This window comes from uncultured Thiohalocapsa sp. (assembly GCF_913063425.1).
Classification (GTDB): Bacteria; Pseudomonadota; Gammaproteobacteria; order Chromatiales; family Chromatiaceae; genus Thiohalocapsa.
On record NZ_CAJXYK010000008.1, the window covers coordinates 1 to 55937 of the forward strand.

The window sequence follows — 55937 nt, forward strand, 5'->3', positions numbered from 1 at the left end:
TGGGTGATGCCCTCCAGCGCATCCGAGATGGGATGCGTGTAGTCGTAGGTCGGATACAGGCACCACTCGCTGCCGGTCTGGTGGTGGATCACACCATGGCGGATGCGGTAGAGCACCGGGTCGCGCAGATTGATGTTGGGCGAGGCCATGTCGATCTTCGCCCGCAGCGTGCGCGATCCGTCCGGGAACTCGCCGGCACGCATGCGCTGGAACAGATCCAGGCTCTCCGCCGCCGGGCGGTTGCGGTAGGGGCTGTCCTGCCCCGGCTCGGTGAGGGTGCCGCGGCGCGCCCGGGTCTCCTCCGCGGACAGGTCGCAGACGTACGCCAGGCCCTGCTGGATCAGCTCCACCGCAAAACCGTAGAGCTGCTCGAAATAGTCCGAGGCGAAGTACAGGCGCTCGCCCCAGTCGTAGCCGAGCCAGCGCACATCGGCCTTGATGGACTCGACGAACTCCAGGTTCTCCTTGTGCGGATTGGTGTCGTCGAAGCGCAGGTTGCAGGTGCCGCCGTAGTCGGCCGCGATGCCGAAGTTCAGCACGATGGACTTGGCATGGCCGATGTGCAGGTAACCGTTCGGCTCGGGCGGAAAGCGGGTGCATACGCTGCGGTGTTTGCCGCCGGCGAGATCCGCGTCGATGATCTGGCGGATAAAATTGGTGCGGGGTGGTGTATCACTCATCTGCATGGTCGGTGCCGCGGGCCGCAGCGGGCCGCAGGATGCCGCCGTCGGCACCGCGCAACCGCCGCGATGAACGCCGCAGCATACTTGCTTGCGGGCTCGCGTAGAAGGGTGCGGATGCAAGCGCCGCGTTGCGGGCGGGTCGGATTGGCGGCTGGGTGTCCAGACGCTTGCCTGCGCTGCCCTACAGAAATCCCGCAAACGCTATGCCGGCATTTGCCAGCGACGGTCATGATCACTAACCTGTCGGGCGGTTGGTCGCAGAGCTGCTGCGCGCGCCGCTGGCCGCAGGCGTGGTCGCTCGCCCGGCAGGCGCAACCGCTCATTCATTCACCCCAGGAGATCGTATTCATGCAGAGAGCCATCCCCCTCGCCGTGCTTGCGCTGTGCGCCGGCTTCACGGCCCACCTCGCCCTGGCCCAGGACCAGGCCGGCGGCAACCAGGCCGGCGATGCCGCCAAGGCCTTCATGCAGAAGCTCGACACCGACGGCAGCGGCGGTATCTCGCTGGAGGAAGCCACGGCGCCGCAGAAGGAGCAGTTCAAGGAGAACGACGCCGACGGCGACGGCTTCATCACCGCCGAGGAGGCAGGCGCCGCCTTCGCCGAGCAGGTACCGCCGGAGATGATGGAAGCCATGAAGGAGCGCGGCATGCCGGACCCGGGCGAGACCTTCGTCAAGAACCTCGACCAGAACGAAGACGGCAAGGTCGACCCGACGGAGTTCGAGCAGCCCACCAAGGAGTCCTTCGCGGCCATGGACAAGAACGGCGACGGCATCGCTGACGAGGCCGAGGCGACGGCCTACTTCGAGGAGATGCGTGCGAAGATGCAGGAGCGCATGCAGCAGATGCAGCAGCAGATGCAGCAGATGCAGCAAAGCCAGCCGCCCGCCACCGAGTGACGCCCGTCGGGCACGGCAGGGACGCTGTGCCGCGGTAGATTGGACAGGCCAGGAGCGGGCCTGCCGACACCCGCACCTTCGCCCTTCAAAGCACCCGCAGCAGCGTCCCCTGCGCCGCCGGCGACGCAGCCAGGTCGGCCCCGGCATCTGCCGCTGCGGCAAGGTCCAGGTCGTAGAGCACATCCACGCCCATGCGGAAGATGCGCGGTGTCAGCCGCAGCGCGTCCGCCAGTCGCTCCGTGCGCGGCAGGCTGACCCCGGGCCGACCCTGACCGATGATGAGCGGCGCCACCGCGAGCTGAAGCCGCGAGAGCACGCCTGCTGTGAGGCAGCGGGACACGGTCACCCCACCCCCTTCCACGAAGAGCCGCCGCAGCCCGCGCTCCGCGAGGGCGCCCACCAGGGCATGCAGGCGCAGCCCGTCGGCATCCGCCGGCAGCTCCAGGCGCTCCACGCGATCGTGGCGGCGCCCGCCCCCTTTGCCCGCCGCGGTGCACAGCAGCGTCGGTGCGGCATCGTCGCGGAACAGCCGGTAACCATCGCCGAGCCGGCCGCCGGGGTCGAGCACCACGCGTACCGGGCTCGGCCCCGCCACCAGCCGTGTCGTCAGCCGCGGATCATCGCTGGCGACGGTGCCGGCGCCCACCACCACCGCATCGCAGAGCGCGCGCATCCGGTGCAGATGCAGGATGTTGTCGGGCCCGGTGACGAAACAGGACTCTCCCAGGTGCGTGGCGATACAGCCGTCCAGGCTCTGGCCCAGGTGACCCACGACCCAGCCGCCATCCTCACCCCCGGCGCAGAGGGGCAGATAGAGGTCCAGCAGGTCCCGCACCGGCGCCGGCGCGTCCGGCTGTATTGTCCAGGCGCCGGAGGCTCCTCGCCCGAGCCAGCTCGCAGCGACACCGGACGGCGCGCCACCTCGGCCCGCCGCCGCCAGCAGCGCGGTCCAGGCGGCCGTACCGGCCGCCGCGGGAAGGCCTGCCGAAGGGGTTGACGGAGTGGGCGGCAGCATCCGCGATCGCCCGGCTCAGGCGCGGCCCGCAGGCGCGGGCGGCGCCAGCGCCGCGAGCGCGTCGACGATGCCGAGCAGCACCTGCGCCAGGTGCGACAGCAGCGCCGCGCCGCGGGACGCATCTGCCCGCGCCGCGTTGCCGCAGACGCCGGCGGGGTGCAGGTCCGTACAGAGCCAGCCGAGCCCCACCGGCCCCTCGAAGCCGAGCCGGCCGCGGCCGTCATCCGGCTGCGCGGGTGTGAAGTCCCGGGCGGCATCCATGCGCACCAGCTGCGGCGCCAGATGCAGCATCAAAGAGGTCTCCACCTCACCGCCGTGCAGGCCGTACCGCCACTCGTCTGTGTCGAAGAGCCCGGCCGGCATGCCGAAGGCCGGCCAGAAGGCCCGCACCACCTGCATACGCAAGTGTGCGCGCCAGCGCACGGCGGCCAGGTCCATCAATGCGGTCTGGCCGCCGTGGCTGTTCAGGAGTACGAGCCGGCGGACGCCGGCAGCGGCCACACCGGCCGCCACATCGGTCCACAGCGCCAGCAGCGTCTCGGCGCCGGCGCTCAGCGTGCCGGCGACGGCCGCATGCTCTGGGCTGTGGCCGATGTCCAGCGCAGGCAGCACGAGCAGCCGCGGGCCGGTGTCGCCCCGCGCCCGCAGCAGCTCCAGGGTGCGGGAGACGAGGCCGGCGCTGATGGCGGCGTCCGTGGCGAGCGGCAGATGCGGGCCGTGCTGCTCCACCGCCGCCACCGGCAGCAGGGCGACGGTCGCATCGACATCCAGTGCCGCCAGGTCTGCGGCCGTGAGGTCCTGCCAATAGCCCGATGCGACCGTGCTCACGGCACGCTGGCCCGATGTCGCCGGCGACTGCGCCGACGGGCGCCGTCAGGCACGGCCAGGACCGACGACCAACGCACTCAGGCGACGGCCACCAGCTCCAGATCGAACACCAGGTCGTGTCCGGCGAGGGGATGGTTGCCGTCGACGGTGACGTTCTCGTCGTCGAACTGCGCGACCGTGAAGCTCACGGTCTGGCCCTCGGGACTGCGGGCGTTGAGGACCATGCCGACGGCGAGCTCGATGTCGTCCGGGATCACCGAGCGCGGCACGGTCTGGGTCATTTCCTCGTTGCGGGCGCCGTAGGCGGAATCGCAGGGGATGGTGACGGACTTCTGCTCGCCGGGCGTCATGCCCACGAGGGCGCTCTCGAACCCGGCGATGGTCTCGCCCTGGCCCAGCGTCAGCTGCAGGGGCTCGGCGCCGCGCGAGGAGTCGAACTCGGTGCCGTCCACCAGGCGGCCGGTGTAATGGACCTTGACGGTGTCACCGACGGCGGCGGTCTTCTGGGTGTCTGCGGACATTGGCTGATCCTCTGGGGTTGCTTGCGGGGGTGATCTGCTGCGGAGGCCCGCCGGGCAGTCCGGCAGACCGCGGGCGCCGACCCCGTGCACGAACGCGGCCGACCGAGAGGTCATTGCATGAGTGCTCACCTTAGAACAGCGCACCCCGTGGGTGCAAACGCTCGGAATCTGGGCTTGTGCCGCCGCGGGCGGGCGCCGGGGCGCCCGTACCTCCGAACGCCGTGACTATGACCCAGCGCTCAACCGCGGCGTCAGCTGAATGCGCCGCCCTCGCCGTTGGTGTAGTCGAAGGTGATTTCCTCGCCGGGCGCGATGCGGCGCGCCGCGTAGAGATCGAAGCCGTCGAAGGCGGCATTGGGGCTGGCACTGTGGTTCAGCCAGCGCAGCAGGTTGCGCCCGCTGCGCCCCGTCCAGTGCTCGCCGTCGGTGCTGACCCAGAGCACGTAGGTGCCGTTGCGGCGCGCGGCGGGACCGGCGTAAGTGCCGATGTAGTCACCGGGCGCGAAGGCGATGCGCGCGAAGCAGCCCTGGCCGTGAATGGGCGACGGACCGCGGCGGACGCGCTCGCGCAGGCGCCCCGGACCTGCACCGCCAGCGCCACCGCCAGCTGCGCCGGCGCCGGTTGCCGGGCCGTCCTCCACCCCTGCCCCGGGCTCGGGCATCAATCCCGGCGTGCGGCCTCGAAGGCGGCCGCAAGCGCGCCCCGGGGCGCCTGGTCCTGCTCGCTGCGTCCGGCACGACCCTGCCGGCGCTTGCCGCCGTCCGCCGGGCGCGGCTGCCCGCCGCCGGGGGCTGCCCGGTCGGCCTTGCCGCGCGCCTGTCCCGGCCCGGTTTCCGCCGGCGCATCATCCAGTCGCATGCTGAGCCCGATGCGCCGCCGCTCCAGGTCCACGGCCAGCACCTTGACCTTCACCACCTGTCCCGACTGCACCACCTGGTGCGGGTCCTTCACGAAGCGGTCCGCGAGCTTCGAGATGTGCACCAGGCCGTCCTGATGCACGCCGATGTCCACGAAGGCCCCGAAGTTGGTGACATTGGTCACCGTGCCCTCCAACACCATGCCGGGCCTGAGGTCCTCCGGCGCCTCGATGCCCTCCTTCAGCGCTGCTGTGGCGAAGGCGGGGCGCGGGTCACGGCCGGGCTTCTCCAGCTCCACCAGGATGTCGCGCACCGTGGGTGTGCCAAACACCGCATCGGCATACTCCCCGGCGGAGAGCGTGCGCAGGATTTTGCGGTCGCCCATGAGCGCCGTGACAGGCTTGCCGGTGCCCGCGACGATGCGTCGCACCACCGGATAGGCCTCGGGGTGCACGGCGGAGGCGTCCAGGGGCTCGTCGCCGTCGCGGATGCGCAGGAAGCCCGCGCACTGCTGAAACGCCTTGTCGCCGAGCCGCGGCACGTCGAGCAGTTGGGCGCGGTTGCGAAACGGCCCCCGCTGGTCGCGGTGCTGCACCAGATTCTCGGCCAGGGTCGCCGAGATGCCCGACACCCGCGCAAGCAGTGGTGCGGAGGCCGTATTCAGGTCCACGCCCACTGCGTTCACGCAGTCCTCCACCACCGTGTCCAGCGAGCGCGCCAGCCCGGTCTGGTTCACGTCGTGCTGGTATTGGCCGACGCCGATGGACTTGGGGTCGATCTTCACCAGCTCCGCCAGGGGGTCCTGCAGCCGGCGGGCAATGGACACCGCCCCGCGCAGGGAGACGTCCAGCTGCGGCAGCTCGTGGGAGGCGTACTCCGAGGCCGAATAGACCGAGGCGCCCGCCTCGCTCACCATGACTCCGGTAATGCCGAGCTCCGGGTGGCGCTTGGCGAGATCGCGCACCAGCCGGTCCGTCTCCCGCGAGGCGGTGCCGTTGCCGATGCTGACCAGCCTGACGCCGTGCTCGCGGCAGAGCTTGGCGAGGGTGGCGATGGTCGCATCCCACTGGTTGCGGGGCGCATGCGGGAAGACGCTGTCGGTGGCCAGCACGCGGCCGGTGCCGTCCACCACGGCCACCTTGACGCCGGTGCGAAGCCCAGGGTCGAGACCCATGGTGGGCACACGGCCCGCGGGGGCGGCCATCAGCAGTGCGCGCAGATTGGTGGCGAAGACGCGGATGGCCTCGGCCTCTGCCGCCTCCAGCAGGCGCCCTTTCAGGTCCAGGTCGAGCCGGGTCAGGAGCTTGATGCGCCAGGCCTTGCGGGCGGTCTCCACCAGCCAGGCGTCGCCCGGGCGGCCGCGGTCGGCGATGCCCAGCTGCACGGCCACGCGGGCGCGCAGCGGCGCGTCTGCATCGGGCGCGTCGCCGGCGGCGAGCTCCAGGCTCAGCACACCCTGGTTACGACCCCGGAACAGCGCCAGCGCGCGGTGGGACGGAATCCTGTGGATGGGCTCGGCGTGGTCGAAATAGTCGGAGAACTTGGCGCCCGTGCCCTCCTGGCCCGGCAGGACCCGGGACTTGAGGACGCCGCGCTGCCACAGCGTCTCGCGCAGCTCGCCCACCAGCTCCGGGTCCTCCGCAGCCCGCTCCATCAGGATCTGCCGGGCGCCCTCCAGGGCCGCCGCGGCGTCGGCCACACCCTGCTCCGGACGCACGAAGTCCGCCGCCTGCGCCTCGGGGGCAAGCTCCGGCCTGGCCAGCAGCGCGTCCGCCAGCGGCCCGAGGCCCGCCTCCCGGGCCATCTGCGCCTTGGTGCGCCGCTTGGGCCGATACGGCAGGTAGAGGTCTTCCAGGCGCTGCTTGCTGTCGGCGGCCTGCACGGCCTCGCGCAGGGTGTCGCTCAGCTTGCCCTGCTCCTCCAGGCTCTTCAGCACCGTCGCCCGGCGGTCTTCCAGCTCCCGCAGATAGCCGAGGCGCTGCTCCAGCAGGCGCAGCTGGGCGTCGTCCAGGCCGCCGGTGGCCTCCTTGCGGTAACGGGCGATGAAGGGGACGGTGGCGCCGCCGTCGAGCAGGCCCACGGCCGCCTCCACCTGCGCGGCGCGGACGGAGAGCTCTTCAGAAATGACTTGAACGATGGATGGCATGCCTTTGAATCGGGTCCGAATCGTGCGGGACCCCCATTCTAGGCAATGGCAGGCGGGCTCGCCACGCCCGCAGGCGCGCGCGGCGTGGCGGTCTAGTCGATGCGGCAACGCTCGCCGTAGACGGCCATGACGGCCTTCAGCTCTGCAAGCACCCAGGCGCGCTCGGCGTTGTCGAGGTCGGATGTCTCGGGCAGATCGACACCCTGCTCCAGGGTGTCGATGGCATCCCACACCCTGCGGCATCCGCGCTCGCAGATGGTCTCGACGCGTACCTCCAGCAAAGGTTTCTGCTGTGCCGCCAAGGCTGTGCCTCCCACCGTGTCATCGGCTGGTCGATCAGACGTTGCTGATACACCAAAGTATGCGGCATCCCAAGGCCGATGTCAGCGGTTTGTTGGCTGCTGTCGTGGATTTCCTCAATCCCGCCGTGCACGACTCTCGGCTGCCCCGGCGGCGGCCGGGAGTGCGGGCGCCGGCGCAGCCAGGCCGCGCCGTTCGCGTTATCCTTGCGGGCCGATGGTATTCGCCTGGACCTTCAAGCCCCGCCCTGAGCCGATCCGGACGCGCCGGAGACCCGCCTTCAGATCATGCCTGCTGTGAACCTCCAACGCGCCGACGTGTGTAAGATCGGGCGCCGCCTGCTGCTCGCGAGCGGCGCCGTGGCGGCGCTGGTCACACTGGGCGCCCTGGGCCTCGGGGCCTGGCTGCTGCAGGCGGAATCGGCGGCGGCGGAGCTCACCGGCACGGACGCGGCGGCGCTTGCCCGCATGGGCGCTCAGCTGCTCGCGCTGCAGACGGTGGCGCTGACGAGCCTGGCGCTGGTCTTCCTGACGGCGCTGTGGCGGCTGCGCGGCCAGCTGTCGGCCCTGGCGGAGAGTCGGGAGCGCAATCGGGCCATCGTCGACAAGATGGTGGACGGCGCCATCCACATCGATGCCCGGGGCCGCCTGGTGGCGCTGAACGCAGCGGCCGAGCGCATGTTCCAGCGCGACAGCGGCGCCGTGCGCGGCGAGCCGCTGTCGATGCTGCTCGCCGTCGCACATCGCGACGAAGTCGAGGCCTGCATTCGCGGCCCCCAGGGGGCCGGCTGCCGGCCCATCAACGCCGCCCGCGAGCTCACCGGACTGCGCCGCGACGGCAGCGAGTTCCCCCTCTACCTGGCACTGAGCGAAGTCTCAGTGGGCGCAGAGCCCGTGTTCACCGCCATCGCCCGGGATCTCACCGAGACGCGCCGGCGCATGGAGGAGCTGGCCGAGGCCCGCGATCAGGCCATGGCCGCGGACCGCGCCAAGAGCCAGTTCCTGGCCATCATGAGCCATGAGATCCGCACGCCCATGAACGGCATCCTGGGCATGCTGGATCTGCTGCGCGACGGCGCCCTGACGGCCCAGCAGCGCGAGTTCATCGACACCGCGGAGCAGTCGAGCCAGGTGCTGCTCGGCATCATCAACGACATTCTGGACCTGTCGAAGATCGAGGCCGGCAAGCTTGAGCTGCAGCAGATCGACTTCGACCTGCGCGCCACGGTGGAGGAGGTCACGGCGCTGGCCGCCGGCCACGCCCGTGACAAGCAGCTGGAGGTGGTGAGCTTCATCGAGCAGGACGTGCCCACCAGCGTGGTGGGTGACCCCTTCCGACTGCGCCAGGTGCTGATGAACCTCACCAACAACGCGCTCAAGTTCACCGACCGCGGCGAGGTCGTGGTGCATCTCACCGCCATGGAGGTGGCGGACACCGGGGCGCGCATTCGCATCAGCGTACGCGACACGGGCATCGGCATCGACGAAGAGGTGCAGCGTCAGCTGTTCCGGCCCTTCTCTCAGGGTGATGCGTCCACCACGCGCCGCTTCGGCGGCACCGGCCTGGGGCTTGCCATTTCCAAGCGGCTGGTGGAGCTGATGGGTGGGGACATCGGCATGGCGAGCACCCCGGGGCACGGCGCGACCTTCTGGTTCACGGTGACCCTGGGCCGGGCCGCCGAGCCCGCCGAGCAGCCCGCTGCGGACCTGCACGGCGTGCGCGTGCTCATCGTCGACGACAATGCCACCAACCGCCTGATTCTGGAGAACTATCTGGGCAACTGGGGTGCCGAGAGCCACAGCGTCGCCGGCGGTCTGGAGGCGCTGCGGGCGCTGCAGCAGGCCCGGGACGCCGGGCGCCCCTTCGCGCTCGCCATCCTCGACATGCAGATGCCCGAGATTGACGGGCTGGAGCTGGCGCAGCGCATCAAGGGTGACGCGACCGTCGCCGGCACCAGGCTGCTGATGCTGAGCTCGCTGGGCTTCCCCGGCGCGGACGCCCGGCGCGCCGGTATCGGCGTCAGCCTGCTGAAGCCGGTGCGCCAGAACCTGCTGCACGAGGCGGCACTCAAGGTGCTCGGCGTGGGCGACCGCGAAACCGGCGAGGTCGCCGCAGGCCCGCCCCGGGAGCAGTTCCGGGCACGGGTGCTGGTGGCCGAGGACAACCCGGTCAACCAGCGCGTGGTGGTGCTGATGCTCCAGCGCTTCGGCATCCGCGCCGAGGTGGCCGGCAACGGCCGCCTCGCGACGGAAGCCCTGGCAGGAGAGCACGGCTTCGATCTCGTGTTCATGGACATGCAGATGCCTGTGCTGAGCGGTCAGGACGCCACCCGCGAGATCCGCCGCCAGGAGGCCCACAGGGGGCGCACCGCGGTGCCCATCGTCGCCATGACGGCATCGGCCACCGCCGCCGACCGCAAGGCCTGCCTCGCCGCCGGCATGGATGATTTCATCCCCAAGCCCGTGCAGCGCGACGCGCTGGAAGCGGCGCTGCGGCGCTGGCTGCCGCAGCGTGCGCTGCCCACGGGCGCGGGTGCCGCAGGCAGCACGGTGGCGTGAGCTCGCCACCATCCCACCGTGGGCGACCGCGACCGCGCCCGCGCCTTGACAACCAACCCCGACCCTGATCGGAACCAAGCCGCTCCATGGACAGCATCCAGATTGCCCTGCTCGCCTTCGTGCAGGGGCTCACCGAATTCCTGCCCATCTCCAGCTCCGGGCATCTGATCCTGACACCCCTGTTGTTCGGCTACGAGCTCCAGGACCTCTCCTTCGACGTCGCCGTGCACCTGGGCACCCTCGCCGCCGTCCTGCTGTACTTCCGGCGCGACCTCGTGGCCATGGGGACGGCCATGCTCGCCGGGGCACGCGGGGGCGCCGGCCCCGAGCAGCGCAAGGACGCCCGGCTCGGCTGGATGGTGATCATCGCCACCCTGCCCGTGCTGGTGCTGGGGCTGCCGCTGAAGCAGGTGCTGGAGGTGCTGCGCAGCGACGACACGCTCATCGCGCTGGTGATTGCCGGCACCACCATCGGCTTCGGGCTGCTCCTGTGGTACGCCGATGTGCGCGGCAGCCGCCGCCTGGACGAGTACGCCATCAACTGGGTGGCGGCGCTGTTCATCGGCCTGTTCCAGGCCATCGCCATCATCCCCGGCACCTCCCGCTCGGGCATCACCATGACGGCGGGGCTTTTCATCGGACTCACGCGGCACGCCGCCTCCCGCTTCTCCTTTCTGCTGGCCATTCCGACCATCCTGCTCGCGGGTGCTGTCGCCACCAAGGATCTGCTTCAGGCCACCGGCGCCATTGACTGGACGGCCCTGGTCATGGGCGCCCTGCTGTCCTTCATCGTCGCTTATCTCACCATCCACTTCTTCCTGGCGTTCATCGAGCGCGTCAGCATGCTGCCCTTCGTGCTCTACCGGCTGCTGCTGGGTGGGGTCATTCTGTGGCTGGTGCTGATGTGAGCGCTGGTTCGACGGCGCCGGGTCCGATGCACCTGGGCTCAGGCGGCGGGGATTCGACAGCCATGACCGGCCCCTGCACCGAGCGCACCTGCTCAGCGGGGATGCCGCCGGTGTCGCGGTTTCGGGTGTGCATCCAGTGCCGGATGGCCGCCGCATCGCCGCCCACCAGGGCATAGAGACTTCGGTAACAGCGAATCAGCAGCAGCGCCAGCTCCCCGGCCTTACTGTCGGGGTCCAGACCACGGCTGAACGCGGTGCGCTCGCGCCCGACGATCTCGGCCAGTTGCTGCTGCGACAGGCCGAGTCCGTTGCCGGCGTTGAGCAATGCTTTGGTCAAGACTGCCCGTAGGTCGGGAGGCGCGACGGGAGCGGCGTGTACGGGGGCGTGCATTTCGGGAAAGCCCGGGATTAACCGTTGCCTACGCAACGTATAGGTCAGGCTTGTGGTATTTGCAACGTCAAGGGCGATGGCCGTGAGCCACATCCAGCCACTGGGTCAGCGCCGCGAGCACCCGCCGGCCCTTCTCGGCGTCGCTGGCGAAGGGGGCGCGGCTCAGCTCGATCATGACCCAGGGCAGCTCCGCGGCATGGGCACGGACGATATAACCGCCGCTGAATGGCCGGTTCAGGGTCACCTCGCCGCCGAAGTGCCGCTGGAAGCAGTCCACGAGCCCCTCGGCCCAGTCCGGCGGGCAGGCGCCGTTGCCGTCGCCGATGCAGACCTCAGGGCGCGGCTGGCCGCAGTCGGGGCCCACCGGCGGGCCGGCGGCGGCCATGGTGTGGCAGTCCACCCCGAGCAGCACGCCGCTGCCGGCAAGCTCGGTGAGCTTGTGGTGATAGGGCCGGTGCCAGCGCTGGAGCAGGGTCTCCACCGTGGCGGGCGGCAGCGGCGCGCGGTAGACCGGCTGGTCCCAACAGGTGTGCGTCTTCACGACGCCGTCCTTGCGCAGGTCGCCCTCGGCACGGTTCAGGTCCACGAAGGCGCGGGCGATGTCGGTGGTGACATAGTGCGCCACCCGGTCGCGCAGCACGGCGTAGATGGCGGCGGCACCCTCGTCGCCGTCACGCGCGATCTGTGCCGGCGTGAGCAGGCTCAGGCGGGCGACCTCGTCGGGCACCAGGAGCCCGGCATGGGGCACGGAGATCAGGAGCGGCAGCCGGTCCACGCCGAGCACTCAGCGTCAGTCGGCGGGGCCGGCGGCGGAGCCGTCACGGCGCGGGTCGGCGACGCCGATGCAGGCGTCACCCTCGCGCAGCACCAGCTGCACGCAGCCGAGGTAGAAGCTGTAGGGGTCGCGTGGATCGACCTCGAAGCCATGCCGCGCCAGCTCCCGGGGGATGTCGTCGCGCATGCGCGCCGCCTCCAGGGCGACCTTGCCGGGGAGGCTGCAATGCAGCCGCGGCGCTTCCACGGCGTCCAGCGGCGTCGCGCCGCGCTCCAGGCGCAAGAGCACCTGCAGGATGGCGGAGACGATGCGCTCGCTGCCCGGCGAGCCGATGGCAAGCCAGGGCCTGCTGCCGCGGAAGACGATGGTGGGCGCCACCGACGCCCAGGGCACGGCGTTGGGCCTCAGATAGTAGGGATGGGCGATGTCCTGGTACTCGAAGGCGCTTATGTAATTGTTGTAGATGAAGCCGAGCGTCGGGCTCACGGTGAAGGAGCCGTAGACGCGCTCGATGGACTGGGTGAGCGCCACGACGTTGCCGGCGGCGTCCATGACGGACAGATGCGTGGTTTCGCCGCTGTGGCCCCGCCGGCGCCGGGCGATGCTGCCGCCCTCCCCCTTCAGCAGCCGGGCCTTGATACGCCGGGCCACGCGCTTGGCGTAATCCAGATGCGTGATGTCCTCGCCCAGCTCCAGCTCCTGGGCGAACAGCGCCGGGTCCTCCGGGCGGTCAGCGCGGTCCAGGTTGGCCCGGCGAATGACATGCGCCAGCAGCAGTGCGCCGCGCGGGTTGTCCGGGTCCCGCGCCGCCGCGGGAAACTGCTCCAGCAGGTTCAGCGCCTCGATCAGCGTACGCCCGGCGCCGGGGGGCGGGAAGGTGAACACCCGCTTGTGCGCGAAGTGGGTCGCCAGGGGGCGGCGCTCCGTGGGCCAGGGGATCTGCGCCAGATCGTCGTCCCGCAGCAGACCGTCGTTCGCCACCATGTCGGCATGGATGGCCCGGGCGATGTCCCCCTGATAGAAATCCTCGACGCCATGCTCGGCCAGGCGCCCCAGCGTCGCGGCCAGCGTCGGCTGGCGGAAGCGCGCACCGATGGGATAGGGCGTCCTGCCGTCCTTCAGGAAGAAGGCGCCGGCGGAGTGGTTTTTGAGGTGCTTGAGCTCCCGGCGCGTCAGGTGATGCTGGAGCGGCGAGATGCGATACCCCTCCTCCGCCAGGCGAATGGCCGGAGCCAGCACATCGTGGAGGGTCTTGGTGCCGTAGTGCTTCAGCGCATAGGCCAGCACCGCCGGCGTGCTCGGCACCGTGGTGGCGCGGTGCCCGCGCAGGCGCGCCGTGCGCGCCAGCTCGCCGGGCGGGGTGCGGTTCGGCGCCCGGGTGGCCCCGTCCAGGCAGAACTTGCGGCCCTCCGCCGACAGGTGCAGCAGCAGCATGGTCTGGCCGCCGAGGCCGCAGGCGGCGGGCTCCACCACGCACAGCGCAAAGGCGGCCGCCACCGCCGCGTCCACGGCATTGCCGCCGGCGGCGAGCATGGCCGCACCGGCTTCGCTTGCGTGGTAATGCTGGGTGGAGACCATGCCGCGGCGGGAGACGCTCACCCGCTGCGGGTGCACCACCCGGTGGTCGCCGGGGTCCGGCGGCGGCCCTTCCGGCGGTGTAACCTCCGGCTCCACGGCCCTGGTGCGAGCGCTCATGTCCGCCCTCAGCCGTCCAGCAGGCACTGCATCAGCAGCAGGGTGCGCTGCACCAGGCTGATGCGCGAGACGGCCTCGTCACTGGTGAAGAGATCGCTCGCCACCGGTCCCAGACCGCACACCACGGGCACCCGATCGGGCACCAGGCCGGCAGCGGAGGGCCACAGCGAGGAATCCGTCCCCAGCGGGATGTCCCACTCGGCAGCGATGTCCTTCAGGCCCTGTACCAGGGGCACATTGATCTTGCGCTCCGGCATGGGTGGCCGATCCGAGACCATCACCAGGTCCCAGTGCACGCCGCCGCCGCGCAGGATGGCGCGCATGGCCCGATCCAGCGCGGCCACCTGGACCTGGTCCGGATAAGACACCTGCAGCCCGATGCGCACGCGGTGCGGCAGCCGCATGGGGAAGGCGTCGGTGGCGATGTCCGACACGGACACGGCAACCCGTGTCTTGCGGTCCGTGAGGCCGGTGAGCTCGTCGAGCTTGCGGTAGAGCACGCGCATGACTTCCGCACTGCGGCCGGCCTGTCCCAGCCTGAGCGCCTTACCCTCCACCCGCAGCCGGTAGCGGCGCTGGCCGCGGCGGGAGGTGATGATGCGATCGCCGGCGTTGCCGGGGTTCAGCACCAGCACCCGGCCGGCATCGGCGCAGGCGCGGCGCAGCACCTCCGTGCTCTCCTCGCAGTCCCGGCCCTCGTCGGCGTAGATGGCGACGCCGAGCTTGGTGCGGTTCAGCCGTCGCACGTGCTTCACGGCGCGAAGCGCCATTTCCAGCATGGCCAGGGATGCCCGCGACGACCCCACCCCCTCGCCATAGAGCCATTCCGGGTCGCGGTGGAAGTGCTCCATGCCGAGCTGCGGGTTCACGGGCACGTCCAGGTGGCCGACCACCAGCGTACCGCCGGCGAGCCCGGCGGGGCTCTCCCAGGTCCAGATGTCGCGGTCGTCGGTGAGCTCGCGCACCAGGCGCAGACCGATGTCGGTCATCTGCTCGGTGAGACGCTGCGCGGCGAGGCGGATGCCCACGGGGTCGTCCGAGCGGCTGCCCACACCGGTCCACTCCTCCAGCAGCTTCTCGAGCCGGTCGCGGCGCTCGGTGAGGAAGGCGAAGGCGGCGTGCTTGGGGTCGGAGCGCCGCCGGCTCAGGTCCGGCGGGTTCGGCGTGCCGAAATAGCGCGCCGCGGCGACCTCCACCAGGCGCACCACCAGGGCGTCGAAGTCGAGCCCCACGGCCTCGGCGCCGGCCACATAGGAGCCGTGCTCGCCAAGGCTCGGCAGGCTGTTGATCTCCAGGACATAGAGGTTGCCCGCGGCGTCCACACGCATGTCCACGCGGGCGCAGTCGTAGCAGCCCAGCACATGGAAGGCCTGGAGGGCCGTGGCCTTGGCCTTCGCCGCCAGCGCAGGCTCGATGTCCGCCGGGCACTGCACCCGCACCTCGCGCCCGGAGGTGTGCTTCTTGTCCTCCATGGTGTAGATCTGCGGCCCGCCCTCGCCGAAGATGAGCTCTGCCGGCGGGAAGGCCTCCAGCGCCGTGCCGTTGCCCAGCAGGCCGACATTGATCTCCCGGCCTTCGATATAGCGCTCGGCGAGCACCGGCTGGTCGAACTGCTCGAAGATCACACCGGCCGCCTCGCGCAGCTCGGCCTCGTCATGGACGATGCGGATGCCGAAGGAGACAGCCTCGTTCTTGGGCTTGACGATGAGCGGAAAGGCCAGGTCGGGCAGCTCGAACCCCGGGGCATCCAGCACCGCGAACTCAGGCGTCGGCACACCGCGCTGGGCGAACAGCATCTTGGCGACCACCTTGTCCAGCGCCAGCGAGTGCGCCAGCGGCCCGGAGCCCACGTAGGGGACACCGACCATCTCCAGAATCCCCGGTACGTGCGTATAGCGCGCCTGGCCCTGAATGCCGTAGGAGAGATTGAAGGCCATGCCGGGGCGCTCGCCCTTCAGCGCCCGGGGCATGAACTCCTCCAGATTGTCGATGAGGTCCTTGTCGCCCTCCAGCGCGATGGCCTGGTGGCCGGCCTTCTTGAGCGCGTTGACGATGCGGTTGATGGCCTTGATGCCGTACTTCTCGCGGTTCGGCTGCCCGAACAGATTGATGACCTTCTGCGACTCTCTGTTGTAGATGACGGCGACCTTCATGGGGCCTCGCTGTGGGATTCGGCGCCTGCGCCCGGGCCGGGCTGCTCACTGGCTGCGAGCATACACCCTGCATGCGCAACGGGTGGGCGCGTGGACGCCGGACGCGCAAGGCAGCGTGGCGGCACGGTGAGCGCCGGCGCGGCGGTGATGATTGCGTGGCGGTGGTCGGGCCGCGGCAGCGCGGCCTGGCAGGCCCGTGCGCTGGGGCAGGCGCAGCGTCGGCGCACGTCGGCTGCGGTGCTGTGCCGGCGGGCGGTGCGGCTCAGGCTCCGGCCTGCGGCTTCCCGAAGAGGCGGAAGTAATTCTCCGCCGTGAGCTCGGCGACAGCGTCGGCGCTCATCCCGCGCAGCTCGCCGATCTTCTCGGCGACATGGCGGACGTACCTGGGCTCGTTCTTCTTGCCGCGGTGCGGGACCGGGGCCAGGTAGGGGGAATCGGTCTCGATGAGGAGGCGCTCCAGCGGCACGCGGCGGGCGACGTCGCGCAGGGACTCCGCGCTCTTGAAGGTCACGATGCCGGAGAAGGAGATGTAGAAGCCGAGGTCCAGGGCCTGCTCCGCCATCTCCCAGGTCTCGGTGAAACAGTGCATGACGCCGCCGGCCTGCTCCGCGCCCGCCGCGCGCATGATGGCGATGGTGTCTTCGCGGGCGTCCCGGGTGTGGATGATGAGCGGCAGGCCGCTCTCGCGGGCGGCGGCGATGTGCACGCGAAAGCGTGCGCGCTGCCAGTCGAGATCGCCCTGGTTGTAGTGATAGTCGAGGCCGGTCTCGCCGATGGCGACGGCGCCGGTGTCTGCGGCCAGGCGCACCAGCTCCGCGACCGTCGGCTCGCGCGCCGCCTGCTCGTTGGGATGCACGCCCACCGAGATGGACACGTCCGACTCACCCGCCACCTTGGCGCGCATGGCGTCGAATTCTTCCAGATCGATGCAGACGCAGAGCATGTGCCCCACGCCGCTGTCGCGGATGGCCGCCATGAGCGCCTGAAAGCTGCCCTCGTAGGGGGTCAGATCGACGCGGTCGAGGTGGCAGTGGGAGTCAACCAGCATGGTACGGGATCGGGTCACATGGTGTGGGTGGGACGCTCGGCCTCCAGACTGCCGGCGAGGTACTCTTCGATCTTGCGCCGGGCGTCACCCTTGTCCTGATCGCTGAACTGAATGCCGACGCCGATCTGACGGTTGCCCTCGGCGCCGATGGGGGTGATCCAGACCACGGTGCCCGCCACCGGAATGCGCTCCTTCTCGTCCATCAGCTGCAGCAGCAGGAACAGCTCGTCCCCGAGATTGTAGCGCCGGCTGGTGGGGATGAAGAGGCCACCGTTGCGCACGTAGGGCATGTAGGCTGCGTACAGGGCCTGCTTGTCCTTGATGGCGAAGCTCAGGATACGCTGACGGCCGCTCTGGGTCTCGGAGTCCATAGCCATTCTCGAGCCATTCTTGGGGTCCGCTCGCGGCGCCGCTGCGCCGGGTGGGAGGGGTGGAGACGATACTCGGGTCGGCGGCGGCCCCGCATCAGCGCGCGGCTGCGCGGGGCGTACCGCGGGTCTGGCGGGGCGCCGGCCGGGTCAGCGCCGCCCAGCGCAGCAGCAGCGCCTCGAACAGGAGCTGTTTGTTCACCGTCGACTGCGCCTGTGCCCGGGCCGCGTAGACCTGTTGCAGGAAGCCGTGCGCACCCGCCGCGGGCAGATCGGGTGCCATGGCTGCGAGCCGCCCGCGCTGATCGGGATTCACCAGACAGGATGCATCCGGGTGCACCGCAAGCCGCAGTTTGTCACTCACCCAGCCGCAGAGCCAGTCCAATACTAGCCCCGGCTCCAGGGACTGCCAAGACTTGGCCACGGCCACCGGATCCGCCTGACCGACGCTGATCTGGTGCAGGGCTGAAAGGCATTGCTCGCGTGCCCCGAGGTCGGTTGCATCCGCCAATGCGAGCGCCCGCAACGGGGCGCCGTGACCGAGCACCAGCAGACGCTCGGCGTCGGCGGCGTCCCCCGCACCGGCAGCGAGCCGGTCCCGGAGCCAATCCATGGCCAGGTCCCGCGGCGGCGTCGGGAGGGCGATCTGCTGACAGCGGCTGCGCACCGTGGCCGGCAGGCCGCCCGGGGCCTCGGCCACCAACAGCCACAGCGTGGCGGAGGCGGGCTCCTCCAGGGTCTTCAGCAGGCTGTTGGCCGCGACGGTGTTCATGGCCTCGGCCGGCGCAATGCGGTACACGGCGCGCCGCCCCCGGCTGGAGGTCATGGTTTGGCTGCCGCAGAGTGCCCGCACCTGATCCACCTTGAGCTCGCCGGTCTTGCTGTCCGCATCCGCCACCAGGCGGGTCAGATCCGGATGGCTGCCTGCGGCGAGCAGCCGGCATTCGGCGCAGACTCCACAGGGCAGGCCCTCGGGACCGGGCTCGGCGCAGAGGACTGCGGCGGCGAGCAGGTCCGCGAAACGGCGCTTGCCGATGCCGGCTGGACCGCGGATCAGCAGCGCATGCCCCAGGCGATCGGCCTGGATGGCGGAGCGCAGGGTCTGCCAGGTGTCCCGTTGCCACGGCAGCAGGTCGAGCTGGACTGGATCGGCCAGAATCACCGGTCCGCCCCCTGCGCACCCGGTCCCGCGCGGACCTGCGTCAGGTAAGCCGCCACGGCAGCCAGGCTGTCCGCGGCCACGGTCGCAGGCTCACGCGCGGCGTCGATGCGGCGGAAGCGCCCGGGCTCGGCGGCGGCCCGCTTGCAGTAGGCATCGCGCACGCGCTCGAAGAACTGGATCTGCTCCGATTCGAAGCGGTCCGGCGCCGAGCGACCGCGGGCGCGGGCGAGCCCCACCGCCGCTGGCAGATCCAACAGCAGGGTCAGGTCCGGACGCCGTTCTCCCTGCACCAGCTGCTCCAGCGCGGCGATACGCGCCATCGGCACGCCGCGGCCTCCGCCCTGGTAGGCATAGGTGGCATCCGTGAAACGATCGCACACCACCCAGGTGCCGGCCGCCAGGGCCGGCAGGATGCGGCGCCTGAGGTGCTCCGCGCGGGCCGCGAACATCAGCAGCAGCTCCGTGTCCGGGTGCATGCCGGTGTTGGCGGGGTCCAGCAGCAGGCTGCGGATGCGCTCGGCGATTTCGCTGCCGCCGGGCTCACGCGTCACCAGCACGGTAAGGCCCGCAGCGCGCAGCCAATCGGCCACCGCAGTGCGCTGCGTCGTCTTGCCGGCGCCTTCGATGCCTTCGAGGGTGATGAAATGGCCGCGCATGTGGGTGAGCGCTGCGGAATCCACTGCCAGCGAGTGGCGGGTGGCGGATCAGGTGCCGGCCGCCGCGGTTTCGGCGTCCTGCGCCGCCGCACCGGCGTCGGTCTCGGTCTCTGGCTCGGGCTGGCGCAGGTCCGCGCAGGGCTGATTCAGCTGGTAGTGGCGCACGGCGCAGTTGTGCTCGTCCAGGGTGGCGGAGAAGTAATGGCTGCCGTCGCCGCGTGCGACGAAGAACAGCTCGTCGCCGTCCGCCGGGTGCAGCACGGCGTGGATGGCTTCCCGGCCCGGCAGGGCGATGGGGGTGGGCGGCAGCGCCGGGATGACATAGGTGTTGTAGGGCGTCTCCCGGCGCAGATGCTCGCGGGTGATGTCACCGTCGAACTCGTCCCCGAGGCCGTAAATGACCGTCGGGTCCGTCTGCAGCCGCATGCCCTGCTCCAGACGCCGGGTGAAGACACCGGCGATGCGCGGTCGCTCCCCCGCCCTGCCCGTCTCCTTCTCGACGATGGAGGCGAGGATCAGGGCCTCGTAGGGGGTTTCGATGGGCAGGTCGTCGCTGCGACCCGCCCATTCCTCGTCCAGCACGCGGCGCATCCGCGCGTGGGCGCGGCGCAGGATCTCTTCGTCCGTGGTGCCGCGGTCGAAAAGATAGGTGTCCGGAAAAAGCCAACCCTCAGGATGCTCGGCCTCGATGCCGAGCCGCTCCACGAGGGCTTCATCGGCGAGGTCCCCGAGCACCATCTCGAAGACACCGGGCTCGGCGATGGCCGCGAGCGCCTCGCGGAAGGTCGTGCCCGGCACGAAGGTCACCGGGAACTGGATGGAGCGTCCGCTGGCGAAGAGGGCCAGCAGCTCCGGCGGGCGCATGCCGGCCTCGATGGCGTATTCGCCCGCCTTGAGCGCGTTCTGCTGCTCGGTCTCGTAGGCGTGCAGGGTGAACAGGAAGCGGCTCGAGATCCAGCCGCGGTCGGCGAGATCATGGGCGACGCCGCGGATGGTGGCGCCCTCGCGCACGCGATAGACCGCCCGGTCGTCCTCCAACTGCAGCGGGGTGGCGAGGAAGTCCTGGTACAGGCCGAAGCCGCCCCAGGCCATGGCGCCGCCGACCAGGGCCAGCACCAGCAATGTCGAAACAATGGTCTTCACGACTGCATCTCCGGTTCCAGTGCGATCTGCCGCACCCGCTCGATGAGCGCGGCGGGCACCGCCTCGGGGCGGCAGCGATGGGCGCCGATCCGGGCCACGGGCAGCACGCCAAGCAGGGCGTTGCTGATGCAGAGCCCATGCGCCGCAAACAGGTCTTCCGGGCGCAGCACCCGTTCCGCGAAGGGCACGCCGAGGTCCCGGGCGCAGTCGCGCACCAGGGTGCGGACAGTGCCGGCGACCCCGCAGTGCGTGAGCGGGGGCGTGGCGATCCCGGCGTCGTCCAGCAGGTACAGATTGGACATGGTGCCGCAGACGACCTGCCCGTGAGCGTTGCACATGACACCGTCCAGGACACCCGGGTCCGACCATTCCGCGCGGGCCAGCACCTGCTCCAGCCGGTTCAGGTGCTTGATGCCGGCGAGGCGCTGATTCTCGCCGAGACGCGTTCGGCAGAGCGTCAGCCGGACGCCGGCTTTCGCGCCGTCGATTACCGCCGGCAGGCCGGGCGCGAAGGACAGGATGCGTCTCGGCTTCGGGGCGGGCGGGGACGCATAGCCCCTTGGGCCGCTGCCCCGGGTGACGACGAGCTTCAGCACGCCATCCGCGGCGGCGACGTTGGTGAGCAGCGCCTCGGCCTCCGCGGCCAGGCGCGCCGGCGCCGGTGCCGGGATGTCGAGCCGCGCACAGCCTGTTGCCAGGCGCTCCAGGTGCTGCCGCCACAGACAGGGCCGACCGTCGCGCACGGCGATGGTCTCGAACAGGCCATCGCCGTACTGCAGCCCACGGTCGCTGACCGGTATCCGGTCCCCGGGCTCACCGTCGATGAGCGTCATCGACCCGGGCATGGCAACGACCAGGGATGCTGTGCCTTGGGCCTTGAGGCGGTGGCGGCTGTAGGGGCGCCTTCAGGGGCGGCTAGGGGCGCTTGAAGATCAGCGTGCCGTTGGTGCCGCCGAAGCCGAAGGAGTTGCTGAGCGCGTACTCGATACGCATCTGCCGCGCCTCGTTCGGCACATAGTCCAGGTCGCACGCTGGGTCCGGCGTCTGGTAGTTGATGGTGGGCGGCGCCACCTGGTCGCGGATGGCCAGCACGCTGAAGATGGCCTCCGCACCACCGGCAGCGCCCAGCATGTGGCCCGTCATGGACTTGGTGGAGCTGACGGCCAGCTTGTAGGCGTGCTCGCCGAGCGCAAGCTTGATGCCTTTGGTCTCGGCGATGTCGCCCGCGGGCGTGGAGGTGCCGTGGGCGTTGATGTAGTCGATGGCCGCGGGCTCGACGCCGGCGTCCTCCATGGCGAGTCGCATGCAGTCCGCGGCGCCCGTGCCGTCCTCGGACGGGGCCGTCATGTGGTAGGCGTCCGAGTTCATGCCGATGCCGACAAGCTCCGCGAGAATGGGCGCGCCACGCGCCCTGGCCGCCTCGTATTCCTCCAGCACCATGACCCCGGCGCCGTCGCTCAGCACAAATCCGTCACGATCCTTGTCGAAGGGCCGGCTCGCGCCCGCAGGGTCGTCATTGCGGGTGGACAGCGCGCGTGCCGCCGCGAACCCCCCGAGTCCCACCGGGGATGTGGCCATTTCCGCCCCACCGGCGAGCATGGCGTCGACGATGCCATGGCGGATCATGTAGGCGGCCTCGCCGATGTTGTGCGTCGCCGTGCTGCACGCGGACACGATGGAGAAGTTCGGGCCCTTGAGTCCGTACTTGATGGACAGATCTCCGGCGACCATATTGACGATGTTGGCCGGCACGAAGAACGGCGAAATCTTGCGCGGGCCGCCCGCGGCATAGGCGGCATAGTTGTTCTCGATACCCGTGATGCCGCCGATGCCGGAGCCGATGGCGACACCGATGCGCTTGCGGGTCTCGTCCGTAATCGGCAGCCCCGAGGACTCGATGGCCTGCGTGCCCGCGGCCATGCCGTAATGGATGAAGGCATCCATCTTGCGGGCGTCTTTCTTGGAGATGTACTGCGTGACGTCGAAGCCGTAGATCGGCCCGCCGAAGCGCGTGCTGAAGGGCTCGACGTCAAAATGGGTGATGGGCTGGATACCGCTGCGCCCGGCCAGAATGCTCTCCCATGCCGAGGGAATGTCCTGCCCGACGGGCGCCACGATGCCGACGCCCGTGACGACGACCCTTCTACCTCTCATGCTTCACCTCCCGACGACCTGGTGGGGACGGCTGGATGGGGGACGTGCGCCCATACCGCGGTCCGCCCTGCCCGGACGCACCCCGAAAGCGCCCGCGATGTGCCGGCGCGAGCCCGGGGCACGCTCAGCTCAGGTGCTCGTTGATGTAGTCGATGGCCTGCTTCACCGTGGTGATGTTTTCGGCGTCCTCGTCCGGGATCTCGGTGTCGAACTCCTCTTCGAGCGCCATCACCAGCTCGACCGTGTCCAGCGAATCCGCGCCGAGGTCATCGACGAAGGAGGCCTCGAGCGTGACCTCTTCTTCCTTCACGCCGAGTTGCTCGACGACGATCTTCGTGACTCGATCTTGAACGCTGCTCATGCTGTTGAACCCTCGTGCCTTGTCTGGCTTCACGTGTTTGGGGTCGCGTGGGCACGCGACCGCGGTATTCTAGTGACAAATCAGTGCGGATAAAAGCTCGAAAGGACACCAATAAGCCGATACAAGCCATTGATTGAGCTGCTGATTGTTTGCCGTCCGTCAGGCCATGTACATGCCGCCGTTGACGTGCAGCGTCTCACCTGTGATGTAGCCCGCACCGGGTGACGCGAGGAAGGCGACGGCCGCCGCCACTTCAGCCGCCGCGCCGAGCCGGCCCAGCGGTATGGACCCGAGCAGCGCCTCGCGCTGGGCGTCGCCGAGGCCGCGGGTCATGTCCGTGTCGATGAAGCCCGGTGCCACGCAGTTCGCGGTGATGCCGCGGGCGCCGACTTCACGCGCCAGGGACTTGGTGAAGCCGATCATGCCGGCCTTCGCCGCCGCGTAATTGGTCTGCCCCGCATTGCCGCTCGCCGCCACTACGGAGGCGATATTGATGATGCGCCCGCGGCGGGCCTTCGTCATTGGCCTGAGGCAAGCCTTGGTGACGCGATAGATCGAGGTCAGGTTGGTGGCGATGATCGCGTCCCAGTCGTCCTCCTGCATGCGCAGGAGCAGACCGTCGCGGGTGATGCCCGCGTTGTTCACGAGAATCCCGGGAGCGCTGCCAAGACCGTCCGTCACCTGTGCGAGCACGGAGTCGACGGAGGCCGGGTCGGTGACGTCGAGCCGCAGACCGAGCACGCGACGGCCGTCGCCGGCGAGCTCGTCGCGAATGCGCGCGGCGCCGCCCTCGGTGGTGGCCGTACCCGCGACGGCGGCCCCCTGCTCCAGCAGCGTCTCGGCGATGGCGCGGCCGATGCCGCGGCTCGCGCCCGTTACCAGTGCCACTTCACCGTCAAGCATCCGCCGTCACCTCCAGGGCATGGTCCAGCCCCGCCGGGTCCGACACCGGCAGGGTCTTGATGGTCTTGTCGATGCGCTTGCCGAGGCCCGTCAGCACCTTGCCCGGACCCGCCTCCACCGCCGTGGTGATGCCCATGGCGGCCAGGGCGCGAATGGTCTCCACCCAGCGCACCGGACTGTGGATCTGCTGCGCGAGCAGCGTGCGCAATGCCGCCACGTCCCCTGCCGGTGCAGCCGAGACATTGTGCAGCACGGGCACCCCGGGCTCCCGCAGCGGCGTGTGCGCAAGGCGCTCCGCGAGCTGCGCGGCGCTGTCCTGCATCAGCGCACAGTGCGAGGGTACGCTCACCGCCAGCACCACGGCCCGCTTGGCTCCCGCCGCTGTTGCCGCGGCCGCGCCCCGCTCCACCGCGGCCTTGTGGCCCGCGATCACCACTTGCCCAGGCGCGTTGAAGTTGACGGGCTCCAGCACATCGTCACCCGCCTGGTCCGCGCAAACTGCCCGCACCTGATCGTCATCAAGCCCCAGGATGGCGGCCATGGCACCGGTGCCGGCGGGCACCGCCGACTGCATGAGCCGCGCCCGCTCGGCCACCAGACCCACGGCGTCCGCGAATTCCAGTGCCCCGGCGCACACCAGCGCGCTGTACTCGCCCAGGCTGTGGCCAGCCACCGCCGCCGGCATCGGGCCGCCGCGGGCCTGCCAGCAGCGCCAGACGGCGACGCCGGCGGCGAGCATGGCGGGCTGGGTGTTCTCGGTGCGGTCCAGGTCCTCCGCCGGGCCCTCCGCAGCGACGGCCCAGAGGTCACGGCCAAGCACCTCGGATGCCTCGGCAAAGGTGGAGTGAACTTCCGGCTGGGCCGCCGCCAGGTCCGCCAGCATGCCGACGGACTGGGACCCCTGGCCGGGGAAGAGCATCGCGAATGTCGCTGTGGTCATGCGGAAAGCGCGTCTTGTTGGTCTCTGTCGTCACCGGCTCGAGCGGGCGGACCCGCTGCGGGCGCCCGATGCCGTCTTCAGTAGCGCAGCAGCACCGAGCCCCAGGTGAAGCCGCCGCCGAAGGCCTCCATCAGGACCGTCTGGCCGCGCTGGATACGCCCGTCGCGCACGGCCTCGTCGAAGGCCAGCGGCACCGAGGCGGCGGACGTGTTGCCATGGCGATCAACGGTGACCACCACCTGTTCCATGGGGAGGTCCAGCTTGCGGGCGGTGGCCTGGATGATGCGCAGATTGGCCTGGTGCGGCACCAGCCAGTCGATGTCGGCCCGGGTCATGGCATTGGCCTCCAGGGTCTCGTCGACGATGCGCCCCAGGGTGGTGACGGCCACCCGGAACACCTCGTTGCCCTTCATTTCCATGTAGGGCGAGCCTTGATTGCCATTGGCGACGCCGGCCGGCACCTGCAGCAGCTCACGGTGGGCACCGTCCGCATGCAGGTGCGAGGAGATGATCCCCGGGGCGTCGGCGGCGCCGAGCACCACGGCGCCCGCGCCGTCGGCGAAGAGCACGCAGGTGCCGCGATCGGTCCAGTCGATGATGCGGGAGACGGTCTCGGCCCCCACCACCAGCGCATGGCGCGCGGCGCCGGTGCGGACGAACTGGTCCGCGACGCCGAGGGCATAGATGAAGCCCGTGCAGACCGCCTGGATATCGAAGGCGGCACAGCCACGAATGCCGAGGCGATGCTGGAGCAGGCAGGCGTTACTCGGAAAGATCTGGTCCGGCGTGGTGGTGGCGACGACGATGAGGTCGATGGCGCCCGGATCGATGCCCGCGGCGTCGAGGGCCCGGCGCGCGGCGCCTTCCGCGAGATCCCCGCAGGTCTCGCCGTCAGCGGCGATACGCCGCTCGACGATGCCGGTGCGCTCACGGATCCAGGCGTCCGTGGTGTCCACCATGCGCTCGAGGTCATGATTCGTCAGGACCTTCTCCGGCAGGTAGCCGCCGGTGCCGAGGATGCGCGCGTAGGTCGTCATGCGCTCGCCCGCACCGCTGCCGGGGTGAGATGGGCCGCGACCTCGTGCTCGATGCGGGCGATGACCCGGGCGTTGATCTCGTGCTCGGCGATGTGGATGGCGTTCTCGAAGGCCTTGGCATCGGCGCCCCCGTGGCTCTTCACCACGATGCCGCGCAGGCCGAGCAGGCTCGCACCGTTGTAGCGGCGCGGATCCGCCTCTTCCTTGAAGGCCTTGAGCGTCGGCAGCGCGAGCAGACCCGCGAGCCTGGACCAGAGATTCCTGCGGAAGTGACTGCGCAGCATGTGCGCCACCAGCTTGGCGACCCCTTCGCTGGATTTGAGGGCGACATTGCCGACGAAGCCGTCCGCCACCACCACATCGACCCCGCCCATGAAGATGCCGTCTCCTTCCACATAGCCCGCGTAGTTGAGATCGGAGGCGGTGATCAGCTCGTGCGCACGCCGGACCTGGTCGTTGCCTTTGATCTCTTCCTGACCGATATTCAGCAGCCCCACCTTGGGCCGCTCGACGCCGGTGACCGCCTTGACGAGCTCACTGCCCATCACCGCGAACTGGAACAGGTGCTCGGCGCTGCAGTCCACATTGGCGCCCAGGTCCAGCATGTGTGTGCTGCCCTGCACCGACGGCATGGCGCTGATGATGGCCGGGCGGTCCACGTTGGGCAGGGTCTTCAGCACGAAGCGCGCGGTGGCCATGAGCGCGCCGGTGTTGCCGGCGCTGACGCAGGCGTCCGCCTCCCCCGCCTTCACCAGGTCGATGGCCACGCGCATGGAGGAGTCTTTCTTGCCGCGCAGGGCTTTGGAGGGCAGCTCGTCCATGCCCACCACCTGGCTCGCGTCGTGCACGCGGAGGCGCGCGTCCTGATCGGGCCTGGGGTCGGCGTCCAGCAACGGCTCGATGACGCCGCGCTGCCCCACCAGCACCAGATCGATGCTCGGCACCTTGGCGAGAAAGGCCCGTGCCGCCGGCACCACCACGGGTGCGCCATGGTCGCCGCCCATGGCGTCCAGTGCGATGATCGGGCGTCGGCTCATCATCGGCTCCCGGGACGCTCGCAACGGCAGACGCTTGTTGGGGTGCAGCGACCGCGGGCTCAGTCGGCGCGCTCCACGACCTTGCGGCCGCGGTAGAAGCCGTCGGGTGTCACATGATGGCGGCGATGGATCTCGCCGGTGGTGGGGTCTTCCGACAGCGTCGGCTTGCTGAGCGCGTCGTGGGAGCGGCGCATGCCGCGCTTCGACGGGGTCTTGCGGTTCTGCTGGACGGCCATGGCGGGTCTCCGTTGTTCTCTGTTGCCGCACCGGCATCGACGCCGGCGCGCCGGCTTCTGTTTCATACCGGGCCCGGGCGCGGCGGGCACGGCCTCAGTGGTATCGCTTCAGCCCCTCGAGCGCGGCGAATGGGCTGGGCTCCCCGGACGCCGGGGACGCATCGCCTTCCGGCTCGGTATACGCCGGCGCGCTGCAGGCGCCCACCGGATGGCGCGGCACCGTCGGTACCGCAAGCAGCAGCTCGTCCTCCACCAGCGTTGCCGGGTCCAGTGTGGCCTCTTCCGGCAGCAGGGGCTCGTAGTCCTCGGGCAAGCGTGCGGCTTCGTCCAAACCGTCCACGACGGCGAGCGTGAAGGTGCTCGCCACCGGCAGCTCCAGCACGCCGTTGCACCGCTCGCAGCGCAGGCGCAGGGTTGCCGTCACCTCGCCCTGGACCAGATCGCGGCCACTCGCGTCCCGCCGAAAGGCGAGCCGATAGGCGGCACAGCCAGGCTCGGCCGTCGGGTCGCTCAGCACCAGCTGGGCCAGCCGCGGCAGCCGCGACAGCGGCAGCGTGCCGGCCAGCTCCCGCTGGAGCTCCGCCAGTCGCCGCGGGTCAACGGACTGCGGTAAAGCGTCGCACATAAGCCGTCAAGCATAACCCAGTGGTTCGCGTTCGGCAAGCACTGCGCCGGCAAAGGCCGCCAAGCGGGTCACGGGCGTCGGCCCCGCTGGGTCCGTCGTCAAGCCGTGGTGCGTCAGTTGCCGGTCAGCGCCAGCAGGATGCCGGCGGCCACCGCGGAGCCGATGACACCTGCCACGTTGGGGCCCATGGCGTGCATGAGCAGGAAGTTGTGGTGGTCTGCTTCGAGGCCGACGCGGTTCACCACACGCGCCGCCATGGGCACCGCCGACACGCCTGCCGCGCCGATGAGTGGATTCACCTTGCCGCCGGTGGCCCGGTGCATGATCTTGCCCATGAGCACTCCGGTGGCGGTGCCGATGCAGAACGCGAGCGCCCCCAGCACCAGTATCCCGAGGGTCTCGAGTGCCAGGAACTTGTCCGCGGACAGTTTGGAGCCGATTGCGAGCCCCAGCATGATGGTGACGATGTTGATGATCTCGTTCTGCGCCGCGCGGCTCAGCCGCTCGACGACGCCGCACTCCCGCAGCAGGTTGCCGAAGGTGAGCATGCCGATGAGGGGCGCCGCCGACGGCAGCAGCAGGGCACACAGAATGAGCACCACGAAGGGGAACAGGATACGCTCCAGCTGGGAGACGGGCCGCAGTTGCTGCATCACCACCCGCCGCTCCTCGGGCGTGGTCAGCGCACGCATGATGGGCGGCTGGATGATGGGCACGAGCGCCATGTACGAATAAGCGGCGACGGCGATGGCGCCGAGCAGGTCCGGTGCCAGCCTGGAGGCCAGAAAGATGGCCGTGGGTCCGTCCGCGCCGCCGATGATGGCGATGGCCGAGGCGTCCTGGAGGGTGAAATCGAAGCCCGGCACGAAGTTGAGCAGGATGGCGCCGATCAGGGTCGCGAAGATCCCGAACTGCGCCGCCGCCCCCAGGAGCAGGGTCGAGGGCCGCGCGATCAGCGCGCCGAAGTCCGTGAGCGCCCCCACCCCCATGAAAATCAGCAGCGGGAAGATGCCCGTCTCGACGCCGACGGCGTAGATCATGCCGATCATGCCGTCCGGACCGCCGATGCCGGCCACCGGGATGTTGCTGAGCAGCGCCCCGAAGCCGATGGGCACCAGCAGCAGGGGCTCGAATTTCTTGGCGATGGCGAGGTAGATGAGCCCACAGCCCACGGCCATCATCAACGCCTGGCCGAAGTCCATGTTGGCGATGCCCATGGACTGCCAGAGCTTCAGCAGTTGGTCCATCTGCGTTCTTGGCTCTTATCTCAGGCCACGGACAGGAGGGGCGCGCCGAGCCCCACCGCATCGCCTTCCTTGACCCGGATCTCCACGACCTTGCCCGCGATGCTGGCGCGGACTTCGGTCTCCATCTTCATGGCCTCCAGCACCAGCAGCACGTCGCCGACGCTCACCTGCTGGCCCGGCTGCACCTGGACGCGCACGATGTTGCCGGCGAGCGGCGATTCCACCATCTGGGCCGCGGCAGCGGGTGTCGGCGCTGCGGCCGGGGGGGCTGCCGGGGTTGCCGCCGAGACCTGCTCGATGCTGCCCTCGGGCGAGACGGTGACCGCGTAGCTGCGCCCGTCCACCTCCACGCGGTAGTGCTCCGGGCCGCCCGCCGTGCTGGGGGCCGCCCCGGGCTGACTCCCAGGCTGGGCCACCGACCGCAGGGCGGCCTCGCGCTCGGCCTGCTCCTTGGCATCCAGCTCCCAGGGCGGCGGCTCGAAGGCCGACGCATCGCCGCGGTGCTCCAGAAATTTGAGGCCCACCTGCGGGAACATGGCGTAGATGAGCACATCGTCCACCTGGTCCTGGGTCAGGTCGAGCCTGCGCTCGGTGGCGATGCCCTCCAGCTCCGCCGTCAGCCGGTCCAGCTCCGGGCTCAGCTCGTCCGCGGGCCGGCAGGTGATGGGCTCCTCGCCGTCGGCGAGCACCCGCGCCTGCAGCGCCTCGTTGACGGGTGCCGGCGTCTTGCCGTAAGCGCCCTTGAGCACACCAGCGGTCTCGTTGGTGATGGATTTGTAGCGCTCTCCCATGAGCACGTTCAGCACCGCCTGGCTGCCGACGATCTGGCTGGTGGGCGTCACCAGCGGGATGAAGCCCAGATCCTCCCGGACCTTCGGAATCTCCTCCAGCACCTCGTCCAGGCGGTCCGTGGCGCCCTGCTCGCGCAGCTGGTTCTCCATGTTGGTGAGCATGCCGCCCGGCACCTGCGCCACCAGGATGCGCGAGTCCACACCGCGCAGGGAGCCCTCGAAGCGCGCGTACTTCTTGCGCACCTGACGGAAGTACGCGGCGATCTCCTCCAACAGCTTCAGGTCGAGGCCCGTGTCCCGCGGCGTGCCCTCCATGATGGCCACCACGGACTCCGTCGGCGAATGGCCGTAGGTCATGCTCATGGAGGAGATGGCCGTGTCCACCATGTCGATGCCCGCCTCGGCGGCCTTGACGATGGTGGCCGTGCTGAGGCCGGTGGTGGCGTGGCACTGCATGGCGATGGGAATGCTGCAGGTCTCCTTCAGGCGCGACACCAGCTCCTCGGCGACATAGGGCCGCAGCAGCCCAGCCATGTCCTTGATGAACATGGAGTGGCAGCCCATGTCCTCCAGCCGCCGACCCAGGTCCACCCAGTAGTCCATGTTGTGCACCGGGCTCACGGTGTAGGACATGGTGCCCTGGGCATGGGCGTCCGTGTTGAGCGCCGCGCGCACCGCCTGTTCCAGGTTGCGCAGGTCGTTCATGGCGTCGAAGATGCGGAACACGCCGATGCCGTTCACCGCGGCCCGCTCGACGAACTTTGCGACCACGTCGTCGGCGTAGTGGCGGTAGCCGAGCAGGTTCTGCCCGCGCAGCAGCATCTGCTGCGGCGTGTTGGGCATGGCGGCATGCAGCTGCCGCAGCCGCTCCCAGGGGTCCTCGCCGAGGTAGCGGATACAGGCATCGAAGGTGGCGCCGCCCCAGCTCTCCAGCGACCAGTAGCCGACCTGGTCCAGCTTGCCGGCGATGGGCAGCATGTCCTCGATGCGCATGCGGGTCGCCAGCAGCGACTGGTGCGCATCGCGCAGCACGACATCGGTGATGCGTAGCGGTTTCTTTTCGGTCATGGGTGACTCCCCAACGGAACGGCGCGGATGCGGGGTGCGTGGGTCGGCTCGGCGCGGGCTTGGTTTTACTTAGGGGGCTGCGCGCCTGCCGGCGCGATAGCGGGCGACGGCGGCGGCGATGACCGCAATGGGCAGCTCAGTGTCCGCACCGACACCGGCCACAGGCACTGCGGGCTCGGTCTGCGGCAGCGGCGCCAGCCGCGCGGCGGCCCAGGACATGACCCGCAGGATGCCGACCAGCAGCAGCAGGAAGCTGAAAACGATGCCCATGCCGATGAGCATCAGCCGCAGGCTCTCGAACAGCAGGGCCGTTTCGCTCATGGCTGGGGTGACCTGTGGGGTGACCTGTGCGCGGATGCCAAGGAGGTTGCCGATGCCTGGACGCTGCCGGGCAGCGGCTCAACGGGCGTCGAAGGGATGGCGCATGACGATGGTCTGCGACCGGTCGGCGCCGGTGGAGACGATGTCGATGGGCGCGCCGCCCAGCTCTTCGATCTTCTCCAGATAGGCGCGGGCCGGCGCCGGCAGGCCGTCCAGGGATTCCACGCCCACCGTGGACGCCTGCCAGCCCGGCAGCTCGACGAAGTGCGGCTTGCACCGGGCGAGCGCGTCGGCGCCCACGGGCGGGGCATCCAGCAGCTCGCCGTCCAGCTCGTAGGCGGTGCAGATGCGGATGGACTCCATGCCGTCGAGCACGTCGAGCTTGGTGATGCACAGGCCGGAGACGCTGTTGACGATGAAGGAGCGCTTCAGCGCCACCATGTCCAGCCAGCCGCAGCGGCGCTTGCGCCCGGTGGTGGCGCCGAACTCGTGCCCCTGCTCGCCGAGTCGGTCGCCGTCGGCGTCGAAGAGCTCCGTCGGGAAGGGGCCGCCGCCCACGCGCGTGGTGTAGGCCTTCACGATGCCGAGGATGTAGTCGAGGTGCCGGGGCCCGACACCACTGCCGCTGGCGGCACCGCCGGCGGTGGTGGTGGATGAGGTGACGAAAGGGTAGGTGCCGTGGTCGATATCGAGCAGCGCACCCTGGGCGCCTTCGAACAGCACATTGGCGCCGTCGCGGCGCATCCGTGCGAGCCGCCCCACCACATCGTCCACCATGGGAGCCAGCTGCTCGCCGTAGGTCAGCGTGGTGTCCAGCACTTCGGAGAAATCCACGGGCTCGGCCTTGAGGTACTGGGTGAGCGTGAAGTTGTGATAGTCCAGCACCTCACGCAGGCGCTCCTCGAAGTGCGACGGCTCCAGCAGCTCGCCAAGGCGGATGCCGCGGCGGGCGATCTTGTCCTCGTAGGCCGGGCCGATGCCGCGCCCGGTGGTGCCGATGGCCTTGGCGCCGCGGGCGTTCTCGCGGGCGATGTCCAGCGCCTTGTGGTACGGCAGGATGAGCGCGCAGGCGGGGCTGATGCCGAGACGCTCGCGCACCGGCACGCCGCGCGCCTCCAGCATCGCCGTCTCCTCCAGCAGCGCATCCGGCGCGAGCACGACGCCGTTGCCGATGAGGCAGGTGACGCCGTCGTGCAGGATGCCGGACGGGATCAGGTGCAAAATGGTCTGCTCGCCGTCGATGACCAGCGTGTGGCCGGCATTGTGGCCGCCCTGGAAGCGCACCACGGCGTCCGCGCGCTCGGTGAGCAGGTCGACGATCTTGCCCTTGCCCTCGTCGCCCCATTGGGTGCCGATGACAACAACGCTCTTGCCCATGTCGGTTAGGTCTCCGCTGGCAGCCGCTCAGGTGATCGGCTGACAAGTTAACACGATGTTCATGCTTGGGGGAGCAGGCGCCGCCCCAACACCCGCACAATCGGCGGCCGCGCTCGCAGCCCGGGCCAGGTCACGGCGGGCCTCAGGCATCGGCGCCGGGCTTGATGGTCCAGCCGTCCCCCTCCGGCACCAGCACCTCGACCTCGGCGCCGCCGGGCTCCGCGGCCCCGGGCAGCCGATACACCACCCGCCGCCCGGCGCGGCGCAGACGGCCCACCTCCGCCTGGAGAGCGGCATCCGCACTCCAGGGCGCCAGCACCGTCGGCGCTGCGGCCGCCTCACGCGCCGGCGCCTGGGCGATCAGCCCCTTCAGGTCGGTGCTGAAGCCCACCGCCGGCCGCGAGCGCCCGAACACGCGGCCGATGTCGTCGTAGCGGCCGCCGCGACCGATCTCCAGCCCCCAGCCGGGCACGAAGGCCGCGAACACGATGCCCGTCTTGTAGTTGTAGCCCCGCAGCTCGGCGAGGTCGAAATGCACCGAAAGCCCGGGCAGCCAGCGCGCGGTCTCGTCGGCGACGGCCCGCAGCCGGGCAAGGGCCGCCTGCACCGGCGCCGCCGCCTGCGCCAGCGCCGCAGCGGCGCGCTCCAGCGCATCGTCGCCGTTCAGCTCCGGCAGCGCCAGCAGCATGTCGCCCACCGCTGCCGTGACGCCGGCGCGCTCGATGAGCGCGTGGATCTCCGGGATGGCCTTGCGCTGCAGGGCATCGAACAGCGCCATCTCCTGGCCCCGGTCCAGCCCGGCCTGGCTCGCAAGCGCCCGGTAGATGCCCACATGACCCAGGTCCAGGTAGGCGTTGTCGATGCCCGCCGCTTCCAGGGTGGCCACCAGCAGGCGCAGGATCTCGACGTCGCTCTCCACGCCGTCGTGGCCGAAGATCTCGGCCCCGATCTGCAGCGGTGCCCGGGTGCCGGCGAAGCCATCGGAGCGGGTGTGCAGGACCGTGCCCAGGTAGCACAGCCGGGTCGGCGCTTCCCGGCGCAGGCGATGGGCGTCCATGCGCGCCACCTGGGGGGTCATGTCCGCGCGCACGCCGAGCAGGCGCCCGCTCACCTGGTCCGTGAGCTTGAAGGTCTTGAGATCGAGGTCGCTGCCGGTGCCCGTGAGCAGGCTCTCCAGGTAATCGATGAAGGGCGGGATGACCAGCTCATAGCCCCAGCTCGCATACAGGTCGAGCAGCAGGCGGCGCAGGCGCTCCAGGCTTGCCGCCTCAGGCGGCAGCACCTCGTCGATACCGTCCGGCAGGCGCCAGCGTTCTTGGCTCATGGGGCAGATCAGCGCAGCAACAGATGGGAAGGACAGGCGGCTCGGAGCCGGACGATTGAAGAAAAGCGTCCGGCTCAGTTGATCAGGTACAGCAGGGCGACGCCGCCGAGCATGCTGAAGAGCCCGCTCACGCGCAGGCTGCGGTTGTCCTGCCGCGCCACCTCCAGCAGCACCCGCCGCATCAGGCCCGGTGCCAGGAACGGCAGCACGCCTTCGATGACGAAGAGCAGTGCCAGGGCCACCAGAAGCTCATGCCACATGGAACCACGAGAGAAGACTGCGAGCGGACGTGACGGCAGGCCGTGCCGCCTGGCGGCAAGCCCTGGCTGCCACCGGGGGAATCATTGCAGATGCCGGGGATAAAGTCTAACGCCCACCGGGCGGCGGGCGCGAGTGGGACGCCGCAGCTGCGGCGCGCGGGCGGGGGCTGCACCCTCGCCCGGCGCGGCGACGGCGCTCAGCGCAGGCGCGAACTCCAGTCCGGCTGCGGTGCCGGGGCTGCCGCCTGCGGCGGCTCAGCCGCGGGTGCGGCACTGCGCTCCGCACCGCGCATGTTGCCGAAGAACTTGAAGAAGTCCGAATCCGGCGCGAGCACCAGCGTGCTGTCGCCGTCGCCGAAGGACGCGCGGTAGGCGTTCAGGCTGCGGTAGAAGGCGTAGAACTCCGGGTCCGCCGTGTACGCGGTGGCGTAGATTTCCGCCGCCTTCGCATCGCCCTGGCCGCGGGTCTGCTCGGCCTCTTTATACGCATCCGCAAGGATGACGGTGCGCTGGCGGTCGGCGTCGGCACGGATGCGCTCGGCGGCTTCTGAGCCCTTGGCGCGCAGGTCCCGGGCAACGCGCTCGCGCTCGGCGCGCATGCGGTTGTACACCGACTCACTGACCTCCGGCGGCAGATCGATCTTCTTGACCCGCACATCCACGACATCGACCCCGAGCTCCGTGGCCTGGGTGTCGATCTGTCTGGTGAGCTCGGCCATCAGCTCCAGCCGGTCCTCCGACACCACCTCCTGGATGGTGCGCTTACCGAACTCGTCACGCAGGCTGGTGTTGATCCGCTCCGAGAGCAGCCGCGCCGTGCGCGCCGAGTCGCCGCCGGTGGAGCGGAAGAACTGCGCGGCGTTGCTGATGCGCCACTTGGTGTAGGAGTCGACGATAACGTCCTTCTTCTCGATGGTCAGAAAGCGCTCCGGGCGCGAATCGAGTGTCTGAATGCGACCGTCAAAGGTGATGATGTTATTGAGCAGGGGCACCTTGAAGTGCAGCCCAGGCTCATAGTCGCTGCCGACGATCTCACCCAGGCGCAGCTTGATGGCCGTCTCGTACTCCTTGACGATGAAGGTGGAGGCGTAGATCAGCAGTGCCAGCAGCACCAGGCCAGCCGGCAGAAAGATCTTTTTCATGTCATCCATCAGCGACTCCTCCGATCACGCGAGGTTGTGCGGCTGCGCGGGTCCGGTGCGCGCGTGCTTGCGGTGGTGGGCTGCGACAGGTCGCGGCGCGCGCCGTTGCTGTTGGCCTGGCTGCGCGGGGACTTGTTCATGAGCTGGTCCAGGGGCAGGTACATCAGGCTGTCGCCGCCCGGCACGTCCAGCACCACCGTGTTGTTGGCGCCGAGCACGTTCTCGATGGTCTCCAGGTACAGGCGCTCGCGGGTGACGTCCGGGGCCTTTTCGTATTCGGTGAGCACCGCGGAGAAGCGCGAGGTCTGGCCTTCCGCCTCGGCGATGACGCGGTCGCGATAGGCCTTGGCGTCGGCGATGGCGCGGGCGGCCTCGCCGCGTGCCTGGGGCAGAATCTCGTTGGCATAGGCCTCGGCCTGGTTCTCCAGGCGCTCCTTGTCCTCGCGCGCCTTGATGGCGTCGTCGAAGGCCTCCTTCACCGGCTCCGGCGGCTTCGCCGGCTGCATGTTGACCGAGGTCACCAGGAGCCCGGTCTTGTATTCATTCATCAGGTTCTGCACGCGCTCCTGGATGATGGCGGCGATGGCGCTGCGGCCCTCGGTGAGAATGAAGTCGAGCTTGCTGCCGCCGATGGTCTTGCGCACGACGGTTTCGGTGGCGTCGCGCAGGGTCTTCTCGGGCGTCTGGTCCTGGAACAGATAGTTGGCCGCGTCCTGGATGCGCGACTGCACCGTCAGCTCCACGTCCACGATGTTCTCATCCTTGGTCAGCATGGCCGCCTTGTGGCTGAAGGACGAGATCTCGTCCACGTTCACCAGCTGCACCGACTCGATGGGAAACGGAATGTGCCAGTGCGGGCCGGGCTCGGTGGTCTTGGCATAGGCACCGAAGCGCATCACCACGCCCCGCTCCGCGGGGTCGACGATGTAGATGCCGGTGAACAGCCAGACGATCAGCAGGACCGCGGCGATGATGCCGATGGTGCGCTTGCTGATGTCGGCACCGCCGCCACCACCGCCACCGCCCTTGCCGCCCCCCAGGAAGCCACTGACGCGCTCCTGCAGCTTGCGTACGATCTCGTCGAGATCGGGCGGTCCGGAATTGTTGGGGCCGCTGCCCCAGGGGTCTTTGCCGCCGCCTCCGGGCTCGTTCCAAGCCATAGTGTCTCCGCAGATCGTCAGTTTGGGTGTTTCGGGTGCCGACCGCTGCGCTCGCCGCCGACCGTACTCACGAACGGGGCCAAGTGCCGGCCGGCGCAGATGATATCAAGACGCTGACTGACAGCGCCGGGTCGCATCGGCGGCCCCGGACCGCCGAGTGGCAGGTGCCGGCGCATCGCGCCGGCGGCAGACCTGTGGCGCCGGAACCCACCCGCGCGCACTGCTGGTGGCTCCGGCCCGCCCGGGGGACGACCATCGCCGGTCGCAGTCGTCGGGCGCGCTCCCGGGGCCGGCTCTGCACGCCGGTCAGCGCGCGCTCGCCGGCTCCCGGTCGGCCGCGGCAACGTCCCGGGGCATACCGGGTGCGGCGATGGCGCAGATGCGGCGACTCAGCGCATCCTGGCCCTGCTCCACTCGCTGCCAGCGCGCCTGTGGCATGCTCACCTGCATGTCCCAGCCGCCGAGCTCCGTGGGGCTGTCCTGCTCCACGCTCGTATGGCGGAACAGCCAGGCCCGCAGCGCGCCGTCCTGTGGCCCCAGCAGCAGGCGCTGGTGGACCGTGGCGGTGGCAAGCCGCTCGGCGATGGCGTCCAGCAGCAGGTCAACGCCTGCTCCTGAGACAGCGGACAGCCAGACCCGTTCAACCCGGCCGTCGGCATCCCGCTCCACCCGCGGCGTCGGATCGACGCCGGTCTCTTCCAAGGCGTCGATCTTGTTGTAGACCATGATGCGCGGCACCGCGTCGGCGCCGATCTCCGCCAGCACCGTCTCCACGTCCTGGATGTGCCGGGCGCGCTCCAGCGGGTGTGCGTCCACCACGTGCAGCAGCAGGTCCGCGGAGCGCGTCTCCTCCAGCGTCGCCCGGAAGGCCGCCACCAGCTCATGCGGCAGCTCGCTGATGAAGCCGACGGTGTCCGCCAGCACCGCCTCCTGCCCGCCCGGCAGCGGCAGCCGCCGCAGGGTCGGGTCGAGGGTGGCGAACAGCTGGTCCGCCTGCAGCACCCCGGCCGCCGTGAGCCGGTTGAAGAGCGTGGACTTGCCGACGTTGGTGTAGCCCACCAGGGCCACCGCCGGCACTTCGCGGCGCTCACGGGCACGGCGACCCTGGCTGCGCTGCACCTCGATGCGGGCCAGGCGCTCGCGCAGCAGCGCGATGCGCTTGCCGAGCAGGCGCCGGTCGGTCTCCAGCTGGGTCTCGCCCGGGCCGCGCAGGCCGATGCCGCCCTTCTGGCGCTCCAGGTGGGTCCAGCCCCGCACCAGGCGGGTGGACAGATGGCGCAGCTGCGCCAGCTCCACCTGGAGCTTGCCCTCGAAGGAGCGGGCGCGCTGGGCGAAGATGTCGAGGATCAGGCCGCTGCGGTCCACCACCCGGCATTCCAGCAGGCGCTCAAGGTTGCGCTCCTGCGCCGGGCTCAGCGCATGGTCCACGATGACCAGCTCCGCCTCTGCGGCGGCCACCAGCGCCTTCAGCTCTTCGGCCTTGCCGGTGCCGATGAAGTATTTCGGGTCCGGCGCAGCGCGGCTGCCGCCGATGAATCCGACGACGACGGCGCCGGCGGCGACGGCGAGCTGCTCCAGCTCCTCGCGGGCATCGGCGGCAAGGTCGCCGCCGACGGCGAGCTGCACCAGCACCGCCCGCTCACCGGAGGTGGGGCGCTCAAACATGGTGGGTCAGGCTCAGTTGTTGCCCTCCTCGGCCTCGGCATCCTGGGCCGGCGGCAGCTTGACGTTGCGCGCGGGCACCACCGTGGAGATGGCGTGCTTGTAGATCATCTGGCTGACGTTGTTCTTCAGCAGCACGACGAACTGGTCGAAAGACTCGATTTGGCCCTGGAGCTTGATGCCGTTCACCAGGAAGATCGAGACCGGGATCCGCTCCTTGCGCAACGCGTTCAGAAAGGGATCTTGCAGGCTTTGGCCCTTGGACATTGTTGTGTCTCCATATTGTCTTGCACCGGTCGGTTGTTCCGCAGCCGGTGTGAGGGACGTTTGTGGGGCGCATCAAAAACTGGAAAATAGCATATCCGCCTGGGTCGGGGCGCTGGAAAAACGCCGCCCGCGGGGTCGCATCCGCCGTCTATTGACGCCGATGCGCGCCGCGCCTGCGGGCCGTGGCTTGCGCGCTGCCGCATCGCTCAGGATGCCGCGCCCAGCCCGTGCCGCACCAGCCCGCGCCGCACCAGCCCGAGCGCCTGCTCAAGCGGCGCGGCGTCGTCCCACAGCCACTGGCAGTCGGGCTCGCTGCGCAGCCAGGTGTACTGCCGCTTGGCGAGCTGACGGGTGGCGGCGAGCGCGCGCCGGCGCATCTCCCGGGCATCGCAATCGCCGGCGAGATGTGCCCAGGCCTGACGGTAGCCCACGGCGCGCATGGACGGCAGCTCCGGTGCAAGATCGCCGCGGCGCATCAGCCCCCGAACCTCGTCGAGGAAGCCCGCCGCCAGCATCGCATCGAAGCGCGTTTCGATGCGCCGGTGCAGCACTGAGCGCTCGCGGGGCGAGCGCACGAGCTTGAGGGCCGGTACCCCGAGCCCCTGCCCCGCCGCCTGCCACAGCGCGCTCATGGGCCGGCCGCTTGCCAGATACACTTCCAGCGCACGCTGCACCCGCTGCGGGTCGTTGGGATGGATGCGCGCGGCGGACACCGGGTCCACGTCCGCGAGCCAGCGGTGCATGCCCGCGATGCCGCGCGCCGCGGTCTCCGCTTCCAGCCGTGCCCGCAGCGCCGCATCCGCCTGCGGCAGCGGCGAGAGGCCCCGCAGCAGCGCCCGGAAATAGAGCATGGTGCCCCCCACCAACAGGGGCAGCGCGCCCCGGGCGCGGATCTCGGCGATGGCAGCCAGCGCATCCGCCCGGAAGCGCGCAGCGGAATACGCCTCCGCAGGGTCGCAGATGTCCACCAGGCGGTGCGGATACTGCGCCCGCAGTGCCGGCGACGGCTTTGCGGTGCCGATGTCCATGCCCCGATAAACCAGCGCCGAGTCGACGCTCAGGATTTCGCATGCCTGCTGCGGCGCCAGCGCATCCACCAGCGCGACGGCGAGGTCCGTCTTGCCGGCTGCGGTGGGCCCCATGATCAGCACCACCGGTGGGCCGTTCTCCGGGCTGCCGGTGAGTCCGTGTGCCGGCGGCCCGGCGGCACCCTGGATGTCGCCGGACATTCAGCGCCCGCGCAGGAAGAGCGCGTCCAGCTCCCGCTGGGTGAGGCGCGTCCAGGTGGGGCGGCCGTGGTTGCATTGATCGGCACGCTCGGTGCGCTCCATGTCGCGCAGCAGGGCGTTCATCTCCGCCAGGGTCAGGGGGCGATTGGCGCGCACGGCGCCATGGCAGGCCATGGTGGCGAGCAGACCGTCCACGGCGGCCTCGATGCGATCACTGCTGCCATGGGTGCCAAGGTCCGCGAGCACATCCCGCAGCAGTTGCTCCGCATCCGCCGCCGCGAGCAGGGCCGGCAGCTCCCGCACCACCAGCTGCGTCTCGCCGAGCCGGCCCACCACCAGCCCGAGCCGCTGAAGGAGCGATGCCTGCGCCTCGGCGAGGTCCGCCTCGGCACGGCTCACATGCACGCTCACGGGCATCAGCAAGGGCTGGCGCACCAGCGCCTGGGCATGCACCGCCTGCTTCAGGCGCTCATAGCCGATGCGCTCGTGCGCCGCATGCATGTCCACGATGATGAGCCCATCCGCGGTCTCGGCGAGCACGTAGATGCCGTTCAGCTGGCCGATGGCGAAGCCGAGCGGCGGTGTCTCAGCGGACTGCTCCGGCGCGGCAGCCTGCGTGGGCGCCGGGTATTCCGCGCTCGGCGCAGGCTGCTGAAAGACGAGCCCGGCCGCGGCCTGGGCCGGATACACACGCCCGCTCCCGCCCCAGCCACCGGCCCAACCGCCGGCATAACTGCTGCGGGTCTCCGCCACGCCGAGCGGGAGCGACCGGGGCGCTGCGTCGCGGCCAGCAGGGGCGTCCGCGCCGGCGCACTGCGCGTCGGCGTCAGCCGCCCTAAGCGCCGCAGGCGTGTCGGGCGTCGCCGCAGGCGTGTCCTGCCCCGTCCCCTGCTGCCCGCCGGCGAGCCGCCGGTGCAGCGCGCGGAAAATGAAGTCGTGCACCTGGCGGGACTCGCGGAAGCGGACCTCGTGCTTGGCGGGGTGCACGTTCACGTCCACCTGCCGCGGCGCCAGCTCCAGGAACAGCAGAAAGGCCGGATGGCGGCTGTGGTGCAGCACGTCGCGGTAGGCCTGGCGCACGGCGTGGGTGACCAGCTTGTCCCGCACCAGCCGGCCGTTGACATAGAAGAACTGCATGTCCCCCTGACTGCGGGCGAAGGCCGGGCTCGCCACCAGGCCATGCAGCCTGAGCCCCACTGCGGACTCGTCCAGTGCGAGGGCGTGGGTCAGAAAATCCTCGCCGAGCAGCCGCCGCAGCCGATCGGCGGCCAGCGGCTCGTCCGCCGCGGGCAGCTCCAGGGACACGCGGCCGTTGTGCGTGAGGCGCAGCGCCAGATCACTCTGTGCGAGCGCGAAGCGGGTCAGCAGCTGATCGATGTGACCGAGCTCCGTGCGCTCGGTGCGCAGGAACTTGCGCCGCGCCGGCACGTTGTAGAAGAGATCCCGCACCTCGACGCTGGTGCCGGCGACCTGGGCCGCCGGCTGCGGCGGGTCCATATGGTCGCTGCCGTCGCAGGCGAGGCGCCAGCCGTGGGGCTCGCCGTTGCGGCGGGAGGTGATGGCAAAGCGCGAGACGGAGGCGATGCTCGGCAGCGCCTCACCGCGAAAACCGAGGGTGGCGACGCCTTCGAGGTCTTCGAGGCTCGCGATCTTGCTGGTGGCATGGCGGGCCAGGGCCAGTGGCAGGTCATCCCGGCCGAGCCCGCCGCCGTCATCGGTGACGCGGATGAGCTTGATGCCGCCCTGCTCCAGATCGACGCCGAGGCAGCGGGCGCCGGCGTCCAGGCTGTTCTCCACCAGCTCCTTGACCACGGAGGCCGGGCGCTCAATGACCTCGCCGGCGGCGATCTGGTTGACGAGCTGCGCAGGGAGGGGGCGGATGGCTGCCATCGCGCAGATGGAACCAGATGCCCGCGCTGCCCGCAAGCCGCGGGCCGGTGGGCGGTACGTGCAGAGCAGCGCGGAGCCGTGGAGCGGGGTCAGCCGTCCGGCGGCGACGGCTGCGCACCGCCCTGCGCCGAAACCGGCTTGGAGTCTTGGGAGATCACCGCAGGCCCCGGCGCCGCAGCCGGCCGCCCGGCGATGCCGGGCAGGCGCGGCGCCTCTGCGAGCCGCACGCCGGAGAGGTCCAGGTCGTAGCGCCGGGCCACCTCGGCGAAGGTTGCCCCGCCCGCGGCGGGGAGTGCGCCCACCTCGTCGCGGCCCGGGATGTCGTCGCGCGCGAAGCGGGTGCCGGGCGGCGGATAGTCCTCGAAGTAATCGACGATGCCCTCCACCAGGTAGTCGGCGAGCTTGTCCTGATAGCTCCTGCTGCGCAGGCGCTTCTCTTCGTCGGGATTCGAAATGAACGCCGTCTCCACCAGCATGGAGGGGATGTCCGGTGACTTCAGCACCGCAAAGCCCGCCTTCTGGATGTGCGTCTGGTGGACATCGCCCAGCGCGCGCAGCTTGGACAGCACCCGCTCGGCGGCAATGCTGCTGTGCTCCAGGGTCGCATTCTGCGTCATGTCCAGCAGCACGCCCGCCAGCACATCGTTCTGCTCCGCCAGGCTGACGCCGCCGATGAGGTCCGCCCGGTTCTCCCGCTCCGCAAGCCATTTGGCCGCCTCGCTGGTGGCGCCGCCGTTGGAGAGGGTGTAGACGGAAGAGCCGCGCACGCGCCGATCTGTGAAGGCATCCGCATGGATGGACACGAACAGGTCGGCCTGGTGCTTGCGGGCCTTGGCAATGCGCTGGCGCAGCGCGATGTAATAGTCGCCGTCGCGGATCAGTACCGCCCGCATGCCCCGTTGGCGGTCGATACGGTGCGCTAGCTTGCGGGAAATGGCCAGCGTCACGTCTTTCTCCCGCGTGCCGGCCGGCCCGATGGCGCCCGGGTCCTCGCCGCCGTGGCCGGCGTCAACGGCCACGATCACGTCGCGATGGCGCACCCCCTTGGGCTGCACCGAGAGGTGCTGCGGTGCCACCGAGGGCGCGGTCCGGCTCGCCACCTGGGCACGCCCCGGCCGCGAGCGGGCCGCGACATCGATGACCAGCCGATGCCCGTAGGTGCCGTTGGGCTCCAGCCGGAAGCTCTTGGCCTTCACGGGCTGCTTCAGGTCCAGCACCACCCGCAGGTCGTCGCCCTGGCGCACGCCGCTGCGCAGCCCCGCCACCAGGGCGTCGTCGGCCGCCGCCGTCGGCAGCTCGCCGGACAGGCGCGCGTCGCTGATGTCCACCACCAGCCGGTGGGGGTCGTCCAGGGAAAAGATGCGGTGGCTGACGGGCTCGGCGGTGTCGAGCACGATGCGCGTGTGGTCCGGTGCATTCCAGATCCGCGCGCCCTGTACCTTCACCTGGCCCGCGGCTGCGGGCTGCGCCAGTGCGACCAGCAGCAGCGCCGCCACGACGACCAGGCGGCTGCCGGCCCACCGGCGGCTGCCGGTCGCAGCGCTGCTGGAGACCGCGCTGAGGGGCGTGCTGGGGGCCGTGCCGGACCCGGTGCTGGACCCGCTGCTGGGGGCGCTGCTGGGGGTGGTCCTGGGATCTGCGTTGGGCGCGTGCGTCTCCATGGGACGGCGTGTACGGATGGGGGTTTCAAGTGCGCTTGCCATGTCTGAGCCCCTGCCCCGAGTCTTTCGGTGGACGGGAAACGTTGCTTGGAGGATAGCATCCGGCGCGAACAGATTCCAAGCACACACCGGTCGTTGCAGCGTATTCTTCACGCGGATTGAGCGCTTCGGTTGCGTGCATCAGACAGTTGTCGCAGGTGCACGCGGCAGCGACCCCGCAGCCCCGCGGCGCGCGCCCGGCCCCTGGGCATCGGCGGCCGCGCTCAGCCCAGCGCCCAGCCCAACGCTGGGCCCAACGCTGGGCCCAACGCCGGACCCAACGCTCGGACAGGGGCGACGACAGGCGCGACGACCGGCACTCAGGCGACCAACAGCCGCGGCAGCGTGGCGATGAGGTCGCCGGCGAGGAGTCCGCGGTCGGTGCCTGCGGCGGCGAGCTCGCCCGCCGCCGCGTGCAGGCAGACGCCGGCGGTGGCCGCCTCCTGCGCATCCAGCGCCGGCGCCTGCGCCCAGAGCGCGGCGATGATGCCCGTCAGCGCGTCGCCCATGCCGGCACTCGCCATCGCTGGGCTGCCGTCGCTGCATACCGCAGGCGGGCGCTGCCCCGGGCCGTGAACGAGGGTGCCGGCACCCTTCAGTACCACAGCGCCGCCGAAGCGCCGCTGCAGCGCCGCGGCCGCCGTGAAGCGGTCCTGCTCCACCGCCGCCGCGGTCTGCTCCAGCAGGCGTGCGGCCTCGCCGGGATGTGGTGTCAGAATCCATTGCTCGCGGCGCTGCGGCGCCCGGGCCAGCAGGTTCAGAGCATCGGCATCCACCACCAGGCGCCGGTCGAGCCCCAGCACCGCGTCCAAAAGGGTCCGGCCCCAGTCGTCACGGCCGAGCCCGGGCCCCACCGCGATGACATCCGCCCGGGCCGCAGCCTGGGCCAGCTCATCCGCGGCGGCCACCGCCTGCACCATCAGCTCCGGGCGGGTCAGGTTCAGCACGGACGCATGCGCCGGATGCGTGGCGATGGTCACCAGCCCGGCACCGGCCCGCAACGCCGCCTCACCCGCGAGCCGCGGCGCACCGGACATGCCGGGCGCGCCGCCCACCACCAGCACATGACCCGCGCTCCCCTTGTGGGCGTCTGCGCTGCGCGGTGGCAGCAGCTCGCGCTCCTTGCGCCAGTCCACCCGGCGGGCGGAGAGGACCTGGGTGGCATAGATGCCCGGCGGCACGCCGAGGCCGTGGAAGTACACCGCACCGGAGCACGCGGGCCCGCGGCCGGTGAAGAGCCCCTGCTTGAGGCCGATGAAGCTGACGGTGGCATGGGCACGCACCGCGGTGCCGAGCACCCGGCCCGTGTCGGCATCCAGTCCGGAGGCGATGTCCAGTGCCAGCACCGGCGCGCGCGCGGCGTTGACGGCGTCGATGGCCGCCGCCCACTGCCCCGAGACCTCGCGGGTGAGACCCGTGCCGAGCAGTGCGTCGACGATGACGTCCACATCCCCAGGCAGGCGCTGGTAGGACGCAGCAGACCCGCCCTCCTGCACGAAGCGTGCGGCGGCCGCCGCACTCGCCTCCGAAAGCCTGTCCTGATCGCCAAGCGTGAGCAGGCGCACATCCAGACCTGCGGCGAGGGCCTCGGCGGCGAGGACATAACCGTCGCCGCCGTTGTTGCCGGCGCCCGCCAGCACGAGGATGCGCTGCGCATCCGGCCAACGGGTGCGCAGCACCCCGAAGGCGGCGCGGCCGGCACGCTGCATGAGCCTGAAGGCGGGGATGCCGTGCTGCTCGATGGCACAACGATCCAGCGCGCGGACCTGGTCCGCGCGATACAGCGCGTAAGGGATGGGTTGTTTTTCCGGCACAGCGCCTACCAAATTACGAGCCGTAGAGCGCCGCCGTCGGGCGGCGGAGACAACGTCGTGCGAAGGACGCACGCACCCAGTTACCCTATCGCTGAGCGCGGACTTTGCAACCCCTGCAAGACCGTCAGCAGCGCCCCTTCGACAGGCAGCACGAGCCGTCCATGACGCATCCCTGCATCGTCGTCGAGCACGAACAACACTGTGGCCCCAGCATAGCGGCTCACCCTCACCACCCGGCAGAGCGACGTGACGGACACCAATTGCGAAGCGCGGGCGCCCCGCGACGGGCCCCGCCACGATCTCCCCCTGTCAGAGGCTGAAACCGCGCGCCTGGCCCGGGCCATCAAGGCCTGGGGCGCCGAGCTCGGCTTTCAGCAGGTGGGCATCGCCGATTGCGACCTCGCCGTCGCCGAGGCACGTTTGGGCGCCTGGCTGCAACAGGACATGCACGGCGAGATGGACTGGCTCGCCCGCCACGGCACCAGGCGCAGCCGTCCGGCGGAGCTGGTGCCGGGCACGCTCCGTGTCATTTCCGCGCGCATGGACTACCTGCCGGAGTATCAGGTCAACATCGAGCGCGTGCTCACCGACCCGGCCCAGGCCTTCGTCTCCCGTTACGCCCTCGGTCGCGACTACCACAAGGTACTGCGCCAGCGCCTGAAGCGCCTGGCCCAGCGCATCGAGGCACAGGTGGGCGCTTTCGGCTACCGCGTCTTCGTGGACTCGGCGCCGGTGATGGAGAAACCGCTGGCGCAGAAGGCGGGGCTCGGCTGGATCGGCAAGCACACCAATGTGATCAATCCGCAGGCCGGGTCCTGGTTCTTTCTCGGCGAGATCTACTGCGACCTGCCGCTGCCGACGGACCCGCCTGCACAGGACCACTGCGGGCGCTGCAAGGCCTGCATCGACATCTGCCCCACGGATGCCATCGTCGAGCCTTATGTGCTGGACGCGCGCCTGTGCATCTCTTACCTCACCATCGAGCATCCGGGCCCCATCCCCGAGCCGCTGCGCGCCCGCATCGGCAACCGCATCTACGGCTGCGACGACTGCCAGCTCGCCTGCCCCTGGAACCGCTTTGCCCGGCTCACCGAAGAAACCGACTTCCTGCCGCGCAATGACCTGGACACGGCCACGCTCATCGAGCTCTTCGGCTGGGACGAGGACAGCTTCCTGCGCCGCACCGAGGGCAGCGCCATCCGGCGCATCGGCCACGAGCGCTGGCTCAGGAACCTCGCCGTCGCCCTCGGCAATGCCGAGCCGTCATCTGCCGTGCGCGAGGCGCTGTCGGCGCGCGCCGACCATCCGAGCGAGCTGGTGCGTGAGCATGTGCGGTGGGCATTGGCTGTGCAGGGCGCAGTGCAACAGCGGCCGGCAACAGGGCTTGATCGAGCACTCTAGGGAATCACCGCGTCCGCCCGTCGCTGACGCGCACCAGACCCGCACTGCACACTGCGCACGCCGGCCGCCGGCGCCACACTCGCCGGAGTGGCAGCTCATAACGCCGCATACGCGGCAAGCGCGGCTCACACCCGCAACAGCTCCGCCCGATAGTGCTTGAGCTCGGCGATGGATTCGCGGATGTCGTCCAGCGCCTGGTGCTTGTTCTGCTTCTTAAAGGCCTCGGCGATGTCCGGCGCCCACAGCCGGGCCAGGATCTTGAGGCTGCTCACGTCAAGGTTGCGGTAGTGGAAGAAGGCCTCGAGCCTCGGCATGCAGCGGGCCAGGAAGCGCCGGTCCTGGCAGATGCTGTTGCCGCACAGCGGCGCCTGCTTCGGCTGGCACCACTTGTGCAGGAAGGCCAGGGTCGCGGCCTCCGCGTCCGCCTCTGTGGTGTCGCTGCTGCGCACCCGCTCCAGCAGGCCCGACTGGCCGTGGTGGCGCGTGTTCCACTCGTCCATGGCCGCGAGCACGGCCTCCGGCTGGTGGATGGCCAGCACCGGGCCTTCCGCCAGGATGTTGAGCTCCGGGTCGGTGACGATGCTGGCGATCTCGATGACGTGGTCGGTGAACGGATCGAGCCCCGTCATCTCCAGGTCGATCCAGGCCAGATTCCCCGCTTGCTCCATTGGCTTCTCCTGCCGTCACCACGATTTGACGGGATGGTAGCGCGATCGCGCCCGCTGCGGCGCCGGCCGTTGCTAGAATCCAACCCCAGCGAATACCGGAGAATGCCATGAAGGTCCGAGCCCCCATCGCCGTCACCGCCCGTGCCTCTGCCCTCGCTGCCCTGGTGGGTGCAGGGCTCGGCGCCGGCGCCCTGCTCACCGGGCTGCCCGTCGCCGCCACCGAATCGGTGGATGCCGAGGCCCTGGTGCAGAAGAACTGCACCAGCTGCCACGGCAGCGAGATGTACACGCGTGAAGATCGCAAGATCGGCTCCTTCAGCGCGCTCGAGACCCAGGTCGAGGCCTGCAACACCAATCTGGACACCGGCATGTTCCCCGAAGAGGTCAAGGCCGTGGCCACGCTCCTGAACGAGGAGTACTACAAGTTCGAGCAATGACATGGCGCCGCTGAGGGGCCGCCGCGAGCCGCCGCGCGGGCAGCCGGACATGCATCGCGGCGCACCAGCCTGATGCCCAAGCGGCGGCTGTCGGAGCACCAGCGCCGGCGCATCCTGGCCATCCAGGAGCGCCGGCGCCAGCGGCTGGAGAGCCGCACCCAGGCCGTCCTCGACGCGCTCGACACCGAGCAGCCCGAGGTGGCGGCGGACGTCAGCGGCGGGGCGCGGGGAGCGGGCGCGCAGGGCAGTAGCGCCGACGTGCCGCAACAGGCGTCGCAACAGGGGCGGGTGGTGGTCCGGCACGGCGCTCATCTCGGCGTGGAGGATGAGGTGGGCGAGCTGCACCACTGCGTCGCCCGCCGCCACCTGGGCCACCCGGTGTGCGGCGACCTCGTGGTCTGGGCGCCGACGGAGCCGGGCCGCGGCGTGGTCACCGCCCTCTGCCCGCGGGACAATGTGCTGAGCCGCCCGGACTACGGCGGCCGCGACAAGCCGCTGGCGGCGAACCTCAGCCTGCTCGCTGTGGTGGTGGCGCCGCAGCCGCCGCCGAGCGGTTTTCTGCTGGACCAGTACCTGGTGGCGGCGGAGCTGATGGGCGTGCGCGCCCTGGTGGTGGCGGCGAAGCTGGACCTGCTGGACCCGCACGACCGGCGCGCCTTCCTCGACGCGCTGGCACCCTACCCCGCCCTCGGCTACCCGGTCTGCCCGGTCAGCACCAAAGGCGAGCCCGGCATCGGCGCACTGCTCACGCATCTGCCGGGCGAGACGGCCATCCTGCTGGGCCAGTCAGGCGTCGGCAAGTCGTCGTTGGTGCAACAGTTGCTGCCGGACCAGGACATTCAGGTGGGGCGCCTGTCGGCGGCCACCGGCCTCGGCCGCCACACCACCTCCACAGCCACCTGCTATCGGCTGTCGCCGGACGCGGCGGCGGGCGGGCGGCTCATCGACTCCCCGGGCGTGCGCAGCTTCCGGCTGGCGGGCCTCAGCCAGGCGCAGCTGGAGGACGGCTTTCCGGAGCTCCGCACCCTGCGCGGCCAATGCCGCTTCCGCGACTGCCGCCACCTGGACGAGCCAGACTGTGCCGTGCACACGGCAGTGGCGGCGGGCGGCATCCACCCGCAGCGGCTGGCGCGCTTCCAGCAGTTGCGCGAGGGGCTGGTGAGATAAGCCGGCGCTGCCGCCGCGTTCCGGTTGGCCCAGGCCTTTGCCCGACGGCTGGCGCGCACGGATATCAGTCCGGCAGCCAGGTCGGGTCCAGGATGCTGTCCAGGGTCCAGGGACACTCGTCGGGAAAGGCCACCAGCCCGGTTTCATCGATGGCCTTGGCCACCGCGTCCGCCCAAATGCGTATCCACCACGCGGGATCGCGCAACATGGCCTTGAGGCTCGGCACACTTGCGAGGTGGGCGGCAAGGGCCTTGCGCTGCACGCGGATGGTGGCCCGCCAGCCGGCGCCGCGGCGGGCAGGTTGATACTGCCACTTGAGCAGGTGTGCGAGCAGGACCGCCATGCGGCTGCCGAGCTCGCGCTCCTCGCTCTTGCCCACGTCCTCGTCGCCATCGCGCATTCAGCATTCACCGGAGCCGAGCGCGTCGCCGCCGGTCGCCGCCGGATCATCACCGAAAATGCCGTGCAGGAACCAACCACCGGCGCCGCGCAGCTCGCGGTAGACCCAAAGGCGCTCGCCCTCGGCGGTGCGGGCGACATAATAGTCCCGGGCCACCTGGAAGCCGTCCCACCAGCCGGTGTCGATGCGCTCGCAGCCGGCCCCCAGGTCCAGCGGGCCGTCCAGCCAGGGGCGATTGTCGCGGAGCCTGAGCGCCACCGGCTCCGCCAGGAGCCACAGGGGTCGGTCGTGGCGAGCGCCCGCGAGCGCCTCCAGTGCCGGCGCGCCCCCCAGCGCCGGCCCCCCAGGCCCGACCCCTGTGCTGCCGGCCGCCCTGCCTAGGGTCCGACCCGGCTTAGGTCGTGCATGGACCGCAGCGCACGCATCGGCGGGCGCCAGCGTCGGCTCGCACGGCTGCCAGGCACGCTCCGGGCGATGGTCCGCCACCGCCGCAAGGCCCTGCACCGCCGCTGGACCGAGCCGCGCCCGCAGCCGGTCCAGCAGCGCCGGGTCCGGTGCCGTGTCGCCGGTCTCCCCGGGGAAAAGCTCCGCATGGGCGGGCGCCAAGGGGCGCAGCCGCTCGCTGCGCAGGGCAATGGCCCGCACCGGCGCCCGCAGCCTGAGCCGGTCCAGGCGCTCGCGCAGCAGGATCAGCCAGTGCTGCGGGGCCCGCGCCGGGGCCGCCGAGCCGAGCTGCATTTGGGTCGGCGGGCCGTCGGCGTGGTGCAGCTGCCAGTCGAGACGCTGCACGCCGGCGCCGCGCGCGCGCAGGAAGCCGCCGAGCTCGTCGATGAGCCGGCGGCAGGCGAAGGCGAGGGCCGCGGCGTCCGGCACCTCCGCCGGCAGCTCCAGCCTGGCCTGGAAGCGCGCCGGCGGCACGAAGGCCCGGCGCGGGTCCGCCCGCTCGCCGAGCAGGCGCTCCAACTGCTCGAGCCGGGCGACGCCGAAGCGCTCGGCGAGGCCGGCCCGCGGCAGCCGCAACAGGTCGGCGATGCGGGCGATGCCCATGCGGTGCAGGTCGTCGAGCTCCGCCGCCGTGAAGTCCAGCACCGCCACCGGCAGCGCGGCCAGATGGCGGCGCAGGTCCGCGTAGTCGACGACGATGCCGACGGCGGACACCCCTGCCCCAGCGGCAGCGGCGTCGGGCTCGGCGCCGAGCCCGGCGGCCGCGAGCACCAGCGCCGCCCCCGGCGTCGGCGCCAGCACACAGCGCGCGCGCCAGCCGAGGGCGGCGACACCGTCCAGCACCCGCCGCCGCAGCGCCGCGGCGCCGCCGAAGAGCCTGAGGCTGCGGCCGGCCTCCAGCACCAGGGCCGCGGGCGGCGCCAGGCTCACCTGGTCGCTGAAGCCGTAGGCCCAGGCGGCGAGCCGGGCGAGGGCCGCCCGCTCGGCCGCGGGGCGGCGCGGCAGGATGCGCAGCTCCGCCGCCAGCGCGCGGGCGGCGGCGTCCGGCAGGCCCGGCGTGATGCCGAGCCGGGCGGCGGCGGCATTGCGGGCGATGATGTGCTCGCGCTCGCTCACCGCCAGCGGCGGCTGGCGGGCGGCGGCCGGCGGCGCCTCAGCCGACAGCACGTCGGCGGGCGCCTGCCCTGCGGACTCTGCATCGGCCGGCGGCAGGGCCCGGGTGTAGACCTCCAGCGCCAGCGCCGGCAGGTGCAGCGCAAGCCAGTGCATGGCGGTGGCTCAGAGGTTGTGAAAGGCAAGCCGGGGCTGCGCTGCGCGCCCCGGCTGCATCAGGCAGAGGCTCCCCATGCCACGCATCGCCATGGTCCCTCCCGGCCTCAGCCCCGGGGTCCGCCGCGCCGGCGGCGGCTGCGGCGAATGGCCGCCGCCGGCGCAGTGCCGCCCGCCGCCTGCACCCGGTGGAGCCTCTGCTGGCGCGCCGGTGCTGGGGGCTGGGGGAATGTGGGCTGGGGGAATGTGGGCTGGGCGCGTGCGGGCTGGGGGGCTGTGGCCCCGGGGGTTGGGGGCCTGGAAGGGCGCTGCCCGGGGGACGGCGGGGCGGTGTGCTCGGTCGGCTTGGCGTGGGGCTTTGGCCCGTCGGCTGCGTCGGTGGTGGCCGGTTGCGGGTCAGGTTGCGACCTGCTCCCGGCGCCGACGGCTGGGGTGGGTACGGCATCCGGCTCCGGTGTCCGCCCGCTGGTGGCGATGGCGTGGCCGGTCGCTGTACCCCAGCCGACAACATCGGAGCCACCGCCATGGGACCCATCGGCATGCGAACAGGCGCCGCCGAAACCCTCCGCATCCGGCTGCGCCGGCAGCCGCAGCCGCTGCCCCGGACGGCCGCCGCGCTGCTTCAGCAGGGTTACATCCAGGCCCTCGGCGCAGGCGCTCACCCTGAGCCGCAGCGCCGCCGGCGAGGTCTCGGCGGCGACGGCAAGCGGGCGCAGCAGCAGCGCCGGCGTCTGCGTTTCGGCGGCGGCGAGCTGCAGGCGACGCAGCGCCGCCGGGGTCCAGCAGTTGTTGCGCTGCCGGTCCGCCCCGCCGCCGGTACGGGCAGCGACCTGCTCCCGGCGCCCGCCGGCCGCTGCGCCGTTCACTTGGGCTGTGTCCAGACCGGTCCAGGCCAGCACCGCGGCACAGGTGCCGGAGCGCAGGCCCTGCTCCGCGGCCCAGGCGGCATCGGCGCCGGCATGGACGATGAGGATGCGCCGCAGGTCCAGCCCGCGGGCCGCCAGCGCCGGTGCGAAGGGGATGTGCGGCGGGTCCACCCACAGTATCCAGCGCGGCATCTGTTGCTGTGGCGGCCGGCTCAAAGCCGCCAGCAGCGGCAGCAGCAGCGCCAGCCCGGCGCCCTGGTGGGCACTCAGCACCTCGCTGAGGCCGGCCGCCGGCCACCCCTGGCCGGACAGCACGGGGTCCAGCGCACGAAAGCCGGTGGCGAGGCCGGGCGGTGCCGCCTGCGGCGTGGCATGGCCGCGCCAGAGGTCCGCGCGGGCGGCGAGGAGTTGGTCGAGCTGCATGGCGCTGCGCTCCGGATGTCATAGAGGCCGGCCGGGGCCTGTTGCCGGCCTGCAGCCGGGACTGAGATCGGGCCTGGGACCGGGTCGGGGGCTGGATGCCTACAACCGGCGGGCGCCGCCGGCAGCGGTTGCGAGCCCACGACGGAGCACGCCGACACCGAGCCCTTCGATGACCAGTGTCTGCTCGCGCAGGTCCAGGTTGAGGGGCGCAAAGTCGGGGTTCTCCGGCAGCAGCTGCACGCGGTGGCGCCAGTTGGCCTGGCGGCGGAAGCGCTTGACGGTGACCTCGTCATCGAGCCGGGCGACGACGATCTGGCCGTTCTCGGCCTGCGGCGTGCGGTGCACGGCCAGCAGATCGCCGTCCAGGATGCCGGCGTCGCGCATGCTGAAGCCGCGCACCCGCAGGAGATAATCCGCCCGCGGATGGAACAGGCCCGGGTCCAGCCGGTGATGCTCCTCGATGTGCTCCGCGGCGAGGATGGGACTGCCGGCGGCCACCCGCCCCACCACCGGCAATTGCCCGTCATCCGCCGGCACCAGCAGGCGGATGCCGCGGGAGGTGCCCTGCTGCATCTCGATGACGCCGTGCCGGGCCAGGGCCTTGAGATGGTCCACGGCGGCAGTGACGGACCTGAAGCCGAAGGCCTCTGCAATTTCTGCACGCGTGGGCGGATAGCCCGTCTCGCGCACATGGCGGCGGATCAGCTCCAGGATCTGGTGCTGGCGCGCGGTGAGCCGGTCTTGGTCTGACACGCTTGGGGTCCTTACCGGAACAGATACTGTTATTTTAGACAGTTTCTGTGGCTCGGCAAGGGCGGTCTTGCTGCCAGCATCAAGTATACTGTCACCAGTGGAATGGAATTCCAGTTACCGTCCCCGCTTTTCGTCCCCGCTTTTCCGGCATTTATGTGCTTTCTTTTCAGTATACCGTCCCCTTTTCTTTGCGCAGGTGCCCGTTGCGTGAAGCCCTTCCGCGGTGCTGCGCCATGCCGCTATCCTTGCCGCGCCATGAACCGAGCCAAACGCACCGAGATCTTCGAGCGCCTGCGGGCGGCCAACCCGGCGCCGACGACGGAGCTTGCCTACGCGAGCACCTTCGAGCTCCTGGTGGCCGTGATCCTGTCGGCCCAGGCGACGGACAAGGGCGTCAACAAGGCCACAGCACGGCTGTTTCCGGTGGCCAACACGCCGCAGGCGATCCTGGACCTGGGCGAGGCCGGGCTCAAGGCGCACATCAAGACCATCGGCCTCTTCAACAGCAAGGCCAAGAACATCCTGGCCGCCTGCCGCATCCTGGTGGATGAGCACGGCGGGGAGGTGCCGCGGGAGCGCAAGGCACTGGAGGCCCTGCCCGGCGTCGGGCGCAAGACCGCGAATGTCGTCCTGAACACCGCCTTCGGTGAGCCGGCCATGGCCGTGGACACGCACATCTTCCGCGTCGCCAACCGCACCCGCATCGCCCAGGGCAAGACGCCGCTCGCGGTGGAGCAGCGCCTGCTGCGGCTGGTGCCGAAGGAATTCCTGCAAGACGCCCACCACTGGCTCATCCTGCACGGGCGCTATGTCTGCACCGCGCGCAAGCCGCGCTGCCATGAGTGCATCATCGCCGACCTGTGCGAATACAAGCAGAAAACGCCGGCGCCCGATGGCGCAGGGCAGACGGCCAGCGCCGGCGCTGCCGTGCACGGCGCGGACGTCGTCGCAGGGGGGCATGAAAAGCCGGCGGCCGACGCCACTTCCTGAAGCCCGTCACGGCTCAGGAGACCTGCCCATGCTCGGCCCCCAGCGCGACCCCTATCGCCGCCGCTTCGTCGAAGCCTGGCAGAAGGCCCAGCGCGGCGACCCGCTGGACCCGCTGGAGCAGCGCATCGCCGAAGTGGTGCGCAGGCACCCCGAGTACCACAACCTGCTCGAAGACACGGACAAGGCGTTGGCGAAGGACTGGCTGCCGGAGGGCGGCGAGACCAACCCCTTCCTGCACATGGCGCTGCACCTGGCCTTGCTGGAGCAGCTGGGCGCGGACCATCCCCCGGGCATCGGCGCCCTGTACGACAGCGCGCTGCGCGTGCACAGCGACGCCCACGCCCTGGAGCACCGCATCATCGACTGCCTGGCGGAGTCCATGTGGCGCATGCAGCGCGAGGGCCGCGAGGACGACCCCGCCCACTACCTCGCCTGCATCCGCCACCAGCTGGGCCTACCGCCCACCACCGCGTAACCCGAATGACGGGGACGATTTGGGGACGTGATACCAAGATTCGGGGACGTGATACTTAATCCCCCGCCCCTGAAGCAACGGGGGCAGCCACCCGATCAGTGCCCCCCGCCCTTGAGCGCCGCAACGATGCCCTCGATGGTGTCCTTGGCATCGCCGAAGATCAGCGACGTGTTGTCCTGGTAGAAGAGCAGATTGTCGACGCCGGAGTAGCCCGGGCGCATGGAGCGCTTGAGGAAGTAGACCTGGTTGGCCCTGCCGGCCTCCAGGATGGGCATGCCGTAGATGGGGCTCGAGGTGTCCTCCTTGGCGGCGGGGTTCACGACGTCGTTGGCGCCCACCACCAGGGCCACGTCGGCGCCGTTGAACTCCGGATTGATCTCGTCCATTTCCAGCACATGGTCATAGGGGATGTCCGCCTCCGCCAGCAGCACGTTCATGTGCCCGGGCATGCGGCCTGCCACCGGGTGGATCGCAAACTTGACCTCGACATCGCGCGCCTCCAGCAGCTCCATCATCTCCTTCAGCGCGTGCTGGGCCTGGGCCACGGCCATGCCGTAGCCGGGCACGATGATGACCTTACCCGCGTCCTCCATCCAATAGACGGCGTCTTCCACGGACGCGGACTTGACCCCCTTCTCCGCCGCCACGGCACCGGCACTGTCACCGCCGCTGGAGTCGGTGCCGAAGCCGCCGAACACCACGTTGATGATGCTGCGGTTCATGGCCCGGCACATGATGTAGCTCAGGATGGCACCGGAGAAGCCCACCAGGGCGCCGACGATGATGAGCAGATCGTTGTGCAGCGTGAAACCGGTGGCCGCCGCCGCCCAGCCCGAGTAGCTGTTCAACATGGAGATGATCACCGGCATGTCGGCGCCGCCGATGGGGATGATCAGCGTGCCGCCGAGCGCGAAGGCGAGCAGCGTCATCAGCACCAGCGCCCAGACATCGCCGGTGAGGGCGAACTCCACCGCGAGCAGCACGGTGACAGCGGCGATGGCGGCATTCAGCAGATGCTGCCCCCCGAATTTGATGGGCGCTCCGGACATGATGCCCTGAAGCTTGGCAAAGGCGATGACGGAGCCCGTGAAGGTGATGGCGCCGATGACGACACCCGCCGAGAGCTCACCCATCAGCAGGGCGTCCAGCGTGCCCGCCTGCGCCCGGTTGATGAAGGTGCCGATGGCCACCAGCACCGCCGCCATGCCGACGAAGCTGTGCAGCGCCGCCACCAGCTGCGGCATCTGCGTCATCTGGATGCGCAGCGCCACGACGATGCCGATGACGGCGCCGATGGTGCCCGCGATGATGATGAGCAGGTAGTCCTGCACCTGGGTGCCGAGCAGGGTCGCGGCAAGCGCGATGGCCATGCCGAGCATGCCGAACAGGTTCCCGCGACGCGCCGTCGCCGGGTGCGTCAGCCCCTTCAGCGCGAAAATGAACAGAACGGCGGAGACCAGATAGGCCGCGCCCTGTTGATTCATGCTCAATTCCATGCGTCTGCCCCCTTACTTCTTCTTCTTGAACATGGACAGCATCCGGTGTGTCACCAGAAAGCCGCCGAAGACGTTGATGCTGGCCAGCAGCACCGCGAGGAAGCCCATGCCGGAGGCGAGCCAGCCGGCCTCGTCGAGGCCGGTAACCAGCAGCGCACCCACCAGCACGATGCCCGAGATGGCATTGGTGAGCGCCACCAGCGGTGTGTGCAGGGACGGCGTCACGCCCCAGACGACGTAGTAGCCGATGAAGCAGGCGAGGACGAAGACGTAGAGGGCGGTGAGGGATTCGGACATCCGGTTGGCTCCAGTGTGGCTGTGGTTCCGGAGGATGGTCGTTGTTCGCGACCCTGCGTGGGATGTTGAGGGGTCGATGGCTCACGCGAGGACCAGGCGCTGTCGCCGATGCGGCGTGCAGACCCGCCGCGACGCCGGGGCGCAGAGCGCCCGGGACGCGTGACACCGCAGAGCGATGTCACGCGCACTTCATACGGC

54 protein-coding genes are annotated in these 55937 nt (G+C 70.5%); 8 read left to right on the plus strand and 46 right to left on the minus strand.

The genetic code is table 11. The features are described from left to right. On the minus strand, nt 1-680 hold a 680-nt coding region (locus tag QZ607_RS05840; protein WP_295880709.1), incomplete at its 3' end, for a glutamate--tRNA ligase family protein. A 351-nt stretch (nt 681-1031) separates the two neighbouring features. On the opposite strand from QZ607_RS05840, the gene QZ607_RS05845 reads away from it, so the two are divergent. Then, nucleotides 1032-1583, plus strand: a complete 552-nt coding sequence (locus QZ607_RS05845) for an EF-hand domain-containing protein (RefSeq protein WP_295880711.1) — start codon at nt 1032-1034, stop codon at nt 1581-1583. A gap of 85 nt (nt 1584-1668) precedes the next feature. Here the strand turns inward: QZ607_RS05845 and QZ607_RS05850 are convergent, their stop codons facing one another. From QZ607_RS05850 to QZ607_RS05875, 6 genes are all read right to left on the minus strand, one after another. Beyond that, on the minus strand, nt 1669-2598 hold the full coding sequence (locus tag QZ607_RS05850; RefSeq protein ID WP_295880714.1) for a RibD family protein: 930 nt from the start codon (nt 2596-2598) through the stop codon (nt 1669-1671). A gap of 15 nt (nt 2599-2613) precedes the next feature. Next, the gene (locus QZ607_RS05855; protein WP_295880717.1) at nt 2614-3426 is read right to left on the minus strand and encodes a creatininase family protein; all 813 of its coding nucleotides are present in this window, start codon (nt 3424-3426) and stop codon (nt 2614-2616) included. A 77-nt stretch (nt 3427-3503) separates the two neighbouring features. Then, entirely contained in the window at nt 3504-3947 is a 444-nt protein-coding gene (locus tag QZ607_RS05860) for a peptidylprolyl isomerase (protein ID WP_295880718.1), read from the minus strand. Nucleotides 3948-4198: 251 nt separating this feature from the next. Continuing rightward, the gene (locus tag QZ607_RS05865) at nt 4199-4609 is read right to left on the minus strand and encodes an SET domain-containing protein-lysine N-methyltransferase (protein ID WP_295880720.1); all 411 of its coding nucleotides are present in this window, start codon (nt 4607-4609) and stop codon (nt 4199-4201) included. After that, nucleotides 4609-6951 carry a Tex family protein gene (locus QZ607_RS05870; RefSeq protein ID WP_295880722.1) on the minus strand — a complete coding sequence of 781 codons (2343 nt, stop codon included), beginning with the start codon at nt 6949-6951 and terminating at the stop codon, nt 4609-4611. Before QZ607_RS05870 ends, QZ607_RS05865 begins: the two co-directional genes overlap by 1 nt. A gap of 92 nt (nt 6952-7043) precedes the next feature. After that, the gene (locus QZ607_RS05875; RefSeq protein ID WP_295880724.1) at nt 7044-7253 is read right to left on the minus strand and encodes a hypothetical protein; all 210 of its coding nucleotides are present in this window, start codon (nt 7251-7253) and stop codon (nt 7044-7046) included. 294 nt (nt 7254-7547) lie between these two features. Between QZ607_RS05875 and QZ607_RS05880 the strand changes: the two genes are divergently transcribed. Then, nucleotides 7548-9809, plus strand: a complete 2262-nt coding sequence (locus QZ607_RS05880) for a response regulator (RefSeq protein WP_295880727.1) — start codon at nt 7548-7550, stop codon at nt 9807-9809. 86 nt (nt 9810-9895) lie between these two features. Further along, on the plus strand, nt 9896-10717 hold the full coding sequence (locus tag QZ607_RS05885) for an undecaprenyl-diphosphate phosphatase (protein WP_295880730.1): 822 nt from the start codon (nt 9896-9898) through the stop codon (nt 10715-10717). Here QZ607_RS05885 and QZ607_RS05890 read toward each other — a convergent pair. From QZ607_RS05890 to QZ607_RS06045, 32 genes are all read right to left on the minus strand, one after another. Next, a complete protein-coding gene (locus QZ607_RS05890) occupies nt 10692-11108 on the minus strand; it encodes an antitoxin Xre-like helix-turn-helix domain-containing protein (protein WP_295881007.1) in 417 nt (138 codons plus the stop codon). The two genes, QZ607_RS05885 and QZ607_RS05890, sit on opposite strands and share 26 nt — an antisense overlap. A 67-nt stretch (nt 11109-11175) precedes the next feature. Further along, nucleotides 11176-11883 (minus strand): N-formylglutamate amidohydrolase, encoded by a 708-nt coding sequence (locus QZ607_RS05895; protein WP_295880732.1) that lies wholly within the window; start codon nt 11881-11883, stop codon nt 11176-11178. A gap of 15 nt (nt 11884-11898) precedes the next feature. Then, the gene (locus QZ607_RS05900; RefSeq protein WP_295880735.1) at nt 11899-13578 is read right to left on the minus strand and encodes a gamma-glutamyltransferase family protein; all 1680 of its coding nucleotides are present in this window, start codon (nt 13576-13578) and stop codon (nt 11899-11901) included. Between the two features lie 8 nt (nt 13579-13586). Further along, on the minus strand, nt 13587-15731 hold the full coding sequence (locus QZ607_RS05905) for a hypothetical protein (RefSeq protein WP_295880738.1): 2145 nt from the start codon (nt 15729-15731) through the stop codon (nt 13587-13589). Between the two features lie 262 nt (nt 15732-15993). Further along, the gene (locus tag QZ607_RS05910) at nt 15994-16779 is read right to left on the minus strand and encodes a TatD family hydrolase (protein WP_295880741.1); all 786 of its coding nucleotides are present in this window, start codon (nt 16777-16779) and stop codon (nt 15994-15996) included. Between the two features lie 14 nt (nt 16780-16793). Beyond that, complete coding sequence (locus tag QZ607_RS05915; protein WP_295880742.1) at nt 16794-17150, minus strand: PilZ domain-containing protein; 357 nt, start codon at nt 17148-17150, stop codon at nt 16794-16796. Nucleotides 17151-17244: 94 nt separating this feature from the next. Then, nucleotides 17245-18309: a DNA polymerase III subunit delta' gene (locus QZ607_RS05920; RefSeq protein WP_295880744.1), complete on the minus strand. Its 1065-nt coding sequence runs from the start codon at nt 18307-18309 to the stop codon at nt 17245-17247. Continuing rightward, a complete protein-coding gene (gene tmk, locus QZ607_RS05925) occupies nt 18306-18965 on the minus strand; it encodes a dTMP kinase (protein ID WP_295880745.1) in 660 nt (219 codons plus the stop codon). The genes QZ607_RS05920 and tmk overlap by 4 nt, the downstream gene beginning before the upstream one ends. Before the next feature lie 48 nt (nt 18966-19013). Beyond that, the gene (mltG, locus tag QZ607_RS05930) at nt 19014-20108 is read right to left on the minus strand and encodes an endolytic transglycosylase MltG (protein ID WP_295880747.1); all 1095 of its coding nucleotides are present in this window, start codon (nt 20106-20108) and stop codon (nt 19014-19016) included. Next, on the minus strand, nt 20105-20953 hold the full coding sequence (gene pabC, locus QZ607_RS05935; protein ID WP_295880750.1) for an aminodeoxychorismate lyase: 849 nt from the start codon (nt 20951-20953) through the stop codon (nt 20105-20107). The genes mltG and pabC overlap by 4 nt, the downstream gene beginning before the upstream one ends. A gap of 70 nt (nt 20954-21023) precedes the next feature. Next, entirely contained in the window at nt 21024-22262 is a 1239-nt protein-coding gene (gene fabF / locus QZ607_RS05940) for a beta-ketoacyl-ACP synthase II (RefSeq protein WP_295880751.1), read from the minus strand. Nucleotides 22263-22386: 124 nt separating this feature from the next. After that, on the minus strand, nt 22387-22623 hold the full coding sequence (acpP, locus tag QZ607_RS05945) for an acyl carrier protein (RefSeq protein ID WP_295880753.1): 237 nt from the start codon (nt 22621-22623) through the stop codon (nt 22387-22389). Nucleotides 22624-22782: 159 nt separating this feature from the next. Then, nucleotides 22783-23526, minus strand: a complete 744-nt coding sequence (gene fabG, locus QZ607_RS05950; RefSeq protein WP_295880754.1) for a 3-oxoacyl-ACP reductase FabG — start codon at nt 23524-23526, stop codon at nt 22783-22785. After that, nucleotides 23519-24466, minus strand: a complete 948-nt coding sequence (fabD, locus tag QZ607_RS05955) for an ACP S-malonyltransferase (RefSeq protein ID WP_295880757.1) — start codon at nt 24464-24466, stop codon at nt 23519-23521. The genes fabG and fabD overlap by 8 nt, the downstream gene beginning before the upstream one ends. Before the next feature lie 77 nt (nt 24467-24543). Next, nucleotides 24544-25503 (minus strand): beta-ketoacyl-ACP synthase III, encoded by a 960-nt coding sequence (locus QZ607_RS05960; RefSeq protein WP_295880759.1) that lies wholly within the window; start codon nt 25501-25503, stop codon nt 24544-24546. Continuing rightward, complete coding sequence (gene plsX, locus QZ607_RS05965; protein ID WP_295880761.1) at nt 25500-26540, minus strand: phosphate acyltransferase PlsX; 1041 nt, start codon at nt 26538-26540, stop codon at nt 25500-25502. Before plsX ends, QZ607_RS05960 begins: the two co-directional genes overlap by 4 nt. A gap of 59 nt (nt 26541-26599) precedes the next feature. Next, nucleotides 26600-26776 carry a 50S ribosomal protein L32 gene (gene rpmF, locus QZ607_RS05970; protein ID WP_295880764.1) on the minus strand — a complete coding sequence of 59 codons (177 nt, stop codon included), beginning with the start codon at nt 26774-26776 and terminating at the stop codon, nt 26600-26602. A 94-nt stretch (nt 26777-26870) separates the two neighbouring features. Further along, a complete protein-coding gene (locus QZ607_RS05975; RefSeq protein WP_295880765.1) occupies nt 26871-27401 on the minus strand; it encodes a YceD family protein in 531 nt (176 codons plus the stop codon). Nucleotides 27402-27514: 113 nt separating this feature from the next. Next, complete coding sequence (locus tag QZ607_RS05980; protein ID WP_295880766.1) at nt 27515-28648, minus strand: sodium ion-translocating decarboxylase subunit beta; 1134 nt, start codon at nt 28646-28648, stop codon at nt 27515-27517. Nucleotides 28649-28668: 20 nt separating this feature from the next. After that, nucleotides 28669-30507: a sodium-extruding oxaloacetate decarboxylase subunit alpha gene (gene oadA / locus QZ607_RS05985; RefSeq protein ID WP_295880767.1), complete on the minus strand. Its 1839-nt coding sequence runs from the start codon at nt 30505-30507 to the stop codon at nt 28669-28671. Nucleotides 30508-30576: 69 nt separating this feature from the next. After that, nucleotides 30577-30828 (minus strand): OadG family protein, encoded by a 252-nt coding sequence (locus tag QZ607_RS05990; RefSeq protein WP_295880770.1) that lies wholly within the window; start codon nt 30826-30828, stop codon nt 30577-30579. 78 nt (nt 30829-30906) lie between these two features. Beyond that, entirely contained in the window at nt 30907-32205 is a 1299-nt protein-coding gene (locus tag QZ607_RS05995) for an adenylosuccinate synthase (RefSeq protein ID WP_295880772.1), read from the minus strand. Between the two features lie 142 nt (nt 32206-32347). Continuing rightward, nucleotides 32348-33529: an ATP phosphoribosyltransferase regulatory subunit gene (locus QZ607_RS06000; protein ID WP_295880774.1), complete on the minus strand. Its 1182-nt coding sequence runs from the start codon at nt 33527-33529 to the stop codon at nt 32348-32350. Nucleotides 33530-33603: 74 nt separating this feature from the next. Continuing rightward, nucleotides 33604-33789, minus strand: coding sequence for a DUF2065 domain-containing protein (locus tag QZ607_RS06005; RefSeq protein WP_295880775.1), 186 nt, complete (start codon nt 33787-33789; stop codon nt 33604-33606). A gap of 197 nt (nt 33790-33986) precedes the next feature. Further along, the gene (gene hflC, locus QZ607_RS06010) at nt 33987-34940 is read right to left on the minus strand and encodes a protease modulator HflC (RefSeq protein WP_295880778.1); all 954 of its coding nucleotides are present in this window, start codon (nt 34938-34940) and stop codon (nt 33987-33989) included. Further along, nucleotides 34940-36091 carry an FtsH protease activity modulator HflK gene (gene hflK / locus QZ607_RS06015; protein WP_295880781.1) on the minus strand — a complete coding sequence of 384 codons (1152 nt, stop codon included), beginning with the start codon at nt 36089-36091 and terminating at the stop codon, nt 34940-34942. The genes hflC and hflK overlap by 1 nt, the downstream gene beginning before the upstream one ends. A 306-nt stretch (nt 36092-36397) precedes the next feature. Continuing rightward, on the minus strand, nt 36398-37756 hold the full coding sequence (gene hflX / locus QZ607_RS06020; protein ID WP_295880784.1) for a ribosome rescue GTPase HflX: 1359 nt from the start codon (nt 37754-37756) through the stop codon (nt 36398-36400). Between the two features lie 12 nt (nt 37757-37768). Next, nucleotides 37769-38020: an RNA chaperone Hfq gene (gene hfq, locus QZ607_RS06025; protein ID WP_295880788.1), complete on the minus strand. Its 252-nt coding sequence runs from the start codon at nt 38018-38020 to the stop codon at nt 37769-37771. A gap of 206 nt (nt 38021-38226) precedes the next feature. Continuing rightward, nucleotides 38227-39162: a tRNA (adenosine(37)-N6)-dimethylallyltransferase MiaA gene (gene miaA, locus QZ607_RS06030; RefSeq protein ID WP_295881010.1), complete on the minus strand. Its 936-nt coding sequence runs from the start codon at nt 39160-39162 to the stop codon at nt 38227-38229. An 87-nt stretch (nt 39163-39249) separates the two neighbouring features. Beyond that, nucleotides 39250-41139, minus strand: coding sequence for a DNA mismatch repair endonuclease MutL (mutL, locus tag QZ607_RS06035; protein WP_295880791.1), 1890 nt, complete (start codon nt 41137-41139; stop codon nt 39250-39252). An 89-nt stretch (nt 41140-41228) separates the two neighbouring features. Then, nucleotides 41229-42635 carry an N-acetylmuramoyl-L-alanine amidase gene (locus tag QZ607_RS06040; protein WP_295880794.1) on the minus strand — a complete coding sequence of 469 codons (1407 nt, stop codon included), beginning with the start codon at nt 42633-42635 and terminating at the stop codon, nt 41229-41231. A 524-nt stretch (nt 42636-43159) separates the two neighbouring features. Continuing rightward, nucleotides 43160-44653, minus strand: a complete 1494-nt coding sequence (locus QZ607_RS06045) for an NAD(P)H-hydrate dehydratase (protein ID WP_295880795.1) — start codon at nt 44651-44653, stop codon at nt 43160-43162. A 306-nt stretch (nt 44654-44959) separates the two neighbouring features. Here QZ607_RS06045 and queG point away from each other — a divergent pair, with 306 nt between their 5' ends. Next, complete coding sequence (queG, locus tag QZ607_RS06050; RefSeq protein WP_295881012.1) at nt 44960-46054, plus strand: tRNA epoxyqueuosine(34) reductase QueG; 1095 nt, start codon at nt 44960-44962, stop codon at nt 46052-46054. A 125-nt stretch (nt 46055-46179) separates the two neighbouring features. On the opposite strand, the gene orn is transcribed toward queG, so the two are convergent. Then, nucleotides 46180-46722 (minus strand): oligoribonuclease, encoded by a 543-nt coding sequence (gene orn / locus QZ607_RS06055; RefSeq protein ID WP_295880798.1) that lies wholly within the window; start codon nt 46720-46722, stop codon nt 46180-46182. Between the two features lie 107 nt (nt 46723-46829). Here orn and QZ607_RS06060 point away from each other — a divergent pair, with 107 nt between their 5' ends. Together QZ607_RS06060 and rsgA are read left to right on the plus strand one after the other, a co-directional pair. After that, nucleotides 46830-47159, plus strand: coding sequence for a cytochrome c (locus QZ607_RS06060; protein WP_295880801.1), 330 nt, complete (start codon nt 46830-46832; stop codon nt 47157-47159). A 72-nt stretch (nt 47160-47231) separates the two neighbouring features. Further along, nucleotides 47232-48326, plus strand: coding sequence for a ribosome small subunit-dependent GTPase A (gene rsgA, locus QZ607_RS06065; protein ID WP_295880804.1), 1095 nt, complete (start codon nt 47232-47234; stop codon nt 48324-48326). Between the two features lie 64 nt (nt 48327-48390). Here rsgA and QZ607_RS06070 read toward each other — a convergent pair whose 3' ends face one another. The 4 genes from QZ607_RS06070 to lexA form a co-directional block, all read right to left on the minus strand. Then, nucleotides 48391-48726: a DUF29 domain-containing protein gene (locus QZ607_RS06070; RefSeq protein WP_367268160.1), complete on the minus strand. Its 336-nt coding sequence runs from the start codon at nt 48724-48726 to the stop codon at nt 48391-48393. Then, nucleotides 48727-50439 carry a DNA polymerase Y family protein gene (locus QZ607_RS06075; protein WP_295880807.1) on the minus strand — a complete coding sequence of 571 codons (1713 nt, stop codon included), beginning with the start codon at nt 50437-50439 and terminating at the stop codon, nt 48727-48729. It abuts the gene before it with no gap. Between the two features lie 107 nt (nt 50440-50546). Beyond that, nucleotides 50547-51728, minus strand: coding sequence for a hypothetical protein (locus tag QZ607_RS06080; RefSeq protein ID WP_295880809.1), 1182 nt, complete (start codon nt 51726-51728; stop codon nt 50547-50549). Between the two features lie 99 nt (nt 51729-51827). Further along, the gene (gene lexA / locus QZ607_RS06085) at nt 51828-52481 is read right to left on the minus strand and encodes a transcriptional repressor LexA (RefSeq protein ID WP_295880810.1); all 654 of its coding nucleotides are present in this window, start codon (nt 52479-52481) and stop codon (nt 51828-51830) included. Between the two features lie 255 nt (nt 52482-52736). Here lexA and nth point away from each other — a divergent pair, with 255 nt between their 5' ends. Together nth and QZ607_RS06095 are read left to right on the plus strand one after the other, a co-directional pair. Continuing rightward, nucleotides 52737-53471 (plus strand): endonuclease III, encoded by a 735-nt coding sequence (gene nth / locus QZ607_RS06090; RefSeq protein WP_295880812.1) that lies wholly within the window; start codon nt 52737-52739, stop codon nt 53469-53471. Between the two features lie 28 nt (nt 53472-53499). Then, complete coding sequence (locus QZ607_RS06095; protein WP_295880815.1) at nt 53500-53946, plus strand: DUF1841 family protein; 447 nt, start codon at nt 53500-53502, stop codon at nt 53944-53946. A gap of 95 nt (nt 53947-54041) precedes the next feature. Here QZ607_RS06095 and QZ607_RS06100 read toward each other — a convergent pair whose 3' ends face one another. After that, entirely contained in the window at nt 54042-55442 is a 1401-nt protein-coding gene (locus tag QZ607_RS06100) for an NAD(P)(+) transhydrogenase (Re/Si-specific) subunit beta (RefSeq protein WP_295880817.1), read from the minus strand. A gap of 12 nt (nt 55443-55454) precedes the next feature. Beyond that, complete coding sequence (locus QZ607_RS06105) at nt 55455-55739, minus strand: proton-translocating transhydrogenase family protein (protein ID WP_200235044.1); 285 nt, start codon at nt 55737-55739, stop codon at nt 55455-55457. Nucleotides 55740-55937: the final 198 nt, after the last annotated feature.

What these genes read in the sequence shown, in the direction of transcription:
- plsX (WP_295880761.1), bottom strand. Translation starts at nt 26,540, where the DNA reads ATGAGCCGACGCCCGATCATCGCACTGGACGCCATGGGCGGCGACCAT.
- QZ607_RS05885 (WP_295880730.1), top strand. Translation starts at nt 9,896, where the DNA reads ATGGACAGCATCCAGATTGCCCTGCTCGCCTTCGTGCAGGGGCTCACC.
- QZ607_RS05975 (WP_295880765.1), bottom strand. Translation starts at nt 27,401, where the DNA reads ATGTGCGACGCTTTACCGCAGTCCGTTGACCCGCGGCGACTGGCGGAG.
- oadA (WP_295880767.1), bottom strand. Translation starts at nt 30,507, where the DNA reads ATGACCGAAAAGAAACCGCTACGCATCACCGATGTCGTGCTGCGCGAT.
- QZ607_RS05870 (WP_295880722.1), bottom strand. Translation starts at nt 6,951, where the DNA reads ATGCCATCCATCGTTCAAGTCATTTCTGAAGAGCTCTCCGTCCGCGCC.
- rsgA (WP_295880804.1), top strand. Translation starts at nt 47,232, where the DNA reads ATGCCCAAGCGGCGGCTGTCGGAGCACCAGCGCCGGCGCATCCTGGCC.
- hflK (WP_295880781.1), bottom strand. Translation starts at nt 36,091, where the DNA reads ATGGCTTGGAACGAGCCCGGAGGCGGCGGCAAAGACCCCTGGGGCAGC.
- fabF (WP_295880751.1), bottom strand. Translation starts at nt 22,262, where the DNA reads ATGAGAGGTAGAAGGGTCGTCGTCACGGGCGTCGGCATCGTGGCGCCC.
- QZ607_RS06095 (WP_295880815.1), top strand. Translation starts at nt 53,500, where the DNA reads ATGCTCGGCCCCCAGCGCGACCCCTATCGCCGCCGCTTCGTCGAAGCC.
- nth (WP_295880812.1), top strand. Translation starts at nt 52,737, where the DNA reads ATGAACCGAGCCAAACGCACCGAGATCTTCGAGCGCCTGCGGGCGGCC.
- QZ607_RS05990 (WP_295880770.1), bottom strand. Translation starts at nt 30,828, where the DNA reads ATGAGCGAAACGGCCCTGCTGTTCGAGAGCCTGCGGCTGATGCTCATC.
- hfq (WP_295880788.1), bottom strand. Translation starts at nt 38,020, where the DNA reads ATGTCCAAGGGCCAAAGCCTGCAAGATCCCTTTCTGAACGCGTTGCGC.
- mutL (WP_295880791.1), bottom strand. Translation starts at nt 41,139, where the DNA reads ATGGCAGCCATCCGCCCCCTCCCTGCGCAGCTCGTCAACCAGATCGCC.
- QZ607_RS05845 (WP_295880711.1), top strand. Translation starts at nt 1,032, where the DNA reads ATGCAGAGAGCCATCCCCCTCGCCGTGCTTGCGCTGTGCGCCGGCTTC.
- QZ607_RS05900 (WP_295880735.1), bottom strand. Translation starts at nt 13,578, where the DNA reads ATGAGCGCTCGCACCAGGGCCGTGGAGCCGGAGGTTACACCGCCGGAA.
- orn (WP_295880798.1), bottom strand. Translation starts at nt 46,722, where the DNA reads ATGGAGCAAGCGGGGAATCTGGCCTGGATCGACCTGGAGATGACGGGG.
- QZ607_RS06060 (WP_295880801.1), top strand. Translation starts at nt 46,830, where the DNA reads ATGAAGGTCCGAGCCCCCATCGCCGTCACCGCCCGTGCCTCTGCCCTC.
- fabD (WP_295880757.1), bottom strand. Translation starts at nt 24,466, where the DNA reads ATGACCACAGCGACATTCGCGATGCTCTTCCCCGGCCAGGGGTCCCAG.
- QZ607_RS06070 (WP_367268160.1), bottom strand. Translation starts at nt 48,726, where the DNA reads ATGCGCGATGGCGACGAGGACGTGGGCAAGAGCGAGGAGCGCGAGCTC.
- QZ607_RS05915 (WP_295880742.1), bottom strand. Translation starts at nt 17,150, where the DNA reads ATGGACTCCGAGACCCAGAGCGGCCGTCAGCGTATCCTGAGCTTCGCC.
- QZ607_RS05910 (WP_295880741.1), bottom strand. Translation starts at nt 16,779, where the DNA reads ATGCTGGTTGACTCCCACTGCCACCTCGACCGCGTCGATCTGACCCCC.
- QZ607_RS06105 (WP_200235044.1), bottom strand. Translation starts at nt 55,739, where the DNA reads ATGTCCGAATCCCTCACCGCCCTCTACGTCTTCGTCCTCGCCTGCTTC.
- QZ607_RS05980 (WP_295880766.1), bottom strand. Translation starts at nt 28,648, where the DNA reads ATGGACCAACTGCTGAAGCTCTGGCAGTCCATGGGCATCGCCAACATG.
- QZ607_RS06075 (WP_295880807.1), bottom strand. Translation starts at nt 50,439, where the DNA reads ATGCACTGGCTTGCGCTGCACCTGCCGGCGCTGGCGCTGGAGGTCTAC.
- QZ607_RS05905 (WP_295880738.1), bottom strand. Translation starts at nt 15,731, where the DNA reads ATGAAGGTCGCCGTCATCTACAACAGAGAGTCGCAGAAGGTCATCAAT.
- tmk (WP_295880745.1), bottom strand. Translation starts at nt 18,965, where the DNA reads ATGCGCGGCCATTTCATCACCCTCGAAGGCATCGAAGGCGCCGGCAAG.
- fabG (WP_295880754.1), bottom strand. Translation starts at nt 23,526, where the DNA reads ATGCTTGACGGTGAAGTGGCACTGGTAACGGGCGCGAGCCGCGGCATC.
- QZ607_RS05860 (WP_295880718.1), bottom strand. Translation starts at nt 3,947, where the DNA reads ATGTCCGCAGACACCCAGAAGACCGCCGCCGTCGGTGACACCGTCAAG.
- QZ607_RS06000 (WP_295880774.1), bottom strand. Translation starts at nt 33,529, where the DNA reads ATGAGCCAAGAACGCTGGCGCCTGCCGGACGGTATCGACGAGGTGCTG.
- rpmF (WP_295880764.1), bottom strand. Translation starts at nt 26,776, where the DNA reads ATGGCCGTCCAGCAGAACCGCAAGACCCCGTCGAAGCGCGGCATGCGC.
- QZ607_RS05960 (WP_295880759.1), bottom strand. Translation starts at nt 25,503, where the DNA reads ATGACGACCTACGCGCGCATCCTCGGCACCGGCGGCTACCTGCCGGAG.
- QZ607_RS05890 (WP_295881007.1), bottom strand. Translation starts at nt 11,108, where the DNA reads ATGCACGCCCCCGTACACGCCGCTCCCGTCGCGCCTCCCGACCTACGG.
- QZ607_RS05865 (WP_295880720.1), bottom strand. Translation starts at nt 4,609, where the DNA reads ATGCCCGAGCCCGGGGCAGGGGTGGAGGACGGCCCGGCAACCGGCGCC.
- QZ607_RS06080 (WP_295880809.1), bottom strand. Translation starts at nt 51,728, where the DNA reads ATGCAGCTCGACCAACTCCTCGCCGCCCGCGCGGACCTCTGGCGCGGC.
- acpP (WP_295880753.1), bottom strand. Translation starts at nt 22,623, where the DNA reads ATGAGCAGCGTTCAAGATCGAGTCACGAAGATCGTCGTCGAGCAACTC.
- miaA (WP_295881010.1), bottom strand. Translation starts at nt 39,162, where the DNA reads ATGGGGCCCACCGCAGCCGGCAAGACGGACCTCGCCGTCGCGCTGGTG.
- QZ607_RS06005 (WP_295880775.1), bottom strand. Translation starts at nt 33,789, where the DNA reads ATGTGGCATGAGCTTCTGGTGGCCCTGGCACTGCTCTTCGTCATCGAA.
- pabC (WP_295880750.1), bottom strand. Translation starts at nt 20,953, where the DNA reads ATGCCCGGGTCGATGACGCTCATCGACGGTGAGCCCGGGGACCGGATA.
- hflX (WP_295880784.1), bottom strand. Translation starts at nt 37,756, where the DNA reads ATGTTTGAGCGCCCCACCTCCGGTGAGCGGGCGGTGCTGGTGCAGCTC.
- QZ607_RS05850 (WP_295880714.1), bottom strand. Translation starts at nt 2,598, where the DNA reads ATGCTGCCGCCCACTCCGTCAACCCCTTCGGCAGGCCTTCCCGCGGCG.
- QZ607_RS06100 (WP_295880817.1), bottom strand. Translation starts at nt 55,442, where the DNA reads ATGGAATTGAGCATGAATCAACAGGGCGCGGCCTATCTGGTCTCCGCC.
- QZ607_RS05995 (WP_295880772.1), bottom strand. Translation starts at nt 32,205, where the DNA reads ATGGGCAAGAGCGTTGTTGTCATCGGCACCCAATGGGGCGACGAGGGC.
- hflC (WP_295880778.1), bottom strand. Translation starts at nt 34,940, where the DNA reads ATGGATGACATGAAAAAGATCTTTCTGCCGGCTGGCCTGGTGCTGCTG.